Below are 56,031 nucleotides of genomic sequence, written 5' to 3' on the forward strand. Positions count from 1 at the left end.
TCCGCGGGCGTACGACGCCGGCGAACTTCTCGGCCCGTCAGGACCTCACTCTTCGCATTGTGACCAGTCATAATACCGACATTACTCCTACCTCTTAGCAAAGTGGGAGACCCTGTCCGGGCACTTAAGGGGCTAATTCACAGCTTCGCTGACGGTAGACATTTCGGAGAGCTTCTCTGCCGCGTGTTGGCGCTACCTCCGTCGACCGCACGAGTTCCGATTATTCACGGCAGCCTGATTGCGGATGCACTGGGCAGGAACGGCGTTCGGTTGATCATCGTTGAGAACGCCGATCGCCTGGTCGCAAATGGATGTGCATCGGCGAATGCAATCCATACGCTGACCAACGTTGTCTTGGAGATGCAGAAGAGGCATGGAAACCTCGGGATTGTTGTCGTCGGTCGAGCCTCGTCGACCATATTCGCGAACGCGCTAGCGCACGATCTTGGTGAGCCAGCGCAGCGCCACAGAATGGGCCCACACGAGCGTTCGCTGGCTTTCATCCTCAATCAGGTGGAGGTTTTCACATCCCTGCAAATCCTCAGTCTGAACGCACTCGATAGCGAAGCGCCCGTTTACGACGAGAACATCGCGAACCACAGTCGACAGATAACGCTCGCTACCGGTGGGCGTGTCGGCATGATCGCACGCCTGTTCATCATGGCGTGGCAAAACGCCGCCAGCGCAAAGCAGACTCCCGTATCGCTCGATCATTTCGCGCAGGCTTGGGAGAGCGTATCGCACGACCCCGAATGGTGCACTAGGGCCTACGGAAATCCTTTCAAGGCGAGCTCGATCAAGGATGATGCCTTGATCGAAGTTCTCCGTGCCAGCCTCGATATTGCAGTTGCGCCGGACTCTCCTTCGGTCACGCCTGCGCGAGGCGGGGAATCCGAAGTCCTCAAGGCTCGCACGCCGCCGAACCGCCGAATGAAGGCGGCACTCTGACATGCAGGAACTCAAGACACACGGTACGCGAAACTGGAACCTTGGGACAGAAGAGAGCTTACTGGGGTTTGTATGTCGTTTCGCGGTGGCGACCAACGTCTGGCCCAGCCAAGTCGGCCTCGCCATCGGCATCAAACAGGGGCCTTGGACTCAATTACTTTACCGCCGTGATCTGGCGCGTCCTCTAAGTCGCTTGACCGGTGTGGATATCGCCACCTTGCATTGGGCCCAATTCCAGCTCTCCGACGGTGACCGTGTGCTCTTCCGAGATACGGTGATCCCCCGTCGCAGCATAAACGCGGTTAGCAGGCTGACCGATGCCTCGGGCTCAAACGTTCACAAGGCGTCCTGGCTTATCCAAGACCTAATGGCCACTGGCAAAAGCGAGCCCGCGATGACTGACCGCTGCCTGCGCGGCGGACGCGTGTTTTGGACGCGCTTGGACCCCCGCTGCGCAGCAAACTGCAAGCTCTCGCGCTCGATTGGATTTAACCATTCCAATGAAAATCCTGCAAAGGACGACGTTCTTCGCGCACAGCGCGCTTGTTCTGTCTAGGAAATCGAAAACAATCTCAGCATGCAGCTGTTTGACGACGAGATTCGACACGATCTTATCCTGGACCTTCCGGGGCCGCTGGCCGTGGTTGTCTCACGTTGGCTTTGCGATCTCGAAATTCGTGGCTTCGCCCCCGCTACAGTTAGTCTGAAGCGCCGGGCGATCGTCGCGATTTATCGCGATTTGCACCCAAAACACTGGGAAAATACAAGCCGCGTATTGAAGTCCCCCCTCGAAGAGGACCTTGAGTCGCTTGAACGACGGTGGCGGAGCGAGGGACTTTCTGCGAGCACCTGTGACGGCCGGATCGCCGCCTGGCGCTCATTGATTAAGTTTGAAGCTGGAGTGGTCGGCGCAAGCGCCTTGCGTGGGATGCTTCGCTACGGCGCCCGCCGCCGTCATGCGCGCGCTGCTACACGGAAGCCTGTGTCGCGTGCCGAGCAGCAGCTTGCCTTTGAATTCTTCTATTCAAGTCATGCAGCGGAATCCCCGGGATTGGAACCGACCTTGCCGAACTGGGTCGTCGCGCGCGACTACGCGATGATGCTCGTGATGGCGGATACCAATGCAACTCCATCCGAGATCTGTCGTATGCCCCAGGTACTCAAGCAGCTGGACGGCAAAAGAGCCGTCTGGGTTTGCAAGGGTGATTTACAACACGGCCACCTGCAGCAGATCCGTCTGGAAACACAGGACGCGATCGAAAAGTATCAGGCAGCGTGTCCATTCCGTCCGCAGGGTGGGGATTCCCCTCTTTTTGTCGGGCGGCAGGGTGAAACCCTCAGGCCTCGTGCAGTCCAGGACGGGCTTCAGAACGTCGGGCGAGCGGCAGGATTGATGCAGCCACTGACGTCAACTGGCATGAAATACGGCTTCGGCCAGGCACTGGCTCAGGCCGGCGAATCCCATTTGACAATCATGAAGCGGCTGGGATTGACCACCGTCACCTGCGCCTTGCGCGCAACCGGATGGGATGCGGAGCAGCATGCGTTGCTCCCAAGCATTGCCCGGGACGATCTCGACAATGAGGATGAGATGGCTTCCAAGCTGGCGCGTCGCTTTATGGCCTACCTGCTGCAGCAGACAGACATGGGCATCTACACAATCGCGGCTTACGGGGGCGACGCGGAAAAATTCCTGACTTTCGTTGCGAAGCAGGGGCTGGAGCCATACGAAATCGACCGGACCAGCATCGACAGGTTCTCGGCCACGCTGTTGAACACACAAGCCAAAGCAACCGCGGCAAGGGCGGTGTTATCCGTGAACTGGCTCCTGAGGTTCATGAGCCATGAATCGCTTATTGCGTTCAACGCGGTGACAGGGCTCATCGAGCCGATCGCTCGGGATGAGGAGCCCGTCCTGACCAGTCCGAGCTTGGTCGACGCGGCTCTCAGCCGTCTGGATGCGACCCCAGACTGCTGTAGCACAAGCCTAGCTACGGCGATTGTGTCGCTCGCCGGGATCGAAGGACTTACTCTCGATGAGCTGCGTTCACTGACCCGTGCGGAGGCCTGCACCGCGTTTTCTTCGGGCCCCACAGCATGGCGGATCAAACGGTTCATCGGGCTCACGCCAGACATCCCGGCCGAGCTTCCCTTGGCCTATCTCCCGACCCAACGAGCTGACACTCCTGCTCGGATTACCGTTCGAAGGCTTCTTGCCAAAGAACTTTGCCGAATTGGATTCGCCGCGATGACACCTCGCCAACTGCGAGGTTCAGCGATTGTGCGAAAGCTGCAATCGGAGCCTGATCTGGGCGAGGTTGCGCGATGGGCCCGTCTTGCGAACCCCGATCGTCTGATCCCGTACATCAAGGCAACGGAAAGCCTTCGGGATAAGGCGGCCAACGACAACGCCGAAGCGCCCGCAGCCCGCACCGCCGCCTAGGATGGCCGGATTGGCCTGACAAATTGCTTGCGCGCTTTGGACTCCGATCCAGCCGAAAAAGACTCAGATCTAGCCGAAGCTTCTACGCTGCGCGCTGCGACCCCCTCGCAGTCCTTTGCCTCATCCGCTATGGTCCGGCGCGAACATTCGCCCGAGGGCTTCCGTCTTGACCGCATCGCTTTCCCGTCGCACCGCTCTCCTCGCCGTCGTCGTGGGCGCCGTGGCGCTCGGCGGCTGCGGCCGTCGCGGTGGCCTCGAATTGCCGGGCGAGACGCCCGCCACCATCGGCGGGCCGACGCCGCCGAACCTGCCGCCGCGCGCGGAAGCCGCGGCCGATCCCGCCAATCCTGCCCAGCGCGAGGCCGGCCCGCGCCGCGACTACGACCGCAACCGTCCGGTCGGCCGCGGCCAGCTCGTGCCTTCCGGCCAGTTCATCCTCGATCCGCTGCTCTGAGCGGCCCTTCCGCCGCCAACGCCGAACGCACCTCCCATGCATCATTTCGCCTATCGCGACGGCCGCCTCCACGCCGAGGACGTGCCGCTCGAGACCATCGCGGCCGAAGTCGGCACGCCGTTCTACTGCTATTCCACGGCGACGCTGGAGCGGCACTACCGCGTCTTCACGGAAGCCTTCGCCGGGCTCGACACCCTCGTCTGCTACGCCATGAAGGCGAACTCCAACCAGGCGGTCATCGGCACCCTCGGCCGCCTCGGCGCCGGCATGGACGTGGTCTCGGGCGGTGAACTGAAGCGGGCGCTGTCCGCCGGCATTCCGGGGAATCGCATCATGTTCTCCGGCGTCGGCAAGACCGAGGCCGAGCACGCGGCGGCGCTCGAGGCCGGCGTCTTCTGCATCAATGTCGAGAGCGAGCCGGAAGTCGCGCAGCTGTCGCGTGTCGCAACCTCACTCGGCAAGACGGCCCACATCTCCTTCCGCGTCAATCCGGATGTCGACGCCAGGACCCACGCCAAGATCTCGACGGGCAAGAAGGGCGACAAGTTCGGCATCCCGATCTCGACGGCGCGCGAGGCCTATGCCCGCGCCGCCAAGCTGCCGGGCATCCACATCGCCGGTATCGACATGCATATCGGCTCGCAGATCACCGACCTGCAGCCCTTTGACGATGCCTATGCCCTGCTGGCCGAGTTCGTCGGCACGCTGCGCGCCGACGGCCACGCCATCGACCATGTCGATGTCGGAGGCGGCCTCGGCATCCCCTATCGCGACGACAACGAGCCGCCACCCGAACCGGTGCGCTATGCCGAGGTGGTGAAGCGCCACACGGCCTCGCTCGGCTGCCGCGTCATCATGGAGCCGGGACGGATGATGGTCGGCAATGCCGGCATCCTCGTCACCCGCGTGATCTATGTGAAGGAGACGGAGGGCCATACCTTCGTCATCGTCGACGGCGCGATGAACGACCTCATCCGCCCGACGCTCTACGACGCCCACCACGAGATCCGCCCGATCAAGGAGCCCGTGCCGGGTGCGCCGAAGCCGAAGGTCGATGTGGTCGGCCCGATCTGCGAGAGCGGCGACTATCTGGCGCTCGGCCGCAAACTGCCGAAGGTCGGCCCCGGCGATCTCCTCGCGGTGATGACGGCCGGTGCCTATGGCGCGGTCCAGGCCGGCACCTACAACACCCGGCCTCTCTCGCCAGAGGTGCTGGTGAAGGGCGCCGACTACGCCATCGTCCGCCCGCGCCTCGATGTCGAGGCCATCATCGCCATGGACAGGCTGCCCGGCTGGCTCTGAAACCCAGCCCTGCCGAAAGCCCGATTGACCGACCGGGAACAAGGGTCTTCAAGCACGGTTTGAACCGTCACGGAGCCCCATGATGCTGCCAAAGCGCCTGGTCGACGGCTATGCCTCCTTTCTGGAAGGCCGCTTTCCGCAGGAATCCGAGCGCTACCGGCAGCTCGGCGAAGACGGCCAGAGCCCGAAGACCATGGTCGTCTCCTGCTGCGACAGCCGCGTCTCGCCGGAGGTCATCTTCGACGTCGGACCGGGCGAACTCTTCATCGCCCGCAACGTCGCCAACCTCGTACCGCCCTATGCCCCGGACGGTAGCCAGCACGGCACCTCGGCGGCGCTCGAATTCGCCGTTCAGGCCCTGCGCGTGTCCGACATCGTCGTGCTCGGCCATGCCCGCTGCGGCGGCATCCGCGCCTCGGTGGCGGAGGACGCAGAGCCGCTCTCGCCCGGCGATTTCATCGGCAAGTGGATGTCGATGATCGCGCCCGCCATCGACAGCCTCGGCCCACGCGGCAACCGGCCCATGGCCGACTATCTGAGCGCGCTGGAGCGCGCCTCGGTCGTCCATTCGCTGGCGAACCTGCGCACCTTTCCCTGCGTGAACATCCTCGAGCAGCGCGGACGGCTCCGCCTGCACGGCGCCTTCTTCGGCGTCGCCACGGGCGTGCTCAGCGTGCTGGACGAAGCGTCAGGCGTCTTCGAGCCGGTGCTCGACGCGCCGGGCAAGGTCTTCGCCTGCTCGGCGGCAAGCTGAAAGCCCCAAAGCAAGACGGCGGACCCGAAGGCCCGCCGTCGCAGCATAAGAATGTGGAAGCTGTCGCGGCGATCAGGCCGCCGCTTTCGCCCGCGGCTGGATGAGCTTGCGGTTGATCAGCACCTCGGCGATCTGCACCGCATTGAGGGCCGCGCCCTTGCGCAGATTGTCGGAGACGCACCAGAAGGCGAGGCCGTTCTCAACGGTCGCGTCCTCGCGGATGCGCGACACATAGGTCGCATCCTCGCCGGCGGCGTCGAGCGGGGTCGCGTAGCCGCCGTTCTCGTGCTTGTCGATGACCAGCACGCCGGGGGCCTGGCGCAGCACCTCGCGCGCCTCGTCGGCGGTGATCGGCTGCTCGCACTCGATGTTGACGGATTCCGAATGGGCGATGAAGACCGGCACGCGCACGCAGGTCGCGGTCAGCTTGATCTTCGGGTCGAGGATCTTCTTGGTCTCGACCGTCATCTTCCATTCCTCCTTGGTGAAGCCGTCCTCCATGAAGACGTCGATATGGGGAATGAGGTTGAAGGCGATGCGGGCCGGGAACTTCTTGGTCTCCGGGTCCTTCATCGAATAGAGCGCCTTGGTCTGGCGATCGAGCTCGTCCATGCCCTCCTTGCCGGCGCCGGAGACCGACTGGTAGGTCGAGACGACGACGCGCTTGATGCCGAAGCGGTCGTGCAGCGGCTTCAGTGCCACGACGAGCTGGGCGGTCGAGCAGTTGGGGTTGGCGATGATGTTGCGCTTGGAAAAGCCGGTGATCGCATCGGCGTTCACCTCAGGCACGATCAGCGGCACATCGGAATCGTAGCGGAAGGCCGAGGAATTATCGATCACCACGCAGCCCTGGGCGCCGATCTTCGGCGACCATTCCTTCGACACGGCACCGCCGGCCGACATCAGGCAGATGTCGGTATCGGAGAAGTCGTAATGCTCAAGAGCCCTCACCTTCAGCACCTTGTCGCCGAAGGAGACCTCCTGGCCGACCGAGCGGCGCGAGGCGAGCGGAACGACCTCGGAAACGGGGAACCCGCGCTCCTCGAGGATGGCGAGCATTTCGCGGCCCACATTGCCCGTGGCACCCGCGACGGCGACCTTGTAACCCATGATCTGGCCTCTTTCGGCTATGGTTCTCCCCCGGGACCGGACCGCGATCGGGTCCGTTGGCGCCCATCTCCCCGTCGGGGGAGCACCCGGAAGCGAGGACGAAGCGTCAGCCTGCCGTGCCGCGCGTGGCGACCGGCTTGGTTTTCGTCGTCGTTTTGGTGCGACCGAAAGCCATGGCTGGGATGGGGTGTCCTCGGCGGAAGTGCCGTGAGGCCAGCGAAAAACACCAGGTGCGGCGAAATGTCAATCGCGCTAAGGGCTCAGGGCTGGCAAGGGCACGACCCCGGGCACGAATGCGCCCAAGTTTCGCCCGGAAGGCCATGCCATCACGGAGGGGGCCTCGCCGCCCATTCGAGACAGAGATGACCCAGACGCTGACCCGCCGGAACCTCCTCGCCGTCACCGCCGCCGCCGGCCTCGCGCCCCTCCTTGGAGACGGTGCCGAAGCGGCGACCGCCCTGCGCTTCGGCCAGCCCGCGCCCTTCTCCTACAATGCGCTGAAGCAGATGGCCGCCGCCCGCGCCGGCCGGCCCTATGTCGCGCCGACCCGGCCGAACCCCGATGTCGTCCGCCGCATCGACTATGACGCCCATGGCAAGCTGCGCTTTGACAAGGACGTCGCCCTCTTCGGCGAGGGTCCCGGCGCCTATCCCGTCACCTTCCAGCATGTCGGTCAGTTTTTCCCCAAGACCGTCTCCATGCATGTCGTGCAGGGCGAGACGGCCCGCGAGATCCTCTACGATCCCCGCTACTTCACCATCGGCCCGGACCATCCGGCCTCGGCCTTGCCGGCCGAGCCCTCCGCCTTTGCCGGCCTGTGGCTGCAGGAGGCCAAGTCCGGCCCTTGGAAGACGCAGGAGCCCTGGGCGACCTGGCTCGGCGCCTCTTACTTTCGCGGCGTCGGCGAGCTCGGCCAGGTCGGCCTCTCCGCCCGCGGCCTTGCCCTTTCCCCCGGCCAGGCTCCGGGCCCCGAGGAATTCCCCGATTTCGTATCCTTCTGGATCGCCCCAGCGGCGAGCGAAGCCGATCCCGTCACGCTCTACGCGCTCCTCGACTCGCCCTCGCTGTCGGGCGCCTACCGCTTCCTCTGCAGGCGTACCAGTGGCGTCGTCATGGACATCGAGGCGACGCTGCATTTCCGCCAGCGCGTCACCCATCTCGGCGTCGCGCCCCTCACCTCCATGTACTGGTACTCGGAGACGATCTCCTCCCGCACCATCGACTGGCGGCCGGAGGTGCATGATTCCGACGGCCTCGCCATCTGGACCGGCGGCGGCGAGCGCATCTGGCGCCCGCTCAACAATCCGCCGCGCACCATGACCTCGAGCTTCGTCGACGAGCGCCCCCGCGGCTTCGGCCTCCTCCAGCGCGACCGCGAGTTCCTGCACTATCTCGACGGCGTGAAATACGAGAAGCGCCCCTCCGCCTGGGTCGAGCCGCAGGGCGACTGGGGCCGCGGCGCGGTGCAGCTCGTCGAGCTCAACACCGACGACGAGATTCACGACAACATCGTCGCCATGTGGGTGCCGGAAGTGCCGGGCGAGCCGGGCCAGCCCCGCGAGTTTCGCTACCGGCTGCACTGGCTCGCCGACGAGCCCTATCCGACGCCGCTGGCGCGCGTCGTCGCCACGCGCCTCGGCCGTGGTGGCCAGCCCGGCCAGCCGCGCCCGCAAGGCGTGCGCAAGTTCCTCGTGGAGTTCGCCGGCGGCCCGCTCACCAGCCTGCCCAAGGGCACCCTGCCCCGCCCGGTGCTTTGGGCCTCGCGCGGCACCTTCGGCGAGTACCAGTACACCGAGGCCGTGCCCAACGACGTGCCCGGCCACTGGCGCACCCAGTTCGACCTCAAGGTCGAGGGCAACGAGCCCGTCGAGATGCGCTGCTACCTCCGCGTCGGCGACCAGGTGGCGTCCGAGAGCTGGCTGTATCAGTACCATCCGGGGGCGTGAGCCCTCACAGGGGTCGCGATGCGTGCCTCCTGAACCTCGACCGTCATGCCCGCCCTCGTGGCGGGCATGACGCGGAGAGGGCATTGGGCACCTGCCCACGGCGCCGCCTCCAGCCTCCCGCTACTCCACCCGCACCGTCACCGAGGCGCTGCGGCCCTCGCCGTCCACGACCGACAGCGTGGTGAAGCCCGGCCCGTCCGGCTGCACATTGACCTGCCGCTGCGCGCCAAAGCGCCCGGCAGGGCGACCATCGAGCAGCACGGTGAAGGGCGGGCGGCCGCCCGTCGTGCGCACCACCAGCGGGTCCATCTCGCCGCGCACCGCGCCAAGATCGACGCGCACGCCGTCCGGCGGGAAAGCGATCTTCAGGTCGCGTGTGTCGCTTGCCTCCGCGCGCGCCGGACCGAAACGGCGGAGAGGAGCCGGCAGCTGCGCATGGGAAAGCGCCGTTGCGCTCACCGGGCGCGGCGGCAGGGCCGCCGGCGCGCCGAGCCGCGCAAAGGCGTCGAACAGGATCGGTGCCGCCGCCGTTCGCCCGGTGATCCCCGGCACCGAGGAGCCATCGGGGCGACCGACCCAGACGGCGATGGTGCGGCGGCCGTCGAAGCCCACCGCCCAGGCATCGCGGAAGCCGTAGGACGTACCGGTCTTGTAGGCGAGGCGGCCGGTCAGCGCCGCATCCGGCGCGGGCGCCTCGGTGAGGATGTCGCCGACATGCCAGGCCGCGGCCTCATCGGTGACGGGCCGGCCGGCAAGCTGCGGCGCGCCCAGCCGCTCGACGAGGGCCGGCATCTCGCCACCCCGGGCAAGGCCCGCATAAAGCGCCGCAAGGTCGGCGAGGCGCAGGCCGACGCCGCCGAGGCCAACCGCAAGGCCCGGCACCTCGCCGCGCGGCAGCTGCGGGCGGATGCCGGCCTGTTCGAGCCGCGAGAAGAAGCGCTGCGGCCCCACCGCCTCCAGCAACGCCACCGCCGGCACGTTCAGCGACATCTGCAGCGCGACGCGCGTCGACACCGTGCCCTGATAGCCGCGGTCGAAATTGGCCGGCGCATAGGTGCCGAAGCGCGACGGCCGGTCCTCGATCAGCGTCTCGGGATGGGCGAGGCCCGCCTCATAGGCCATGGCGTAGATGAAGGGCTTGAGCGTCGAGCCGGGCGAGCGCACCGCCCGGGTCATGTCCACCGCACCCTGCCGCTCCGTATCGAGCGGATCGGCGGCGCCGATGCGGGCGATGACCTCGCCGCTGCGGTGATCGATGGCGATGAGCGCGCCGGAGAGCCGCGCGCCTTGAGCCCTCACGCGATCGCGCAGCAGCGTCTCCAGCGCCTCTTGCGCCGTGCGGTCGAAGGCCATGCGGTGGACGCGGCGGGCGGGCTCGGCAGCGATCGCCTCGTTCGCCGCATGCCAGGCGAAGGTCGGCATGGGCCGGCGGGCCACCGGCACGCGCTCGGCCTTGCCGGAGGCGACCTGTTCGGGCTTGAGCACGCCTGCGAGCAGCATCCGGTCGAGCACGCGGTCGCGGGCGCGCCGCGCGGCTTCGGGGTGGCGGTCGGGCCGCCGCGCTTCCGGCGATTGCGGGATGGCAACGAGGAGCGCAGCCTCGCCCGGCGACAGGCGGCGCGGCTCCTTGCCGAAATAGGCGAGCGAGGCAGCGCGGATGCCCTCGACATTGCCGCCGTAAGGAGCGAGCGACAGGTAGAGGTCGAGCATACGCGGCTTGCCGAGCTCGCGCTCGAGCCGGACGGCGCGGGCGATCTCGCGCAGCTTCACGCTGAGCGACCGGCCGTCCTCGCGCTTGTCGATGAGCCGCGCCACCTGCATCGACAGGGTCGATCCGCCGGAGACGATGCGGCCATGGCGCAGCCACTGGCCAGTCGCGCGCGCGAGCGCGAGGGGGTCGACGCCGGGATGATGGGCGAAGCGGCGGTCCTCGAAGGCGGTGAGCATCTTCAGGAACAGCGGGTCGACCTCGGCGACGGCGCCGGGGAAGCGCCACATGTCGTCGTCGGTCTGGAAGGGGCGCAGCAGCCGGCCGTTGCGATCCACCACCTCGCGCGAATAGGGCGTCGCAGCCCCGTCCGGCCCCGCGCCGGCCCGATGCAGCGCCACGAGCCCGCCGGCGCCGGCAAGCACGAGGCCGCCGGCGGCGAGCGCGAGAAGGCGGCGCCAGCCCATCAGCGGCCCGCCGTGACCTCGGTCTGGGCGGTGGCGGTGCGCGCCGCCCGCTCGGGCCGGTACATGTCCTCGATGGTTGCTGGCGGCACGAGATAGCGGCCCGGCGTCACCGCGCGGATCATGTAGGCCACCTGCCAGGTGCCGGCGGCCTCCGAGGTCCGGCTATAGGCGGCCATGAACCGGTCGTCGCGGAAGGCCTTGTAGTCCGGCTGGACGGCTTCCGCCGGCAGCCATTTCAGCGCTGAGGTCTCGGCCGAGGCGATGAGGCTCGGATTGTCGATCTCGAAGCCGGCGGGCAGGCGGTCGACCAGCATGATCTGGCCAAGCTGGGGCTGCGCCTCCGTCACCTGCAGCACCACCACAAGCCGCGTGCCCTGGGCGACACGGGCGATGTCGGCGGGCTGGCCGGTGAGCGTCATGTAGCGCCGCTGCAGCGTGAAGCCGCTCGCCGCCGCAGGTTCCGGCGTCGCCGGGGTGCCGGTGACGGTGACAACGGCGCGCGCCGCCTCCGGCCCGGTATTGCGCAGCGTCAGGCCGGTGCCGAGCTCGTCCGAGCGGATGGTGCGGGCGAGCGCCCCCTCATGGGCGGCGCCGCCGACATCGAGGCGGATGCGCTTCGCATCCTCGATCAGCGCCTGCGCCGCCAGCACCAGCCAGACCTTCTCCTGGGTGGAGAGGAAGCGGGTCCGGCCGCGCAGGTCCTCGACGACGCGCTGGGCGTCGGCGACGATGCGGCGCGTGACCCGCGCCTCGACGCCGAGCGCCATGATGGCGGCGGCGTCGCGCAGCCGCGAGCCGTAGTCGAAGCGGCCCATGTCGGTCTGGCCGCGGGCGGTGAGCAGCGTCACCGCCGAGGCCATGACCCGCTCCGCCCTGCCCATGTCGCCCATGAGGGCTAGGGCCGCGCCGAGCTGGCCGCGCGCCACAGGCGTGCCGATCTCGTTCAGCTGGGTATCGGCGAGCCAGCGCAGCTCGGAGAGCGAGCCGCGGCCGTTGCGGGCGAGGACGTAATGCGCATAGGCGAGGTCCATGCCCTTGTTGTCACCGACGCCGTTGGTGGAGACGACGAGGGTGCGCAGCCGTTCGATGGCGAGGTTAAACGCCGTCGTCGGGATGCCGTAGCCCTTCTCCTTCGCCCGCGACAGGAAGTCGGTCACATAGGCGTCGAGCCAGGGATCCTCGTTGGCGCCCGCATTCCACAGGCCGAAGGAGCCCGAGCCGGAGGCGCGCGACAGGATGCGCTCGATCGAGTCGGCGATGCGCTCGCGCACCGGCGTCTCGAGCCCGAGCCCACCCTCGGCGGCGGAGAGCACGTCGAGATAGAGCAGCGGCAGGGCCCGCGAGGTGATCTGCTCGGTGCAGCCGAACGGATAGCGGTCGAGCGCCAGGATCAGGCCCGGCACGTCGATGGCCGTGGACGGGCCGACCGAGACAGCGACCTTCGCCGATCCGCGCAGGAAGTCGCCGAGCAGGTCGTTCGACACGGTCACCGACTGGCCGGGCTCCATGGTCAGCACCGTGCGGCGGGTGATGTCCGGCAGGGCCGGGCGCACGCCGAGCGCATAGCGCGAGGTGACATCGAGCCCGTTCGGTCCGGTGAGCTGCACCGACAGGTGGCCGACGCCGAGCCCGCTTGCCGCGAGCGGCAGCGAGACCGAGCCGCGGCCGCCGCTGGCGCCAAGCTGCACCGTCGCCTCCGTCTGCGACAGCCGCAGCGGGCCCTCGGGCCGCACGGTGACGCGATAGGCACCGGCCGGCCCCTCGGCATTGACGAGGTCGAGCCGCGCCGTGGCACTGTCGGCATGGCCAAGCACGCGCGGCAGGGTCGCCGTGACCACCACGGGATCGCGGGCGATCACGTCGCGTGACGCCGAACCGTGCTTGGTCGTGGTCCAGGCCATGGCCATGAGCCGAACCGTGCCGTTGAAGTCGGGGATGTCGAACACCGCCTCGGCCGTGCCGTCGGGGCCGACAGTGAGGATGCCGGAGAACAGCGACAGCGGCTGCTGCGCCGGCGGCGCACCGGAGAAGCGGTTGCCCGGACCGTCGCCGCCGGAGCGGATGGAGCCGCGCACGGCCGACATGCCATCGATCAGCAAGCCGTAGAGGTCGCGCACCTCCGCCGAGAGCCGGCGCTGGCCGAGATAGTGCTCCTCGGGCTTCGGCGGCTGGTAATTCGTGATGGTGAGGATGCCGAGGTCGACGGCGGCAACCGTGACCCGTGCCTCCTCGCCGGGGGAGAGGCCCTCGACCTTCACCGGCACGCGCAAGGCGGTGCGCGGCGCCATCTTCTCCGGCGCGTCGAGCGTCACCTTGAGGCGGCGGGCCTCGGCGTCGATGCCGAACCAGGCGAGGCCGATCGCGCGCCCGGGCATGCGCGAGGCGGCGGCGTCCAGCGGCCGTCGCACGAAGACCGTCGCATAGGCACCCGAGCCCCAGTCGCGGCCGACCGGCACCTCGATGGTCGAGCGGCCCTGCGGCACGTCCACGGTGCGCTCGACGAGCAGCCGGTCGCCCATGACGGCGAGCGTGGCCGAGCCGGCGAAGCGGGCGTTGATCGACACCGTCATGGTCTCGCCCGACGCATAGGACGGCTTGTCGAGGCTCATCTCCAGCACGTCAGGCGTATCGGCCGTGCCGCCGGCGCCATAGCCGGATTCGAAGATCACCGTGGTCATCGGCCCGGCGACATCGCCGCCCGACGTAACTTCGAGGCGGTACTTGCCCCAGGGCACCGGTGCGCCGATGCGCGGCGCCGCGCCCGTGGTGGTCGCCTGCACCTCGCCATCGGCGACCCGGCGCGTCGTGACCACCGACTGGCTCGACCAGCCCGACATGCCGCGGGTCCAGATCCAGCGCGTCTCGAGGCGCAGCAACTGCCAGGTAAGCGGCGCGGCGCGGCGGGTGCGGCCGTCGGCGGCCACCGCGATGAGCTCGAAGGACGCCGTCTCGTTCTCGCCGACGCGGTCACCCTCGAAGAGCGGCTTGACGCCGATCAGCGGCGTGCCCGGCAGCACCGGCAGCGTCGCGGTGCGCTCCACGGCGCGCCCACCCGGCTCGGCGACCCGAACCTGCAGGCGGGCCGAGAGCGGCCGCGTCGTGTCCTCCATGCGCGGCAGGCGCGCCGCGATGGTGGCCTTGCCGGCGTCGTCGGTGGTCAGCCCGTCGGGCAGCGGCTCGCGATCGCGCTTCGCCTCTTCGTCGCCAAGGCCGAAGCGGAAGCCGGGAAAGTCCGGCAGGCCCGGCGTCGTCTCCATGACGACCTCGCCCTCGATGCCGAGATTGGCGCCGGGCATGCCGAAGAGGTAGCGCGCATCGACGGTCGCGCCGAAGGGCGCGGTGCGGGCGAGGCGCTGCTCGGTCGGCGTCAGCTCGAAGGCGATGCGGTCGGGCACGAAGTCCTCGACCATGAAGCGCACCTCGCCGGCTGTCGGCGCGCGCGGATCGGTGATGGCGCGGATGCGCCAGGTGCCGGTCGGGGCCGAGGAGACGATCGGGATGGGCACGGCGCGGGCGCCAGCGCCCTGGTCCTGCGAGACGATGCGGCGATATTCGACGCCGTCCGGTCGCTCGACCACGAGGGTCAGCGGCAGGCTCGGCACCGCATCGCCCTTGGCGTCGCGCAGGAGGGCGGTGAGATAGACCGTCTCGCCCGGGCGGTAGATGCCGCGCTCAGGCACGAGGAAGGCGTCGAGCGGGCCCGTGACCTCGCGGCCCGCGACGCCGCGATCGGAGAGGTCGAAGGCGGGCTGGCGCAGGTTGAGGAAGGAATAGTCGCCCTGGCCCGTCTGGGCGACGAGCAGCGCCGGGGCCTGCGAGCCCTCGCCGCGGGTGAGGCCGGGGGCGAAACGGACGCGGCCAGACGTGTCGGTGCGGCCGGTGCCGAGCACCTCGTTGTTGCGGGCGAGCAGCCGCACCTCGACATCGGCCAGCGGCTTCGCCGAATTCAGCGAATGGACGAAGCCGTGGACGCCGTCGATGCCCGAGAGCGCAGTCAGGCCGAGGTCGGAGACGATGAACCACTGGGCGACACGGCCGTCGCCGCTGTAATCCTCGCCCTCAGGCGGCCGCTGGGCATTGGTCGGCTTGGCGGTGACGACATAGACGCCGGGTTCGAGCGTCCGCACCGCCTCGTCGATCGGCAGGGCCGTGGCCACATCGGCGTTGAGGCGGTTCTCGGTCTCCAGCGTGCCCTTCCAGACGCGGATGCCGCGCTCGGCAATGAGCTGCTGCATCTCGAAGCTTTCGAGCGGCTTCGGGAACTCTTCCTGGATCGTCTGGGCGATGGAGCGGTCGCCCATGCGGACGATCTCGACATCCACCGAGGCGAGGTTGACGGTGACCACCGGCAGGCCGCGCTGGCCGGTGCGCGGCAGCACATAGGAGCGACCGGAGAAGCGCACCGCCGGGGTGCGGTCGCGAACATAGACGGTGACGTCGATGTTGCGGGTCAGGCTCTCACCGGGGATCTCGGAGGGCAGGCCCTCGCGGACCTGGAACGTGTAGCGCTCGCCATGGCGCAGCCCGTCGACACAGATCTGCCGGTCCTCGACGGTGATCGGCGGATTGTTGACGCCGGTCTGCCTGATATAGGGGGCGAAGTCGGTGCGGCCGCGCTTCAGCGCCTCAGTGAAGACGAAGCAGGCGCGCGGGCGCGTGGCGTCGGAATCGACCTTGGTCTCGCGGAAGCGAAAGCCATGCTGCTCGCGCAGGCGATTATAGGCATCGCGCGCCTCGGGCGTGTCGCGGGTCTCGACGACGAGGCGGGCCACGTCGATGGCCGGCCGCCACTGCTGCCGCGCCACCAGCACCTGGCGGATATGGGCCAGGGCGAAGGCCTCCTCGTTGCGGTTGGCCGAGCGGCGATAGGCCATATAGGCCGAGCCCATGATGTCGTTTTGCAGCTGTTCGCGCTCGCGCCATTCATTGGTGCGGACGCCGGACAGCGCCTGCGAATAGCGCACCCAGGGAGCCGAATCCGTGCCGGAACGCAGCGCGATGGATTCCCAGGCGCGGGCGGCGGCGCGGAAGTCGCCGCGCGTGGCGGCCGCGGCGGCGTCGCGGCGGATGTCGGCGATGGGACGGCTGTCGGCGGCCTGCTTCGTTGCGATCGAGGCCTCGAAGCGGCGGGCCTGCTCGGCGAGGTCGTCGCGCTGGAAGGCGCGCAGCGGCGGCAGGGCCGGGGCGGGCGACGCCGGGCTGCGCTGGGGCTGCGGCTGGGTGGCATCGGGGCGGCGCTGGGGCGGAGGCGGGGCCTGGGCGAGATCGATGAGCTCAGGCTCGGACGTCTGCGCGCGCACCGGCGTGAGCGGCGAGAGACCCAGAATAGCGGCGACGACAAACGGCCCCGCGGCCGCAACAAGACCTCGGATGCGCATGGTTCCTGCCCTCACTCGCGTGCCGATCGCCCGACGGCCGCATCACGGACTGTCCCATCCGCCCATGACGCGAACAATAAGGGCTGATACGTAATTCCCCTAAGCGGAAGGGTGAGGCGGCCTCATCCCGCCATGACCGCCTTGGCAGCAGCGACGATCTTTGCCGGGGTGACCTTCACGGCATCTTCCAGCGGTGGCGAGAAGGGCACGGGGATGCGCGGCGCGCCGAGCCGGCGGGCGGCCTTCACCCTTGCCGGGCCGAGGCGCTCGATCACGGTGGAGACCACCTCGGCGCCAAAGCCGGCTGCCGTCACGGCCTCCTGGACCACCAGCAGCCGCCCGGTCTTCTCCACCGAGGCGCAGACCGCCGCCTCGTCCCAGGGCCAGAGGGTGCGCAGGTCGATGACATCGGCAGCGATACCCTCCGCGGCAAGCGTTGCCGCCGCCTGCTCGACCGCCGGCAGGATCGCCGACCATGAGACGAGGGTGAGATCACGCCCCTCGCGCACGGTCCGCGCCTTGCCGAAGGGGATCGGCTCGATGACCTGGGCCACCTCGCCGGTGAGCGGAAAGAGGTTCTTCGGATCGAAGAACAGCACGGGATCATCAGAGCGGATGGCGCTGACCAGCAGTCCCGCCGCATCGGCCGGGGTCGAGGGCGTCACCACGATGACGCCGGGCAGGTGGACGAACCAGGCCTCCAGCATCTGGCTGTGCTGAGCCGCCGAGTTACGCCAGATGCCGTGCGGCATCCGCACCACGACGGAGGGCTTCGCCTGGCCGCCGAACATGTAGCGGATCTTGGCGATCTGGTTCACCAGCTCGTCCATGGCGCACATGACGAAGTCGAAGATGCGCATCTCGATGATCGGCCGCGTGCCGACCAGCGCCGCGCCGAGCCCGGCGCCCATGATCACCGATTCCGAAATGGGCGTGGAGACAACCCGCTCCGGCCCGAATTCCGGGAGGAAGTCCTTGTACTGGCCGTAGAGGCCGCCGCGGGCGACATCCTCGCCGAGGACCCAGACGGTGGGGTCGCGCCGCATTTCCTGCAGGGCGGCGAGGCGGACAGCCTCGACCAGGGTGACCGACTGCCCGCTCATGCCGAAACTCCCGAATAGGCGACCGCGCCGACGTCCTGCACATCCTCGTAGGCGATGGCCTCCTGCGGCCAGGGCGCCGCCTTGGCGTCGGCCACCGCCGCATCCATCTCCTCGCGCGCGGCCTTGCGGACAGCGTCGAGATCCGCCGCCGCGATCCCGCGCTCGGCGAGGACCACCGCCAGCCGGTCGATCGGGTCGCGCGTCTTCGCCTCCTCGACGCTGGCCGGGTCGCGCCAGGCGGCGGCATCGGTCGAGGTGTGGCCGGTGATGCGGAAGGTGCGGGCGTGAAGGAGCCGCGGCCCCTTGCCGGCGCGCACCTCGGCGACCAGCCGCGCCGCCGCCTCATCCACCGCCATGACGTCGTTGCCGTCGACGCTCACCCCCGGCACGCCGAGAGCCTCGGCGCGCGCCATGACGCCCGGGCCGGCCGTCACCGTGTCGGTGGCGGTGAAGGCGGAAACGCCATTGTCCTCGCAGATGAAGAGAACGGGGAGCTGGTAGAGCGCCGCCCAGTTCAGCCCTTCGAGGAAGGGCCCGCGGTTGATGGCGCCGTCGCCGAAGAAGCACACCGCGATGGCGCTCGAGCGCATCATCTTGAGGCCCTGCGCCGCGCCGACCGCGATGGGGATGCCGCCGGAGACGACGCCGTTCGCCCCGAGCATGCCGACCGAGAAGTCGGCAATGTGCATGGAGCCGCCCTTGCCGCGGCAATGGCCGCCGTCGCGGCCGAAGAGCTCGCGCATCATGCCCTGGACCCCCGCGCCCTTGGCGATGGCGTGGCCATGACCGCGATGGTTCGAGGTGATGCGGTCCTCGGTGGCAAGGTTCAGGCAGACGCCGGTCGCGACCCCCTCCTGGCCGATGGAGACATGCAGCGGCCCGGGCACGACGCCCTCCTTGTGGGCGTTGAGCGCCGCGGTCTCGAAGGCGCGGATGCGGCACATGGTGCCGAAGAGATCCAGCAGGCGCTGGACATTGTGGGTGCTCTGCATCGGCTCTGGTCCAGGGTGAGGTGGCGCGTCAGTAGGATTTCGGGAGGTCGAGGACCTTCTCCGCAATGAAGGAGAGGATGAGCTGGGCAGAAACCGGCGCGAGGCGGGGGATCCAGGCCTCGCGCAGGTAGCGCTCGACATGGAACTCGCGGGCATAGCCCATGCCGCCGAGCGTCATCACGGCTGTTTCGCAGGCGCGGTAGCCGGCCTCCGCCGCCAGATATTTGGCGGCATTGGCATGGGGACCGCAGGGCTCGCCGCGGTCATAGAGCGTCGCCGCCTTGAGCATCATCAGCTCGGCCGCTTCCAGCTCCATCCAGCGCTCGGCTAGGGGATGCTGGATGCCCTGGTTCTGGCCGATGGGCCGGTCGAAGACGCGGCGGTCCTGGGCATAGGCGCTGGCCCGCTTCAGCGCGGCGCGCCCGAGGCCGATGGCCTCGGCGGCGATGAGGATGCGCTCGGGGTTCAGCCCGTGCAGGATGATGTCGAAGCCCTTGCCCTCCTCGCCGATGAGGTCGGCGGCGGGCACGGGCAGGCGGTCGAAGAAGACCTGGTTCGAATCGACGGCCTTGCGGCCCATCTTGGCGATCTCGCGCACCTCGACATGGGCGCGGTCCAGCGTCGTGTAGAACAGCGACAACCCGTCGGTGCGGCGTTTGACATCGGAGAGCGGCGTGGTGCGCGCCAGCAGCAGGATCTTGTCGGCGACCTGCGCCGTCGAGGTCCAGATCTTCTGCCCCGTGACCACATAGACATCGCCCTGCCGCTCGGCCCGCGTCTTGATCTTCAGCGTGTCGAGGCCGGCATCGGGCTCGGTCACGCCGAAACAGGCCTTCTCGCGCCCCTGGATCAGCGGCGGGAGCATGCGCGCCTGCTGCGCCTCGGTCCCTTTCACCACGACGGGGTTGAGCCCGAAAATATTGAGATGGATGGCGGAGGCCCCCGACATGCCGGCGCCGGAGGCGGCGATCGCCTCCATCAACAGCGCTGCCTCGGTGATGCCGAGGCCCGAGCCGCCATGGGCCTCCGGCATGGCGATGCCGAGGAAGCCGGCCTCGGCGAAGGCGGCATGGAAATCGTGCGGAAAACCGCCCTTGGTGTCGCGCTCGAGCCAATAGTCGTCGCCGAACCGACTGCAGAGGCGGATCACCGCCTCACGCAGGGCCTGCTGATCGGCTGAGAGCGAGAAATCCATGGTGCTCATTGCGGCTCGATGCCGGCGTCCTTGATCATCCGCGCCCAGGTGACCAGTTGCGCCCGCACGAAGGCGTCGAGCTCGGCCGGCGTCTGGGCGAAGGCGTCGAAGCCGATCTCGGCGAATTTCTTCACGAGCTCCGGATCGGTGGCGATGGCCGACAGTTCGCGGTTGAGGCGCTGCACCACCTCCGCCGGCAATTTCGCAGGACCGAAGACGCCGTTCCACGAGGTGATGTCGAATTCGGCCACGCCCGCCTCCTGCATCGACGGCAGGTCCGGCAGGAGTTTCGAGCGCTCCGCCGTGGTCACCGCCAGCGCCCGGAGCGCACCGGCATTCACCTGCGTCAGGGACGCGGTGATGTCGACGAACATCATGGAGATGCGCCCGCCGATGATATCGGTGATGGCCGGCGGGGTAGAGCGATAGGGCACGTGCAGCACGTCGATTCCCGCCCGTCGCGCGAAGGTCGCGCCCGCAACGATGCCGGTGGAATTGCCGCTGGCATAGGTCAGCTTGCCGGGATTGGCCCTGGCATGGGCCACGAGCTCTTTCACCGATGTCGCCGGTATCTTCGGGTCGATGACCAGCAGGAAGGGCAGGTTCCCCATTCGCGCCACCGGCGTGAAGTCGGCGACAGGATCATAGGGGATGGACTTCAACAGGCTCGGATTGGCCGAATGCGACGTGTTGGTCGTCATGAACAGCGTATGGCCGTCGGGTTCGGAGCGGGCCACGAAGGTCGCCGCCACCGATCCGTTGGCGCCGGCCCGGTTCTCCACCACCACGGACTGGCCGAGCCTTGTGCCCAGCTGCTGGGCGACGATGCGCGCCACGGTGTCGGTGCCGCTGCCCGCGGCGAAGGGAACGACCAGGGTCACCGGCCGCACCGGATAGGCACGAGCGGCTGAGGCCACGCCCATTGCGGCGGCCCCGGCGAGAAGCGCGCGTCGGTCGATCATGCTCGTCCTCCCTCGGCCAGCCGGTCAGCGGCGGCGAATGACCCGTTCGGGGTTCTCTTCGTAAGGCGGGGTGTAGATGACGAGGACGCGCACGGGCGTCTCGCTGGTCACCGTGAAGACATGCTCCATGCCGGCGGGAAAGAAGCAGGAATCGCCTGGCCGCATGGTGAAGCGCTGGCCATCGACCTCCGCCTCGGCCGTGCCGGCGAGCAGGTAGCAGATCTGGTCGATGCCGGGATGGGCATGGGGCAAGGCGCCATTGCCGCGCTCGATGGTGCCGATGAGCATCTCGACGCTCTCGGCCCCCACCGTCTCGCGGCTGATGAGCCGACGGTTCAGCGTGCCGGTGTGGTTGGCGGGGTGATAGCCCGGAACGTCCTCTTCGCGGACGTGGTAGCGGCGCGCGGCGCGCCCGGCCGAAGCCGTCATGTCATGCCTCCCGTCGCCGGTCTGTCGCCGGCTGATGCCCGTCGCAGCGGGTCGTTGGCCGCGAGTGTGAGGACGAGGGCCAAGGTGTCAAGCGAAGGGCGGGCATGACTGGCCCCCGCCGAAAGGCCCGGCTGGCGCGGTTGCGGGAGGGGTGCAGGATGGCGACAGTGCCGGCCCCTCGATCCGACGGCCCGATCATGACAGCGCCTCAACCTTCAGCGCCTATCGTCCTCGACAGCGTGACCCACCTGACGGCCGATGCGCGCGGCCGCATCGCCGTCTGCGCCTCGCATGGCGCCGTCTATGCCGCCTGGTACGGCGCGCGGAAAGGCGTCGGCGCCCTGATCCTCAACGATGCCGGCATTGGCCGCGAGCAGGCGGGGATCTCGGGCCTTGCCTTCCTCGACGGCCTCGGCGTGCCCGGCGCGACGGTCGCCCACACCTCCGCCCGCATTGGCTGGGGCGCCGACATGCCGGCGCGCGGCGTGCTCTCCTTCGTCAATGCCGCCGCGGCGAGCCTCGGCCTGCGGCCCGGCATGGCCTGTGCCACCGCCCTCGACATCCTCGCCGCTGCGGACCTGACACCGGCCCCCGAGCCCGCACCCCTGGCCGAGGCCCGCCACGCGATCGCCGAGGCGGGCGCAGGAGGCGTGAAGGTCTTCGTCCTCGATTCCAACGGTCTTATCGGTCCGGAGGATGCTGGCCACGTCGTCGTCACCGCCTCCCATGGCGGCCTTCTCGGTGGCCGCCCGGAGACGGCGGTGAAGGCGCAGGTCCTCGCCGGCCTCTATGTCGATGCCGACCGCGGCCTCGACGATGCCGGGATCTCGCGTCTGCCCGCCCTCCAGGACCGCGGCATTGCCGGCGCGACGGTCTCCGCCTTCTCCGCCCGCATCGGCGATGGGCTTTCGGTCTGGGAGGACGGCTTCATCTCCGCCCTCAATCCCGAAGCCGCGCGGCGCGGCGGCATGATCGGCCAGTCCACCCGCGATTTCGTCGCGGCGATGGTCGCCTCCGCGACCTGATCAGCCCTTCCGGGCGATGACCGCCACCGGCCCGCCGCCCGGCGGCCCCTGATGCTCGGCGCCGCCGGAGACATAGATGTCGGTGCGGCCGACCACCCCGGCCAGCGCCCCCGCGACGAAGGCGCGGGCATGACGGGTGGAGGAAATGTCGGAATCGTCGAGCATCGTGTGCCGCGCGCCGCGGACCTGACCGTCTGGCGAGGCTTCCGCCTTGGCAAGCAGCGCCACGAGACGGTCCCGCGCCGCCTGTCCGAGCTGGCCCGGCGCGCCAAGACCGAGCCGCGCCAGCGCCGCCCGCACCGGCTCCACGTCGATGGCGTCGCCCATGACGGCGTGGTCGATGGCGAGGGGACCCGACCAGCTCTTCGACATGCCGAGCACGACGATCTCGTGGTTGAGGAGTTCGACCCCGGCCGAGGCGCTGGCGCGGCCTGACCAGAGCCCGAGGTCGCGGCCGATCTGGGCGTCGGTGAGATCACTTTCCGCGATCTCAGCCAGCGCCACGGCGACGCCGAGCGACGAGGCGCCGCGCGACAGGCCCATGGATTTGAGCGTGTCGCGGACGGCGACGCTGGCGCCGCGCGCTTCCGCCTCGCCAATGCGCTGGGCGGTCAGCAGCGGGCACTTGATCTGGACGAAATGGACATCGGCCGGGTCGGTGAGCCCCGCCTGTGCCATGGCAGCGCGCACGCCCGCCGCCACCTGCCGCACCTGTCCGAGCCGGCCGAGATCCTCCGCCGGGAGTGCGGCGGTGTGGACGCGGCCGATGGCCAGCGCCGGACCCGGCTCGCCCTCGCCCTCGACGCGCTCGAAGACGGTCCAGTGGGGCGTCATGGCGCCTTCGGTGCCGCCGGACATGACATAGCAGACCGCTTTCGCGCGCTCCTCGCCGATATGGCGGGCCAGCGCCAGGGTCAGCGACTGGGTGGCGAAGCCGCGCGTGAAGTCGTTGACGCAGCCATTGCCCTCGGTTTTGCCGAAAATGGCGAGGATGCCGGCCGGGTCGATGGTTCCCGCCGCGATGGCGGATTCGAGCCCCGCAGCGTCGTCGGGACCCTGGGCGATGATGCGGTGGACGCGGGCGATCGGCATGGCTTATCGGGCTCCGGAGGTCAGATGTCAGGCGGCCCTTAGGGTTTTGCTTGACAGGCGGGGGTCCTGTCACTATCCCGTCGCGTCTCCGAACAGGACCAAGCTGTCCAGCGGCCGGCTCTCGCCGTCGCACTTTACCTTTGGGATCCGACCGATGTCGCGTCGTTGTGAACTCACCGGCAAGGGTGTTCTGGTTGGCCATCGCGTCAGCCACTCGAACATCAAGACGAAGCACCGCTTCCTGCCGAACCTGCAGAACATCTCCTTCTCGTCCGAGGTCCTCGGTCAGACTGTCTCGCTGCGCGTGTCGACCCACGCCCTGCGCTCGGTCGACCACAATGGCGGCCTCGATGCCTTCCTGCAGAAGGCCCGTGCCGAGGACCTGTCGCCCAAGGCGCGGCAGATCAAGTCGGCCATCGCCAAGAAGCGCGCCGAAGCCGCCTGATCGGCTGAGGTTTTAAGGTTTGGTGAACCGGCGTCGGGCGACCGACGCCGGTTTCGCCGTTTTCGCTGCGGCATTGTCGCACGGCGACACACCCCCCATATGCCGATAGTCTGGCAGCAGTGGCCATCACAAGGCCGCGCCACCCGTGGGGAAACCATGTCGAACTCCTTCTTCCGGTCCCGGAAGCTCATTCGTGCCCTCGCCATTGCCGGCGTGGCCGTCATGCTCGGCGCCGCCTTCGCCGAGGCTGCGCCGCGTTCCGGCGGCAGCCGTGGCAGCCGCACCGATTCCGCGCCCGCGGCCACCAATACCGCGCCGAACACCATGCAGCGGACGCAGCCGGGCCCCGGCATGCAGCAGCCCGGCATGGCGCAGCGTCCCGGCGCAACGCCGCCCGCGCAGCAGGGCTCGCGCTGGGGTGGCCTCGGCATGGGCCTCGCCGCCGGCTTCCTCGGCGCCGGCCTCTTCGGCCTGCTCTCCGGCCAGGGCTTCATGGGCGGCCTCGGCTCGATGATGGGCATGCTCGGCCTCCTGTTCCAGGTCGCCCTGATCGCCGGCGTGATCTACCTCGTCGTCCGCCTCATCCGCGGCCGCCGCGAGACCCCGCAGCAGGGTGAGCCCGCCATGGCCCGCGCCGGCATGGGTGGCCCGATGGGCGGCCCGGCCAACGGCCCGATGGGCGCCCCCGGCCCGATCCCCGGCATGGCCGGCGGTTCGGTCGCCGCTCCCGCCGGACCGAGCGACACGATCGGCGTGCAGCCGCAGGACTTCGACACGTTCGAGCGCCTGCTCGGCCACGTGAACGAGGCCTATTCGCGTGAGGACCTCAACGCGCTCCGCGCCATGGCGACGCCGGAGATGGCCGGCTACTTCGCCGAGGACCTCGCCGAGAACGGTCGCCGCGGCCTCGTCAACCGCATCTCCAACGTCAAGCTGCTGCAGGGCGACCTGTCGGAAGGCTGGCGCGAGCAGGACGCGGATTATGCCACCGTCGCCATGCGCTTCTCGCGCACCGATGTCATGGTCGAGCGCGCCTCCGGCCGTGTCGTCGAGGGCAACCAGCAGGGCGGCGAGGCCGTCGAACTGTGGACCTTCCGTCGCCCGCATGGCGGCGTCTGGCAGCTCTCGGCCATCCAGCAGGCCTGATCAGCGCCACTTCGAACTGCCAGAAAGCCCCGGTCCCGGCCGGGGCTTTTTGCATGGCAGGGAGGCCCGCCAGGGGGCCTGTTGATATTAACCCTTTGTCCATACCTGTTGACGAACCCTTAACGAAACCGTTGCGGCGCACACGGTCTCGTGGTTCCATTCTCACACGATGAAGACGGTTACGACAGAAGTGCGCCTCGCGCGCCAGTCCGATGCACCCATCGTGGCGGAAGTCCACGACGAGGCCTGGCGCGCGGCCTACCGTGGCCTGATCCCCGGCGCCGAGCTCGAAAAGCTCATCTCCCGCCGCGGTCCGGGCTGGTGGGATGCCGCCATTCGCAAGGGCAACCGCATCGCCCTTCTCGGCTTCGGCGACGAGATCGCCGGCTATGCCAATTACGGCCGCAACCGCGCCAAGGCCCTCACCTACGAGGGCGAGATCTACGAGCTCTACCTGCGCCCGAAGTTCATCGGCCTTGGCCTCGGCCAGCGCCTCTTCGCCTCGGCCCGCAAGGACCTCGAGGCCCATGGCCTCGACAGCATGGTGGTCTGGGCGCTGAGCGACAATGATGCCGCCATGCGCTTCTATCGCGGCCTCGGCGGCAAGCCGGTGGCGCGCTCCTCCGAGACCTTCGGCGACCGCGCGCTCGACAAGACCGCCTTCGGCTGGGCCGCCTGACGCGCCAGCCGTCCCGACACAGCAGGATCGCCTGAAGTCGAAGGCGGATTCCGCACTGCGGTACTTGCGGGCGGGGTGCTGTTGCGGCTAACGAGACGCACCCTATTCCGGAGACGTCCCCATGCGTATCGATGCCATTTCGATCGGCAAGAACCCGCCCGACGAGGTCAATGTGATCGTCGAGGTGCCGGTCGGCGGCGAGCCCATCAAGTATGAGATGGACAAGGAGGCCGGCACCCTGGTGGTCGACCGCTTCCTCTACACGTCGATGCGCTATCCCGGGAACTACGGCTTCATCCCCCACACCCTCTCTGAGGACGGCGATCCCTGCGACGTGCTCATCGCCAACCAGCGCGGCATCATTCCCGGCGCGGTGGTGGCCTGCCGCCCGGTCGGCGTACTGAAGATGGAGGACGAGGCCGGCGGTGACGAGAAGATCGTCGCGGTCCCCGTGCCGAAGCTCACCCGTCGCTATGAGAACGTCCACGACATCAAGGATCTGCCGGAGATCACGCTGAAGCAGATCGAGCACTTCTTCTCCCACTACAAGGATCTCGAATCCAACAAGTGGGTGAAGGTGGTCGGCTGGGGCGACGCGGCCGAGGCGCGGCGCCTCATCACCGAGGCGATCGAGCGCCACAAGGCCTCGAAGAAGGGCTGAGCCCTCCATCAGCGATGGTGCATCCAGGGGCGGCTCCGGCCGCCCTTTTTGCATTGCGGCTCAGGCCGGCCGCTTCGGCCCGGCGGCGAGCGCCTCCATCACCTTGGCGCGGATATCGGCGAGGGTGAAGGGCTTGGTCACGACGTCATGGACCAGCGCTTCGAGGCCATGAGCGCGCTCGCGCTGGTCGGCATAACCTGTCATCAGCAGGATCACGAGGTCGGGGAATTGCGGCGCGGCGGCCAGCGCCAGCGCGATCCCGTCCATCAGCGGCATGCGGATATCGGTGAGCAGGAGGTCGAAGGCGCCCTTGCGCTCCTCGAGGATCTCCAGGGCCTCGGCGCCGTCCCGCGCCTCGGTCACGACATGGCCGTCGATCTCCAGCGCGCGGCGGACGAAGGCCCGCACCGGCTCGTCGTCCTCGGCGATCAGAACTGTCGCCACGATCAGTCCCCGATCACGCCGACGAAGGGCAGCTGCCGCCAGGCATGGGCGACATCCATGCCGTAGCCGACGACGAAGACGTCCGGGCAGGTGAAGCCAACATGGTCGGGCTCGAGGTGGATGGCGCGCTTGCCGGGTTTTTCGAGGAGCACGCAGGTCTTCACCGAGCGGGCGCCGCGGGCCATCAGCAGGTCCTTGGCATAGGTGAGCGTGCGGCCGCTCTCCAGGATGTCGTCGACCAGCAGCACGTCGCGGCCCTCAACCGGGCTCTCGATGTCGTGGACGACACGGACCTGGCCCGTCGACACCGTTCCTTCGAGATAGGAGGACAGCGACATGAACTCCACCTCGGGCGCCATGCCGGCCGCGTCCATGGCGCGAATGAGGTCCGCGGCGAAGACGAAGCTGCCCTTCAGCACGGCGACGACGAGCAGCCGCTCGGGCTTCGCGTCGGCGATCTCCTTCACCAGCGCCGTGTTGCGCTCGGCGATGGCCTCCGCCGAGAAGAGGACGCGGATGTTGTCACGGTTCATCGGATGAGGGCTCCGGCAGGCTCCCGCGCGGCGGGATCGTTGGGGGTTAGATGTATCGCGGCGTGCAACCGCCGTCACCTGCCGGCGGCGGACCGCCGGATGCGGCTCATCGACCGCCCGCGTCCATCCGGGTGAAGAAGCGGACCTCGACGCTTGACCCGTCGGGCGGCGGCGAGGCGAGCCGCGAGCGGAAAGGCACCGCCTGTCCGGCCTCGAGCCGGGCTGCGGGCGGCGTCGCGGTCCAGGTGTAGATCTCCTTGCCGCCGGCGTCGCGCACGGCGAGCCGCAGGCGCGGCAGGTCGGCGCCGCGGCTGGTGATGTTGACGAGCTGGCCCTCGACGACGAGCACGACGACGCCGTCGACGATCTCGTTGGCGCCTTTCACGTCGCGGAACTCGACGCCGCGCAAGTTCACCGGCAGGCCGATCCGCTCATAGACGCTGGCCGAATCCGGCACGGTGCGCACCACCTGCTCGCGCCCCAGGAGGAACGTCGCGAGCAGGGCCGATCCCAGGAGAAGGATGACGACCGAGGGCGACATCCGGAAGGACCGGCCGCTCGGACGCGGCAGGGAGGGCTTTCGGAAGCGTCGCTTCGGGGGCTCGTCGGCCTTGGGCCGGGCGGGACGCGGCGACGGCCCGTCGTCTGCGGGAGGAAGCCGCGACGGCAGCGGCGGCACGTCGGCGGAGGGCTGGATGGAGGGCGCCTCGGCGGCCGGAACCGGCGCGTCGAAATCCATGTCGTCTGACTTGGCCTTGGCCTTGGCCTCATCGGCGGCGGCGGTGGGCTTTGCCTGCGCCTCCTCGGCGAAGGCCGCGCCCCAGTCGGCATCGTCATCGGCGGGCGGAGGCGGCGGAGCGGGTGGCGGCGCGGCACGGCCGGCCGAGGCGCTCGCGGCCCCGGTCGCCGCCATGGCGTCATCCTCAAGCGCGCTCTCGGGCGTCGCCAGCCAGACCGTCCGGCACTGGGCACAGCGGACCTGCCGCCCGGCATCGCCCAGGACGGTCCTCGTGACCCGGAAGGCCGTCGCGCAGGACGGGCAGACGATCAGCATGGTGACGCAAAGCCTCGGGACCTATGTCCCTCGCCTCCACCATCGGCGAGCGTGGTTAATTGGCCGTTAAGCGCGCCTTCGTGGCATGATCCCGGCGGCGAATCGCCACCCCCCGGGAGAGCCACGGCTTGGTCCGCTTCGAGAATGTCGGTCTGCGTTACGGGCTCGGGCCCGAGGTGCTGAGGGATCTGACCTTCGGCATCGAGCCGCATTCCTTCCAGTTCCTCACCGGACCCTCGGGTGCCGGCAAGACCAGCCTCCTCAAGCTGCTCTTCCTGTCGCTGCGGCCGACGCGCGGCACGCTCACCGTCTTCGACCACGACACCTCCCACCTCACCAAGGACGAGCTCTCGGTGCTGCGCCGGCGCATCGGCATCGTCTTCCAGGACTTCCGCCTGCTCGACCACCTGACGACCTACGAGAATGTCGCGCTCCCCTTGCGCGTCCTCGGCAAGGAGGAGGCGAGCTACCGCTCCGAGGTGGTCGACCTGCTCGAATGGGTGGGCCTCGGCGAGCGCATCGACGCCTATCCGCCGATCCTGTCGGGCGGCGAGAAGCAGCGCGCCGCCATTGCCCGCGCCGTCATCGTGCGGCCAGAAATGCTGCTGGCGGACGAGCCGACCGGCAATGTCGATCCGCCGCTGGCCAAGCGCCTGCTGCGCCTCTTCGTCGAGCTGAACCGCACCGGCACCGCCGTGCTCATCGCCACCCACGACCTCTCCCTGCTCGACCAGGTGGAGGCGCGCCACATCTTCATCCGCGACGGCGGCCTCACCGTCACCGATCCGCATGTCAGCGAGGACGGCGGATGGTAACGGGAACGCGGCGCAGCGCCTCGCTGCAGCACTGGGTGGCGGCGCAGGGACGTGATGGCGCGGGCGAGCGGGCCGCACGCCCGGGGCGCGGCGCCTCGCTGGTGCCGCCCTCCTCCATCGCCGGACGGGCGCTGATGGTCATCATCGCGATCATGACGTTCCTCGGCTCGCTTACCGTCGGCGGGGTCGATCTTGTCCGCACGGCCGCCGCCGACTGGACCTCCTCCATCGTCCGCGAGGCGACGATCCAGGTGCGCCCGGTGGCCGGCCGCGACGTGAATGCCGATGTCACCCGCGCCACCGAGATCGCCGTCCGCTTCCCCGGCGTTGCCGATGTCGCGCCCTACACGGCGGAGGAGACGCGGCGGATGCTCGAGCCCTGGCTCGGCACCGGCCTCGGCGCCGAGGACCTGCCCATCCCCCGCCTCATCGTGGTGAAGCTCGCCGACGATCGCCGCACCAACATGGAGGCCTTCCGCCGGGCGCTGGCGGAAGTGCCCACCGCGAGCCTCGACGACCACCGCCAATGGTTCGACCGGCTGCGCGCCATGGCTCGCGCGGTGATCGTCGTCGGCCTCGTCATTGTCGCGCTGATGATCGCCGCCACCGGACTGTCGGTGGTCTTCGCCACCCGCGCCGCCGTCGAGACGAACCGGCCGGTGGTCGAGGTGCTGCATTTCGTCGGCGCCCGCGACGCCTTCATCGCCGGCGAGTTCCAGCGCCATTTCCTCTGGCTGGCGCTGAAGGGCTCGGTGGCCGGCGGCCTCGCGGCGCTCGGCGCCATCATGGCCTCGGGACTCATTGCGGCGCGCTGGCGCGCGACGGCCGGCGGCGACCAGATCGAGGCGCTGTTCGGGTCTTTCGCCCTGGGCGCGACGGGCTATGCGGGAATCGCCGTGCTGGTGGTGCTGGTGACGGCGGTCGCGGCGGTCACCTGCCGCTTCACCGTGATGCGGACGCTGGCGGCGATCGACTAAGCGCCGTCACTCCAGCAGGCGCTGGTAGTTGATGCGGAAGAGGCGCTGATCCGGCCGGACGCGCGGATCGAGATTGTGCAGCGCCACCGAGGTCTCGTAGCCCTGCGCGTCATAGACCGTCCACTGGCGCAGCGTCAGGTCGGCGGCGTTGAACAGCACCATGAGCCGGTTGGTGCCGCCGAGGGCCTGCCGCTCCTCCAGCATGACGATGACATAGTCGGGATCGCGGGTGACCGAGGTGACATTGGCGTCGCGCAGGATGTCGATGCGGTCGGAGAGCAGGAAGCGCAGCGGCGTCTGCGACAGCGGGTAGATGTCCTGGGTGTTGAGCCGGCGATCGCGCACCGCCACCGACTGTCCGTCGGCGACGACCTCGACCGGGTTCGGCGCGTCATACTGGAAGCGGATCTTGCCGGGCTTGTCGAGATAGAGCTTGCCGGTGGTGCGGCGGCCGTCCGGGCCGACCTGCACAAAGTCGCCCTGAAGGTAGCGGATGCCGTTGAAATAGGCGTTGACCTGCTGGGCGATGTCGCGGGAATCCGCGTCGACACCGCGGGCGGCACGCGGCGCGGCGCGGCGGATCGGCGGCGAGAGCGCCGAAGGGGCCGCAGCCGGCGCGGCCTGGGCCGGGGCGACGGGCGCGCCCCGCGGCGGCGCAGCGCCGGGGGCCGGGCTCAGCTGCATCGGCGCCCCCTGCCCGAAGGCCGGCGCGGCGGCGACGACACCGACAAGGCCGAGCACCAGGCTCCGGCGGCTGACGGATCCGGTCTCGGCGGTCGGGGCGGCGGCTCGCGGCGTCAGGGTCATCGGGGTCATGGCGTGAGGGGAGATAGGGAGGCGTTGGGGCGATTTCGAGGCGGCAAGCCCGTCAATCCGCCGCCTCCGGGACCAGGATCTCGCGCTTGCCCGCATGGTTGGCAGGTCCCACGAGGCCCTCCCGTTCCATCCGCTCGATGAGCGAGGCAGCGCGGTTATAACCGATCTGCAGGCGCCGCTGGATATAGGAGGTCGAGGCCTTTTTGTCGCGCAGCACGACCTGCACCGCCTTGTCGTAGAGGTCGGCCGGCTCCTCGCCGAAGGCGCCCTTGTCGAACACGGCGCCGTCGTCGCCATCGCCCTCCATACCCTCCTCGTCATCCGTCGTGACGGCGTCGAGATAGTCGGGCGCGCCCTGCATCTTCAGGTGATTGACGATGCGCTCCACCTCCTCGTCCGAGACGAAGGGACCGTGGACGCGGCTGATGCGGCCGCCGCCGGCCATGTAGAGCATGTCGCCGCGGCCGAGCAGCTGCTCCGCGCCCTGCTCGCCGAGGATGGTGCGGCTGTCGATCTTCGAGGTCACCTGGAAGGAAATGCGGGTGGGGAAGTTCGCCTTGATCGTGCCGGTGATGACGTCGACCGAGGGGCGCTGCGTCGCCATGATGAGGTGGATGCCGGCGGCGCGGGCCATCTGCGCCAGGCGCTGGATGGCGCCCTCGATCTCCTTGCCGGCGACCATCATCAGGTCGGCCATCTCGTCGACGATGACGACGATGTAGGGGATCGGCTCGAGGCCCATTTCCTCCTGCTCGTAGATCGCCTCGCCGGTCTCGCGGTCAAAGCCGGTCTGCACCGTGCGGGTGAGCACCTCGCCCTTGGCCTTGGCCTGCAACATGCGGGCATTGAACCCGTCGATGTTGCGCACGCCGAGCTTCGACATCTTCTTGTAGCGCTCCTCCATCTCGCGCACCGCCCATTTGAGGGCGACGACCGCCTTCTTGGGGTCGGTGACGACGGGAGTGAGGAGGTGCGGAATGCCGTCGTAGATCGACAGTTCCAGCATTTTCGGATCGACCATGATGAGGCGGCACTGGTCCGGGCGAAGCCGGTAGAGCAGCGACAGGATCATGGTGTTGATGGCGACCGATTTGCCCGAGCCGGTGGTGCCGGCGACGAGCAGGTGGGGCATCTTGGCGAGGTCGGCGATGACCGGATCGCCGCCGATCGTCTTGCCGAGCGCGATCGGCAGCTTTTCCTTGGCGGTGATGAAGTCCTGGCTCGCCAGCATCTCGCGCAGCAGCACGTTCTCGCGCTTGGCGTTGGGCAGCTCGATACCGATGGCGTTGCGGCCGGCGACGAGGGCGACGCGTGCCGAGATGGCCGACATCGAGCGGGCGATATCGTCGGCGAGGCCGATGACGCGGTTGGAGCGCGTGCCGGGCGCAGGCTCCAGCTCGTAGAGAGTCACCACCGGGCCTGGGCGGACATTGATGATCTCGCCGCGCACGCCGAAATCGTCGAGCGTGGAGGCCAGCGTCGCGGCATTGTCCTGCAGCACCTCCATCGACATGGACGGGTCGCGCTCCGAGGGCTTCGGTTCGGCGAGAAGGTCGAGCGGCGGCATCTCGTAGGTATCACCGACACCATCGGGCGGCGGCAGCGGCAGGGCCTGCTGGATCGGCACGGTGCGGGGAGCCGGCGGCGGGGCGTGGATGCGCGGGCCGGCAGTGGCCGTTCGCGGGGAGACCTGCGAGGGCAGCGGCGCCTCATCCTCGGGCTCATGGGCGGGTGCGATGCGCGGCGCCGGAACCTCGCGCGGCGGCCCGTCGCTAGCGTTGTCAGGGGCCCGCGGCCGCGAAGGCGGCGCGTGGAAGGTGCGCGGCTGGCGCTCGGCGGGCTCATCGAGAACCGGCTCGCGGCGCACACCGGAGGTGGGCCGGGCGGCCGGCAGCCCGTCATCGTCGGGCTCCTGGAAGAAGGCCTTGGCACGGGAGGTGAGGCCGGGGCCGGAGGGACGGGCCTGCGCCTCGGCCGGGCGACCGGCGGCCGCGCGCGCGGTGGCCGGGGCCTCGGCCACCATGCGGGCGACCCGCGCCCGCGCCGACAGCATGCCGTGGGTGACGGCGCCGGCAACGTTGGAGACCATGCCGCCGACGAGGCCGGGCTCGCGGTCGTCGTCCGCCGGACGCCGGGCCTTGGGCGCGACGCGATCGAGTTCTTCCTCGAGCGTCTCCGGCTCGGGGCGGAAGAGCCAGCCGATGGCGGCGGCAAACAGGAAGAGGCCGATGGCGGCCACGGCGAGCAGCGCGACGATGCGCGACAGGCCGGTGAGGCGGCCGGCGAGGGCCGAGAGGACGGTGACGCCGCCGTCGCCGATGACGCCGCCGATCCCTGTCGGCAGCGGCCATCCGGCCGGCGCCGGGGAGAGCGAGGCGGCAACCGCCACCATCATCGCCGCGCCGATGCCAAGCGGCACGCGCAGGCCCTCGCGGTCGAAAGGACGGGCGCGCAGCATCAGCCAGCCCCAGACCGCCGCCACGGCGAGGAGGGCAACGGCGGCAAGGCCGAACAGCTGCATGAGCAGGTCGGCGAGGATGGCGCCAGGCTTGCCGATCCAGTTCTTCACCGGGGCATTGGTGGCGTGGCTGAGCGAGGGATCGCCCGCCGTCCAGGTGAGCATGGCCACCGCGGCGATGACGACGCCGGCGAGGATGCCGAGACCGGCGAGACGGCGCAGTTGCCGCCGCATGGCGCCACCCAGTCCATCGGGGACCAGCGAAGGTCCGGTGTGCCGGCGCGCCACTGCCATCGTCGTCCAATCCCATGCGAGGGAGGACCGCAGCGGCGCGAAAAGGCAGCGCCGCCGGCGGACCGTCCGGTTCGGTCGCTCACCCTAGCGAGGCAACGGTTGACGGCCGATTAACCATCGACGGCCGGCACAATGACAGGCGGGGTGGCCCGGGATCACCCCGATCCAAAGAAAAGACCCCCGGCACGGTGTGCCGGGGGCCAGGATGGCCTTGGGAGGAAGGCCGGATCAGAGGTTGTAGGCGCGCTCGCCGTGCTCGGCGAGGTCGAGACCCTCGCGCTCGCGATCAGCCGTCACCCGGAGACCGACGACGACGTCGACGATCTTGAAGAGGATGAAGGAGCCGATGCCGGAGAAGGCCAGGGTGAAGAGCACCGCCTTGGCCTGCGCCCAGAGCGCCGGGATGAACTCGTAGGCACCCGCCACCAGTTCGCCGGGCTTGGTCTCGTAGTCGGGGATGCCGGCGCCGCCGAGGGCGACATTGACCACGATGCCGGTGCCGAGGGCACCGATGATGCCGCCGACGCAGTGGATGCCGAAGACGTCCAGCGTGTCGTCGTAGCCAAAGGCGTTCTTCACCGTCGAGCAGAAGATGAAGCAGACGCCACCCGACACGAGGCCGAGGATGATGGCGCCCATCGGACCGGCAAAGCCGGCCGCGGGCGTCACGGCGACGAGGCCGGCCACCGCACCCGAGGCGGCACCGAGGAGCGACGGCTTGCCCTTGGCGGCCCATTCGACGAAGAGCCAGGCGAGCGTCGCGGCGCCGGTGGCCACGAAGGTGTTGATGGCAGCCAGGGCGGCGGTGCCGTTGGCCTCGAGGTTGGAGCCGGCATTGAAGCCGAACCAGCCCACCCAGAGGAGCGCGGCGCCGATCAGCGTCATGACCAGCGAGTGGGGAGGCATCAGCTCCTTGCCGTAGCCGATGCGCTTGCCGATGACGAGGCAGCCCACCAGACCGGCGATACCGGCACTGATGTGGACGACCGTGCCGCCGGCGAAGTCGAGAGCACCCCACTGGAAGAGCAGGCCCGCATCAGCCTTGACCTCGGCGAGCTTCGCCTCGGCAGCGGCCTTGGCGGCAGCGTCGGAACCAGCGGCGGCGACGGCCTTGGCGGCGTCGGCGATGGCGTCGGGGCCGGCCCAGTACCAGACCATGTGGGCCATCGGGAAGTAGATGAAGGTGACCCAGAGGACGACGAAGAGCAGCAGCGCCGAGAACTTCACGCGCTCGGCGAAGGCGCCGACGATGAGGGCGGGCGTGATGCAGGCGAAGGTCATCTGGAAGATGATGTAGGCATATTCCGGAATGACGACGCCGTTGGAGAAGGTCGCGGCCGTCTTGGTCGGATCGACATTCATCAGGAAGGCCTTGGAGAAGCCGCCGGTGAAAGCGTTGAGGCCACCGCCCGAGGTGAAGGACAGCGAGTAGCCGTAGATCACGTAGATGATCGACACGACGGCGACGATCACGAAGACCTGGGTCAGCACCGACAGCATGTTCTTGGTGCGCACCAGGCCGCCATAGAACAGGGCGAGACCCGGAATGGTCATCAGCAGCACGAGATAGGCCGAGATGAGCACGAAGGCCGTGTCACCGGCATTCGGCTTCGGGGCGGCGGGGGCGGCCGCAGCGGGCGCCTGGGCGAGAGCGGGGTCGATGACCGCCGCAGCGAGGCCCGCGAGCGCGAGTGCGCCCAAACCCCACCTGTAAAGGCTCGATCTCATCATGTGGAAAGTCTCCAGAGGAATGTCTGTGGTCGGTGAGGGGCGCGTCACAGCGCGTCGACGTCGGTTTCGCCGGTGCGGATGCGCACGGCGTGCTCGATCGAGGTGACGAAGATCTTGCCGTCACCGATCTGGCCGGTCTTCGCAGCGCCGGCGATGGCGGCCACGACCTTGTCGACGTCCGGGCCCGCAACCGCGACCTCGATCTTCAGCTTGGGCAGGAAGCTGACGGCATATTCGGCGCCGCGATAGATCTCGGTATGGCCCTTCTGGCGCCCGTATCCCTTCACCTCGGTGACGGTGAGGCCATGGACCCCGATCCCCGTGAGGGCATCGCGGACCTCCTCCAGTTTGAATGGCTTGATGATCGCCATTACGATCTTCATGTCGTCATCCCCGCATTGGCTTCCCCCTTGGCCTGAGCCGGGTGAAGCGGTTGTCTGCAAGCCGGGCCGACCAGATGGACGGCGCCCGAACCACAGTGGGGGAGTCAATTCTCGTGCCAGTGGCGAGCAGCGCGAGATTACCGTTATAAATCAGTCTGTTGAGACATATCAGGGCGCGAGCAACACAGGCTCGGAAGGCCACCTGATGAAAAACAGGGCAACGAATCTGCGCCGCCTTGGATCGGCCGCGTTTCGCCCGCAGATTTGCACAAAATCAAGGCAGATCAGTCAGCGCCGCTTCTCGCGCAGCAGGCCTTCCTGGGCCACCGAGGCCACAAGCACGCCCTGGCGCGTGTAGATCGAGCCGCGGGTGAACCCCCGCGAGTTCTGCCCCGAGGGCGAATCGTGGGCATAGAGCAGCCAATCGTCGGCGCGGAACGGCCGGTGGAACCACATGGCGTGGTCGAGGCTCGCCGCCTGCACCGACTGGTCGAAGAACGAGCGACCGTGGGGCACGTTGGCTGCGTCCAGCAGGGTCATGTCCGAGGCATAGGCAAGCACGCACTGGTGCACGACCGGATCGTCCGGCAGCGGCGCGGTGGTGCGGATCCAGACGTGGAACTTGCCCTCGGCCTGGGCCTCGCCCGTATAGCGGCCGAACTCGACCGGGCGGATCTCGATGGGCCGCTCGCGGGCGAAATAGGCCTTCATCGCGTCGGACATGTGGGCGTGGAAGAGCTGGCGCACGTCGGCTTCCGACTTCAGCTCCTCCGGCGGCGGCACGTCCGGCATGGCGAACTGGTGCTCCTCGCCCTCCTCCTCGACATGGAAGGACGCCGACAGGGAGAAGATCGCCGCTCCGTGCTGGATGGCGCGCACGCGCCGGGTCGAGAAGGAGCGCCCGTCGCGCACCCGCTCCACCTCGTAGATGATCGGATGTTTCGGATCGCCCGGCAGCACGAAATAGCCGTGGAGCGAATGCGGACGGCGACCCTCCACCGTGCGGCAGGCGGCCACCAACGCCTGGCCGATGACTTGGCCGCCGAAGACGCGCTGCCAGCCGTCCTGCGGGCTCTTGCCGCGGAACAGGTTCACCTCGAGCCGCTCCAGGTCGAGGATCGACAGGAGATTGGCGACGGCGGAGGCGGGTGGGGCGGACATGGTCGGGCTCGTGTGCGGCAGAGGGGATCGTCCGCCACAAACCACCCGTTGCGGCGGCGGGTCAAGGCGCGCCGGGGGATGCAGCCCTTGCGCCGCCCGCTTCAGCCCCGCGCCGCGCCGCGCTTGGTGGCGAGCGAGGCCGCGATGACCAGCACCGTCACGGCGGCGATCATCAGCGTCGAGATGGCGTTGATCTCGGGCGTCACGCCGAGCCGCACCTGGCTGTAGACGCGCATGGGCAGCGTGGTTGCGCCCGGCCCAGTGGTGAAGCTCGCGATGACGAGGTCGTCGAGCGACAGGGTGAAGGCGAGAAGGAAGCCGGCGATCACCGCGGGCGCGATGATCGGCAGGGTCACGTGGGTGAAAACCTGCCAGGGCTTCGCGCCAAGATCCGCCGCCGCCTCCTCCAGCGAGCGGTCGAAGGTGACGAGCCGCGACTGCACCACCACCGCGACGAAGCCGCAGGTGAAGGTCGCGTGAGCCACCGTCACGGTCCAGAAACCGCGCTCGAGGCCAAGCGACACGAAGAGCAGCAGCAGCGAAAGGCCGGTGATGACCTCCGGCATGACGATCGGCGCATAGACGAGACCGGAGAACAGCGTGCGGCCGCGGAAGCGGGCGTAGCGGGTCAGGGCGAGAGCCGCGAGCGTGCCGATCACCGTGGCGAGGAGGGCCGAGAGGGTCGCCACCTTCAGCGTCATCCAGGCAGCATCCATGAGCTGGCGGTTCTGCCAGAGGCCCGCATACCAGCGCGTCGAGAAGCCGCCCCAGACCGTGACGAGCTGGCTCGCATTGAAGGAGAAGATCACCAGGATGACGATGGGCAGGTAGAGGAAGGCGAAGCCGAGGGTCAGCGCCGTGGCGTCGAGGTAGCGGGAGCGCGGGCTCATCATCGCCCCGCCTCCAGCTGGCGACCCTGATGGCGCTGGTAGACCATGATCGGCCCGACCAGGATCACCAAGAGCACCACGGCTACCGCCGAGGCCACCGGCCAGTCGCGGTTCGAGAAGAACTCGGTCCACAGCGTCTTGCCGATCATCAACGTGTCGGAGCCGCCGAGCAGGTCCGGGATCACCACCTCGCCGGTGATCGGGATGAAGCAGAGGAAGCAGCCGGCGACGATGCCTGGCAAGGACAGCGGCACGGTGATGCGCCAGAAGGCGAGCCAGGGCGGACATCCCAGGTCTGCCGCGGCCTCCAGCAGCGTGCGGTCCATGCGTTCCAGCGCCGCATAGAGCGGCAGCACCATGAAGGGCAGGTAGGAATAGACGACGCCGATGATCACGGCGGTCTCGGTATTGGCGATGGCGAGCGGCGCGCCGATCAGCAGCTCATTGAGCAGGCCCTCGGGCTTGAGGATGCCGATCCAGGCATAGACGCGGATGAGGAAGCTCGTCCAGAACGGCAGGATCACCGCCATGACCAGGACCGCCCGCCAGCGCTCAGGCGCGCGTGCCATGGCATGGGCCATGGGATAGCCGATGAGGAGGAGGATCGCCGTGCCGATCAGCGCGATGCGGAGCGAGGAGAGGAAGGCGTCGATATAGAGCCGGTCGCCGGCGAGCACGGCGTAATTGTCGAGCGAGAGCTCGCGCGCCTTGGCGAGCCAGACGGCCGGACCGTCCTCCAGCCCGAAGACCGGCGTGTAGGGCGGAATGGCCGTCGCCACCTGCGACAGCGACATCTTCGCCACGATGGCGAAGGGCACGAGGAAGAACAATGCGAGCCACAGATAGGGCACGAGGATGATGGTGCGACGGGTGGCGCGCTCGCTCATGGCCTACCGCACCAAGAGAATGAGCGCCTCGGGCGCCACCGCAAGCCTCACCGGATCGCCCCAGTCGACCGCATCCTCCGCACGGCGGACGGCATTGGCCAACGCCGCCTTCAGCCGGAGGCCGCCGATATCGACATGGTAGGTCGACCAGTCGCCGAGATAGCCGATATCGGCGATCGTGCCGGTGAGCATCACGGAACCGGCCGGCCCGGTTTCGCCGGCGCGCACAAGCCGCGTCTTCTCCGGCCGCCAGGCCACCGCCACCGCCTGGCCGACCGACACCGGCTCACTGGCCTCTGCGACAACCATATCGCCCAGCGCCGTCATCACGCTCACGCGGCTCCCCTCGGCACCCGTGACCTTCCCCTCGACGAGGTTGATGTCGCCGATGAAGTCCGCGACATAACGCGTCGTCGGCGCCTCGTAGATGGCGCGCGGCGTGCCGATCTGCGCCAGCCGGCCCTTGTCCATGACGGCGATGCGCGTCGCCATGGTCATGGCCTCGTCCTGATCATGGGTGACGATGATGAAGGTGAGGCCGAGCCGTTCTTGCAGTGCCATCAGCTCGAACTGGGTCTCCTCACGCAGCTTGCGGTCAAGCGCGCCGAGCGGCTCGTCGAGCAGCAGCACCTTCGGCCGCTTCACCAGGGCGCGGGCGAGCGCCACCCGCTGCCGCTGTCCGCCGGAGAGCTGGTGCGGCTTGCGGCCTGCGAGACCGTCGAGCTTCACCATGCGCAGCGCCTCGCCGACGCGGGCGCCGATCTCGTCCCGCGGCCGTCCCTCCATGGCGAGGCCGAAGGCGATGTTTGTCTCGACGCTCATATGCGGGAAGAGCGCGTAGGACTGGAACATCATGTTGACGGGGCGCAGATGCGGCGGCACTCCCGCAAGATCCTCGCCGGCGAGCAGCACACGCCCCTCGCTCGGGCTCTCGAAGCCGGCGAGCATCCGCATCAGCGTGGACTTGCCGCAGCCCGACGGCCCGAGCAGCGCGAAGAACTCGCGCTCATAGACGGCGAGCGACAGGTCTACGACCGCGGTCTCCGCGCCGAAGCGCTTGGTCACGCCATCATAGACGACGAGGGGCCTCGCGGCCGGATCGTCCCAGGGGGCGAAGGCCGCGCGGTGCGCAGCCGGTCGTTCGGGAGGCTCCATGACGGGCCTCAGCGGCCGGTCTTGGCGCGCGTCCAGGCGCGGGTGATGACGCGCTGCAGCCGAGCATCGGGGCTCGTCACCGTGAAGAGCCGCGCCATCACCGCCTCCGGCGGATAGATCGACGGATTGTCCCTGACAGCCGGCGCCACCAGCGGCCGGGCGGCGAGGTTGCCGCTAGCATAGCTCACGAAGGTGGCGATCTTGGCCATGACCTCCGGCCGGTTCACGTAGTTGATGAAGGAGTGGGCGAGGTCGGCATTCGGCGCATCGGCCGGGATCGCCATCTGGTCGAACCACATCTGCGCGCCTTCCCGGGGGATGACGTACTGGATGTCGACGCCGTTACCCGCTTCCTTCGCCCGCTTCTGCGCCTGGAAGATGTCGCCGGAATAGCCGACCGCGAGGCAGATGTCGCCATTGGCCAGGGCCGAGATATACTCCGAGGAGTGGAACTTGGTGATCAGCGTGCGCAATTGCTGCACATGCGAGGCGGCGGCCTCCCAGTCCTCGGCCCGCTTGGAATTGGGGTCGCGGCCAAGATAGCGCATCACCGAGGGCAGGAGATCCTCGGCCGTGTCGAGGAAATGGATGCCGCAATCCTTGAACCTGGCGAGCGTGTCGAAATCGAGCGCCAGGCGCCAGGAATCGAGCGGCGCATCGGGCATCCGTTCGCGGATCTTGGCGACATTGTAGCCGATGCCGGTCGTGCCCCAGAGATAGTTCACCGAGAAGGCGTTGCCGGGATCGTAGGCGGCGGTACGGCGCAGGATGTCCGGCCAGAAGTTGGTGCGGTTCGGGATCTTGGCGGGGTCCAGCCGCTGGTGGACATTGGCGGCGATCTGCCGCGACAGGAACGGCGCCGACGGCACGACGATGTCGTAGCCAGTGCGCCCGGCGAGCAGCCGCGTCTCCAGCACCTCGTTGGAATCATAGGTGTCGTAGACGACCTTGGCGTTGAACTCGCGTTCGAAGTCGCGGAGCACCTGCTCGTCGATATAATTCGACCAGTTGAAGATCCTCAGCTCCCGGGGCGCCTGGGCGGTCGCGGCGGCGACAAGGCCGAACGTCGCCAGGGCCAGTGTGGCGAAACCCGCGACGGCGCGTCGCGTCAGGGAGCCTGGGACCATGATGCCATCCTTCGTTTCAGAACCTGCCGAAAGGCCGGCGGCAATCTAGGCGAAGCGCGGCGTTTAGCAACAGCCGAGGCTGTCGGAGAAGTGGCGACAGATCACCGCTTCCAGCTCCGGCAGGGCGGCGCGGAAGGCGCCGCGCGCCTCCACTTGTCCGCGCATGGCGGCGCGCAATTCGCGGTGGATGGCGGGAAGGTCCACGCCGGTGACAGTGCCGTCACGCACCACGACGCGCCCGGCGATGAGCGTTTCCTTCAGATGCCTCCCGGAGGCGCGGGCGAAGAGCAACTCGACCGGCGGCACATCCATCAGCGCGTCATCGTCGAGCGCCGCGCGGTCGAGCACGACGAGATCGGCCGGCGCGCCGGCCTCGATCCGGCCCGTCACCGGCGAGTTCAGCGTGCGATGGCCGGCCGTGAACACCGCCTGCATGACGTCGGCGGTGGAGACTTGCCTGTCGAAGCCCCAGCCGGCATGGAGCGACCAGACGAGGCGCATCTCGCGCAAGAGATCATCGTCTTCGTCAAAGGCCTGGCCGTCGATGCCGAGGCCGACCTTGCAGCCCGCCTTGATCATCGCCGCCACCGGCGCAAGACCCGAGCGCAGCGCGAGATTGGAGGAGGTATTGACCGAGATGGTCGCGCCACTCTCGGCGATCAGCTCCAGATCCTGAGGGGAAGCCCAGGTGCAATGGGCCAGCGTCAGGCGAGGTGACAGCAGCCCGATCTCTTTCAGGTGTCGGGCGATGCCGCCAGGAAAATGTCGGTCGGCCCAGTCGCGCTGGTAGCGGGTTTCCAGCAGGTGCATGTGCACCCGCCGGCCGGTGCGCTCCGAGGCCTCGGCGATGCCCTCGAGCAGCGCCGGCGTCGACCATTGCACGCCGTTCGGGCCGTATTGCACATCGACCATCGGCGAGGCGATGGCGGCGGCGACGGCCTCGACGCGGGCGAGCTGCTCGGCAACAGGCAAGGGCTTGGCGAGGAACCGCGCCTCGACCTCGGCGCGTGCGGCGGGCGACAGCGCGTCGAGGATCGGGCCTGACTCGCCATAGACGAGCGGATTGGCATCGCGCATGGCGATGCCGAAGGCGATGCGCAGTCCGACATCGCTCGCCGCGCGCGCCACCTCCTTCGCCTCGGTGACGAAGTCGGTGAGGCCCTGGACGCGGGTGTAGTGGACCATCGAGGCCCCCTGCCCGCCGAGCAGCGCCCGGCCGAAGGGCGCCACCGAGGCCAGCCAGGGATCGACCGAGCCGAAGAGCTGCAGCCGGTGCAGCCAGGTTTCCAGCGGCCGGCCAAAGCCGCCGATGGAGGAGGTGCGCAGCGAACGCGCATGGTCATGCGCGTTCGCCAGGGCAGGAAGGACCAGCACATCGTCATGGGCCTCGCCGGGGGCGAGGTCCCGCACCGCGGTGATGCGGTCGCCCTCCACAATGATGGCGGAGGGGCCGCGGGCGCCGCCGGCGTCGATGAGGCCGGCGACGGTGAGAATGCGGGTCATGATGGTCCTGCAGCTACGACGTTGACGCGCCCTCAGGCGCCGGCGGCGCGCTCGGCGGCCGGCGGCAGGAAGGAGCGGTTGAACACCTCGGAAGGCGCCGGGGCCCGCGGCAGCTGGAAGACGTCGACGATCTGCGCGATGGCGCGGGTCATGCGCGCATCGTCCACGTCGCCGAAGCCGAGGGTCCGGACCTCCGGCGTGACGATCGCCGTCTTCGCGGCATAGTCGACCCGGCGGGCCTCCAGTGCCTGGTTGAACAGCGGCTCGACCTTGGTCATCGGCGCCATGGCGGCTGCCGGGTTGGCGAGCGTCTCCTTCATGGCGCGGTTGACCGCCGAGACGAGGCCGCGCACCGCCGCCGGATTGTCGCGGGCGAGCTTCTGCGAGACCATCACGCCGTTGGAATAGGCGGCGATGCCGTGGTCGCCGAAGACGAACCAGCGGAAGTCCTTGTCCGGGTCCTGCCGCATGCCGATCAGGTTCATGTAGCTGGTCAGGGTGAAGATCAGCGAGGCCTGAACCTGGTCCTGGATGAGCATCTGCTCCTGCAGGTTCGGCGCCATGTTGATGATCTCGTTCTTCGCCGGATCGATGCCGTTGATCTTGGCGAAGGCCGGCCACATGCGCGTCGTCGCCGAGCCGGCCGGACCGCCGAGCTTCTTGCCCTCGAGATCCTTGACCGTGTTGATGCCGCTATTGGCCTTCACGACCACGCCGAAGGGGGCCTTGTTGTAGATCATGTAGACCATGACCGGCTGCTCGCCGGGCCGCTGCGCGGCGTTCTGGATGATGGCGTTGACGTCGCCGAAGCCGGCGTCATAGGCGCCGCCCATGACGCGGGAGACGGTCGCCGCCGAGCCCTCGCCCTGGTCGATGGTGACATCGAGGCCGGCGTCGCGGAAATAGCCCTTCTCCTGGGCGAGATAGTACCAGGCGTGAACGCCCTGGAACCGCCAGTCGAGGGTGAACTTCAGCGCGGTACGGGACTGCGCGAGGGCCGGGGCAGCGAGAAGCGTGGCGGCGGAGCCGATGAGCATGCGTCGGGAGAAGAGCACGGAAATCCTCCGGTTGGGGGAAAAAGGCATGCGTGGTCAGGTCACCGCAAGGTCCTTGCGGTGGGCCCAGCCGGTGACCCGGCTCTCGGCCAGCGAGAAGATCGCGTAGAGGCCGACGCCGAGGCCGGCGAGGATGAAGAGCCCGGCGAAGACCAGCGGCACGTTGAAGGTGGACGAGGCCACCATCATCATGTTGCCGATACCGCGGTTGGAGGCGACGGTTTCCGCCACCACCGAACCGACGAAGGCGAGCGTCACCGCGACCTTCAGCGAGGCGAAGAAATAGGGCATGGCCCGGGGCAGCGAGACGTTCCAGAGGATGTCCCACTTCGACGCCTTCAGCGTCTTCATCACATCCTCGAGCTCCGGCTCCACCGTGGCGATGCCGGTGGCGACGTTCACGACGATGGGGAAGATGCAGATGATCGCCGCGGTGAGGATGGCGGGCACGGTGCCGGCGCCGAACCACAGGACGAAGATCGGCACCACCGCCACCTTCGGGATCGAGGAAATGCCGACCAGCAGCGGATAGGCCGTGTCATAAGCGAGGCGCGAGGAGCCGATGGCGACCCCGAAGGCGACGCCGATGAGGACGCCGATGCCGAAGCCGGCCAGCGTCGTGAACAGCGTCTGCCCGGCATGCGGGCGGATCGCCGGCCAGTACTGGATCAGCGAGGCGATGATCTGGGTCGGGCGCGGCAGCACGATGTCGGAAATGCCGCCGATGAGGCAGGCGACCTCCCAGAAGACGAAGACGCCGATGATGAGGGCGATCGAGGCCGACTTGCGGCGGATGAGGTCGGACAGTCCGTCCATGGTCAGTGTCCTCCCGCCTGGACGATGCCAGTGCCCCCGCGGGCCGCGACGATCAGGCTGCGCAGGCGCTGGTTGAGCGCGACGAATTCGGCCTCGTAGGTCATGTCGATGCCCCGCGGCCGGGCGAAGGCGACGGGGGAGTCGTCGAGGATGCGGCCGGGACGGGCGCTCATCACGCAGATGCGGTTGGCGAGGAAACCGGCCTCGCGCAGGTCGTGGGTGACGAGGAGGACCGTGGTCTTCTTCGACATCCACAGGTCCTGCATGATCTGCCAGAGCTCCTCGCGGGTGAACTGGTCGAGGGCACCGAAGGGCTCGTCGAGCAGCAGGAGGTCCGGCTCGTGGATGAGGGCGCGGCAGAGATTGGCGCGCTGCATCATGCCGCCGGAGAGCTGCCATGGAAATTTATCGCCGAAGCCGGCGAGGCCAACCTGCGCCAGCAGCGCCTCGACCCGGTCGCGGAACTCGGTCTTGCGCTTGGCCGAGAACTCCGACCGGAAGGGCGGCACGATCTTCAGCGGCAGCATGACGTTGTCGCGGATGTTCATCCACGGCAGCAGCGTCGGGTTCTGGTAGGCCATGCCGATGCGGATCGGGGTGGCGCCGAGCTCGCGGCCACCGACGAAGACATGGCCGGTCGAGGGCTTCAACAGGTCGCCGACCAGCTTCAGCAGCGTGGACTTGCCGCAGCCCGACGGACCAACCAGCGCGACGAAATCGCCCTCGGCGATGGCGAGGCTCGTCTCGGACAGCGCCTGGACCTGCTTGTCCCCCTTGCCGAAGCGCACGGTGACCTTCTCGAACTCGATGAAGGGACGCGCGCTGGAGACGCGCGCCGCGCCGTCCGTTTCGGGACTGCCTGTTTCTTGGGCAGCCATCCCGTCATCGGGCGGTGGGGCGACCTTGGCGAGGGCGAGGGTCATGGCAAATCCTGCTAATGCGGAAGCGCGGTGCCGTTGGGCCCCTCGGGGTTCGCAAGACAGGTGCCAATCCCGCCTTCCATGCCTGCGTCATCCCGGCGCGGGCCCCTCTCCCGGCGGTGTTGCCGGGGCTTTCGCGCTCGGGCAGGCTCCAGATCCATACTGGAGCCGCCCATGACAGCCTCACCGCACGACCTCGACGCCCTCGCCGCCCGCATCGCCGGGCGGCTGGTCGCCCGCAGCGAGACCGTCGCCGTCTCCGAATCCTCCGCCGGCGGGCTGATTTCCGCCGCGCTGCTCGCCGTGCCGGGGGCCTCCGCCTATTATCTAGGCGGCGCTGTGGTTTACACGCCCAAGGCCCGGGACGCGCTGTTGCGCATCTCGACGCGGCAGATGGTCGAGAGCGGCATCCGTTCGGCCTCGGAACCCTGGGCGGCGCTGATGGCAAAGACCATCCGAGACAGCCATGGCGCGGTCTGGGGCCTGTCGGAGACCGGCGCCACAGGGCCGACGGGCAACCGCTACGGCGATGCCGCCGGCCATGCCTGCCTCGGCCTCGACGGGCCGGTCGTGCGGACCCTCACCATCGCCACCGGCTCGGCCGACCGCGCCGCCAACATGCGCGCCTTCGCGGCGGCGGCACTGGAGCTCTTCGCCGAGGCGCTGGAGGCAGGCTGAGGGGGCGCTTCAATGCCCCCCAAAACACGAAGGGCGGGCCCATTGCCCGCCCCGCTCAATCCATCCGCCCTGTTTAGTCCCGCACGAGAATGTTTCGGAACTGCCAGGGGTCCGAGCTGTCGATATCCTCGGGGAAGAAGCCCGGGCGGCCCTGAAGCGGCGTCCAGTCGGTATAGGTGCCGATGACCGGCCCGAGATAGGGCCGCTGCACCTCGAGGCAACGGCGGAAATCCATGTCGTCGGCCTCAACGATGCCGGCCTCCGGGTTCTCCAGCGCCCAGACCATGCCGGCGAGCACGGCGGAGGTCACCTGCAGGCCGGTGGCGTTCTGATAGGGCGCGATCCGCCGCGTCTCCTCGATGGAGAGCTGCGAACCGTACCAATAGGCATTGCCGGCATGGCCGTAGAGCAGCACGCCGAGCTCGTCGATGCCGTCCTCGATCTCGTTCTCGTCGAGGATGTGCCAGGAATCCTGCCGCTTGCCGGCGGCGCCGAACATCTCGTGCAGCGACAGCACCGCGTCGTTGGCCGGATGGTAGGCATAGTGGCAGGTCGGCCGGTAGGTGACCTTGCCCGCTTCATCGCGCACCGTCAGGTAGTCAGCGATGGAGATGGCCTCGTTGTGGGTGACGAGGAAGCCATACTGGGCGCCCGGCGTCGGGCACCAGGAGCGCACGCGGGTGTTGGCGCCGGGCTGCAGCAGGTAGATCGCGGCCCCGCAGCCGGTCTCGTGGGTGCCCGCATTCGCCGGCATCCAGGTCTCGTGCGTCCCCCAGCCGAGCTCGGCCGGCTGCATGCCCTCGGACACGAAGCCCTCAACCGACCAGGTGTTGACGAAGACATTGGCCGGCTTCGGCTTCTTCGAGCGCTGGGTGTCGCGCTCGGCAATGTGGATACCCTTGACGCCGACCTTGGCGGCGAGCGCAGCCCACTCCGCCTTGGTCTTCGGCTCGGTGAAATCGACCTTGTGGTCGGTGGCGATGTTGAGCAGCGCCTGCTTCACGAACCAGGAGACCATGCCGGGATTGGCGCCGCAGCAGGAGACGGCGGTGGTGCCGCCGGGCTTCCGGTCGCGGGCTTCCAGCACGCGCTCGCGCAGCATGTAGTTGGAGCGCGCCGCCGGGCCCTTGGACGTGTCGAAATAGAAGCCGGCCCAGGGCTCGGCCACCGTGTCGATGTAGAAGCAGCCGATCTCGCGGCACAGCTCCATGATGTCGACGGAGGAGGTATCGACCGAGAGGTTGACGCAGAAGCCCTTGCCGCCACCGGCGGTGAGCAGCGGCGTCAGCAGGTCGCGATAGTTCTCCGCCGTGACATGCTCCTGCACGAACCGGATGCCGCGCTCATCGAGGAGCTTTCGATCCGTATCGACCGGATCGATGACCACCATGCGCGTCTGATCATATTTGAAATGCCTCTCGATCAGCGGCAGCGTGCCGCGGCCGATGGAACCGAAGCCGATCATCACGATCGGACCGGTGATTTCATGATAGACGGGCCACTGGCTCATGCGAGGTCTCCGGACTGGCATGGGTGACGGAAAAAGGGTCCCGGCTTGTCAGCCCCGGGACCCGCGGAAGAATGGCGCATTGGCCATGAAGGGACCCGCCCGTCAACGCTTATTCGCATGACGCGGCGATGACGCGCAGGCTCAGCGGCTGCGTCCCCGTGCCTGGACACCGGCACGCCGGGCCTCCAGCTGGGCTGGCGATAAGGCGGTGTTGTGGCGGCGCGACAGGTCTGCCTCCAGCGCCAGCGCCTCGCCGAAGGCCAACCGGTAGCCCTCATCCATCAGCCCCTTGTAGGCCGCGACGAAGGACGGCTCGACCTCCGCCATGTCGCGGGCGAGCGACAGCGCCTCATCCATGAGCGTCGCCGCCGGCACGGCGCGGCTGACGAGGCCCCAGTCGCTGGCTTGGCTTGCGGTGATGAACCGGCCGGACAGCGCCATCTCCTTCGCCCGCGACGGGCCGATGATGCGCGACAGCTTCTGGCTGAGGCCCCAGCCGGGGATGACGCCGACGCGCTGGTGGGTATCGGCGAAGCGCGCTGTGTCGGCGGCGATCAGCACGTCGCAGGCAAGCGCCAGCTCGAAGCCGCCGGTAATAGCGACACCGTTCACAGCGGCGATGACGGGCTTCCGGCAATCTTCGATGGCGCGGATCGGGTTCGGTCTCTCGCCGTCGGCCTCGCCCTTGCCGAGGAGGCCGGATGTGGCGCCGAGCTCCTTCAGGTCGAGCCCGGCCGAGAAGGCCCGCTCGCCGGCTCCGGTGAGGACGATCACGCGGACGGTGTCATCGGCAGAGAGCGCAAGGATCTCGGCCGTGAGGGTGCGGATGAGCGCCTGCGACAGGGCGTTCATCGCCTGCGGGCGGTTGAGGGTCAGGATGGCAACCGGTCCCTGGCGGTCGGTCAGCAGCTGGGGTTCCATGACTTCGGCTCCGTCTATCCTGCGGCTCCCTCTGCGACAGCTTCAGAGGCTGCACTTTGGGGCCTTCCAGGCCAGCCCGCATCTCGTCGGTTCGAGGGAGACTATTGAACGGCCTTGCAGCCGGGACCTTCCCGCTGGGCCTCGACGCGCGCCGTCACCTGGCTGCCGAGAGCGCCGCGAAACACGATACGATCAAAGGACAGGGTGCGGGTCGACCACGTCCGGCCGCTGCGTGCCTGACGGAACGTGCAAACCGCACCCTCGCAACGAACAAGCGCGACACCGCCGAAGGTCGTCTGGTCACCACCCCAGTCGACGACGATACGGTCACGCTCGATCACAAGCCCTTGGCCTGCTTCCGGACAACGCCCGTCCTCGAGGAAGACCCAACGTCCATAGGGCGGCGTTGGGCCGGGCTGCGGCCCTGCCTCCGGGCCACGTGGCGGCGGCATCCGGCCAGCGGCGACGAACTGGCGCCCATCCCAGCGATAGGCCGATTCGCCGCCGCGGCCGGCGATCACCAGAACCGAAGATGCTCCGTCGCCGCGGATGCTGGCGCCGAAACCCAGCGCTTGGAGCCTGGCGTCACGGTGACCTGCCGGAGACGAGATGAATACCTCGATCGCACAACCACCGGTGCCGCAGAATGTACTCTCGGCGCCCCGGCAAACGAGCTGGTTCTGATCGAGGACGTAGTCGGGCACCCCGTCTCCGTTGAAGTCAGCCGTCCGCACGTAGCCGGGACGGATCGCCATTTGCCCACCGGCGTCACGACAGTCGCGAGCGGCCTGATCCCGCTCGGCCTGCACCGCGGGTGGCAGATCCTGCCCGGGGGCCTCGTGAACCAGCAGCAATCCGAACGCAGCTGCGGCAAGCAGACGCTTCATGACCCCCTCCCTCAGACAAGCTGGGAGCCGAGCTTGGCAAACGGCGCACCCGCAGGGCAAGGGGGAATCAGCGGGCCAGCGCCTTCTCGATCTCGGGCCGCAGGCGATCGCGCAGGCTGTCGGCGGTGATCGGCCCGACATGCTTGAACAGGATCACACCATCGCGCCCGACGACGAAGGTCTCCGGCACGCCATAGACGCCCCATTCGATGGAGGCGCGGCCGGACGTGTCGGCCCCGACCAGAGTGTAGGGATTGCCGTTGCGACCGAGGAACCGCCGCGCGTTCTCCGGCTGGTCCTTCTGGTTGATGCCGGCAAGGCGGAAACGCGTGTCCTTCGCCAGTTCCATGAGGAAGGGATGCTCCTCGTGGCAGGGAATGCACCAGGAGGCGAAGACATTGACCAGCGTGACCTGCCCCTGCAGCGCAGCGGTGGTGAGGCCCGGCCGCCCGACGCCCTCGACGGGGGGGAGCGACACCTGCGGCGCCGGCTTGCCGATGAGCGCCGAGGGCAACTTCTGCGGATCGCCGCGCAGGCCGATGAGGAAGACCACGACCAGCCCGGCGAAGATGACGAGCGGCAGGAAGGCCATGAAGGAGCGGCGGCGCGGCGGGGCGGCTTCGCCCGTGATCTGGCTCATGACGCCTCTCCGCCGCGGGCCGAGCGGCGGGTGACGCCACGCGCCTCCAGCGCCGCCAGCGCCGCCTTCTGGCGGCGGTGGTCGATGGCGATCCAGGCGATGAGGGCGCCGATCGTCACCACCGTCACGGCATAGGAGGCGATGATGAAGCCGGCATGCTGCACCCCGAACATCGTGCCCATGGCGCTTACTCCCCCGGCACCGGCTGCGCGCCGGCCGGCAGGGTCTCGCGCTGCGCCGCGATCAGCTGCATGGCGCGCACGCGGCGGCGCAGGATCTCGTTGCGCATGGCGGCGAGGTGCATGACCAGGAAGAGCAGGGTGAAGGCGAGGGCCGAGACCATCAGCGGCGTCAGCAGCGAGGGATGGATGGTAGGTCCGCCGAGGCGGAACACCGAGGCGGGCTGGTGCAGCGTGTTCCACCAGTCCACCGAGAACTTGATGATCGGCAGGTTGACCGTGCCGACGAGGGTGAGAACCGCCGCGGCGCGTCCGGCCCTGCCGGGATCGTCCACCGAGCGCCAGAGCGCGATCAGTCCGAGATACATGAGGAGCAGAACGAGCTGCGAGGTCAGCCGCGCATCCCAGATCCACCAGGTGCCCCACATGGGCTTGCCCCAGAGCGAGCCCGTGGCGAGGCAGATGAAGGTGAAGGCGGCGCCGATCGGGGCCGCGGCCTTGGCGGAGACATCGGCCAGCGGATGCCGCCAGACGAGGGTGCCGAGGGACGCCGCCGCCATCACCGCATAGCAGAACAGCGACAGCCAGGCGGCCGGCACGTGGATGTACATGATCCGGACCGTATCGCCCTGCTGGTAGTCATCGGGCGAGACGAAGAAGACCTGCCAGGCCGCCACAGCAAACACGGCAACGGTCGCGGCGACGAGCCACGGCTGCACACGGGCGACGAGTGCGAGAAAGCGCGAGGGATTGGCGAGGTCAAGAAGCGCCATGCCCTTCTGATAGTGCGGGGCATGGGCCAAGGCAATGCGGCCGATCAACAGGTGGCCCGACGCAAAACGGCCCGGGGCGAGCCCGGGCCGTCTGGCATCACGCGGTTGTGCGCGGTCAGAAGCGGTAATTGACGCCGGTGCGGATCGTGTGGCTCGACAGGCCGATGCGCGGGGTGCCGGTCAGGTTGACATAGGTGGCACGGCCGAGATCGGTGTAGCGGTACTCGAGGAGCGCAGACCAGTTCGGGGCGAACTTGTACTCGCCGCCGGCGCCGAGGGTCCAGCCGGTGAGGGTGCGCGACTGGCTCACGACGGCCGGGGCCAGCTCACGGGCATTGACGGTGCCGAGGGCGAGACCACCGGTGGCGTAGATGAGCAGGTTGTCCTGGACGGCATAGCCGAGGCGGCCGCGGATCGAGCCCTGCCAGTTCTCGGTGGCGCGCACGTCAACACCCGGGCCGACGGCGACGAAGCGGCGGGAGATGCTGCCGTAGGAGATGTCGCCGGCAAGGCCGAGGACGATGCGGTTGATCTGGTAGTCGTAGCCGCCCTGCAGGCCGCCGAAGAAGCCCGAGGCGCTGCCGAGCGCGTAGCCGGCATTGTTGCGGAAGTTCGAGGAGAACCCGGCGCCGAGATGGGCACCGAGGTAGAAACCGGTCCAGACGCCGGCCGGGGCGGCCGGGACGAAGACGGTGTCGGCGACCGGCTGGCGGCGCACGAGGTCGGCCGAATAGGCCGGGGTGGCGAGCATGGCGGCAGCGGCCGCGGCCCAGACGATCTTCTTCATAATCAACTCCTGTCCCACGGACGACGGCCGGAAAGTCGAGCGGCCGCGGTCCCCGTTGCGATGCGGTGAATGATCCATAACCGCATTCGTTCGAATTTTCGCCTGTTCCTTGACCGCGTCCTTAATGGAGCGTTACCGCAGACAGACCTCACAAGCGTCGATCGACGCCTACCCCCTGTTCATTTCCATCGGTTGTTGGCTGAAATGAGGCACGACATCAAAGTCATATTTGGAAATAAGGTGTTACTTCAGCCTAAAATGAAACTTTATACTGACAAGCGTTAAAGTATTTTCTTTCGTTCGACTGTTCGACTGTGGCGCAATCGTGGCCATGCGCGGTCAACGGTCGGGCATCCCAGGTGAACCGGCCCGGAGGGGCCGGCGTAGTGCGTCACAATCACCTGAGGGGCCGGCGCTGAGTGCCGCGGAGCCTTGGGGTTACCTGCCGGGTAAGGCTCTCGCCTGCCGCGGCCGGGTGTGGCAGGACGGCATCGGTGGCGCGACAACGCGTCCGATGCGCATGACGGGAGCCTTGTTCATGAGCCATCCGGGAGCGGCGCTCGTCACCGGCGGGGCGCGACGCGTCGGCCGCGCCATCGTCGAGGCGCTGGCGGGCGCCGGCTATGCGGTGGCCATCCATGCCAATCGGTCGCGCGCCGAGGCCGAGGCCCTGGCGGCGGAGCTGACGGCCCGCGGCGCCCGTGCTGCGGTGGTCGTCGCCGACCTCGCCGAGCCCGCCGATGTGGACGGGCTCATCGCGGCGGCCGCCGCTGCCATCGGGCCCCTCACCCTGCTGGTAAACAATGCCAGCGAGTTCGAGGTCGACGAACTCGGCACCCTCACTCGCGAGGTCTGGAACCGCCAGTTCCGGGTGAACATCCAGACGCCGTCCTTCCTCGCCCAGGACTTCGCGGCCCAGGCGCCGGACGGCTCGGCCATCATCAATCTCACCGACCAGCGCGTCTTCAAGCCGACGCCGCAGTTCTATTCCTATGCCCTCACCAAGGTGGCGCTGCACGCAGCGACTGTGGCGATGGCACAGGCCTTCGCCCCCCGCATCCGCGTCAATGCCGTGGCCCCGGGCCCGAGCCTGCAGGGCCACCGCCAGGGGCCCGAGGACTTCGCCCGCCAGACGGCGGCGACCCTCACCCAGACGGGAAGCCCGCCGGTCGAGATCGCCCGCGCCGTGCTCTATCTCGCCTCGGCAACAGCCGTCACCGGCGTCACCATCCCCGTCGACGGCGGCCAGCATCTCGTCTGGCAGACGCCGGACGTCACCGGCCTGCGCGAATAGGCGGGGGCAGCGCCGCTCCTGCCAGATGTCGGCTGGCGCGATCGCCTATATATCGCTGAGGATGAGTCGCGCCGGCCGCACCAATATCGATCCAGACCTGAGGGACCCGGAAACCGTCGAGGCCGACGAGCCGGAAACCCTCGTCCTCGACCTCGCGCCGGAGGACGAGCAGGCCCCCGCCGAGGGCACGATTGCCGCCGGCATGGAGGTCATCAAGGCGGCGGTGAAACACGCGCCCAAGGGCCCCGGCGTCTATCGCATGATCGATGCGAAGGGCGAGGTCCTCTATGTCGGCAAGGCGAAGTCCATCGCCAAGCGGGTGATCTCCTATACGCGCCCGACCGGTCTCGTCAGCCGCATCGCCCGCATGGTCGCCGTCACCACGGCGATGGAATTCGTCTCGACCAAGACCGAGACCGAGGCGCTGCTGCTCGAGGCCAACCTCATCAAGCAGCTGCGGCCCCGCTTCAACGTGCTGATGCGGGACGACAAGTCCTTTCCCTACATCCTCATCACCGGCGACCACGATGCGCCGCGCATCGCCAAGCACCGGGGCGCCCGAGTCGCGAAGGGCGACTATTTTGGCCCCTTCGCCTCGGCCTGGGCGGTGGGGCGCACCATCAACGCGCTGGAGCGCGCCTTCCTCGTGCGCTCCTGCACCGATGCCGTTTTCGAGAGCCGCACCAGGCCGTGCCTCCTCTTCCAGATCAAACGCTGCGCCGGCCCCTGCACCGGCGAGGTTTCGGGCGAGGACTATGCCGCGCTGGTCAAGGAGGCGAAGCTCTTCCTCTCCGGCCGCAGCCAGGCGGTGAAGCAGCTCCTCGCCCGGCAGATGGAGGAGGCCGCCGAGGCCATGGAGTTCGAGCGCGCCGCGGTCTATCGCGACCGCCTTGCCGCGCTCTCCGCCGTCCAGGCAACGCAGGGCATCAATCCGCGCGGCGTCGAGGAGGCCGATGTCTTCGCGGCCGTGCAAGAAGGAGGTCAGACCTGCATTCAGGTCTTCTTCTTCCGCACTGGCCAGAACTGGGGCAACCGCGCCTATTACCCCAAGGCCGACCGCTCGCTGGAGGCCGCCGAGGTCCTGTCGTCCTTCGTCGCCCAGTTCTACGACGACAAGCCGCCGCCGGCGCAGGTGCTGCTGTCGCATGACATCGAGGACCAGTCAGTCCTCGCCGAGGCGCTCACCGCCCGCGCCGGCCGCAAGGTCGAGGTGGCGACGCCGAAGCGCGGCGAAAAGAAGGATCTCGTCGACCACGCGGCCCAGAACGCCCGCGAGGCGCTCGGTCGCCAGCTCGCTGAGAGCGCCTCGCAGCTGAAGCTGCTGCAGGGCCTCGCCGGCGCCTTCGGCCTTGCTGCCCCGCCGCGCCGCATCGAGGTCTATGACAACTCCCACATCATGGGCACGAATGCGGTCGGCGGCATGATCGTCGCGGGGCCGGAAGGCTTCCGCCGCCGCGACTACCGCACCTTCAACATCAAGTCGGACATCGCGCCGGGTGACGATTTCGGCATGATGCGCGAGGTTCTGGAGCGCCGCTTCAAGCGCCTCGTGAAGGATGCGCCGAAACAGGTCGAGACCGACACCGAAGCCGCGGGCGACGATCCGGAGGCGGAGTCCTCCTGGCCCGATCTTGTGGTGATCGATGGCGGCCCCGGCCAGCTGTCGGCGGCGCAGGCGATCCTCACCGATCTCGGCATCACCGACGTGCCGCTCGTCGCCATCGCCAAGGGGCGAGACCGCGAGGCCGGCCGCGAGACCTTCCACATGCCGGGCCGCGACCCGTTCCGCCTGGAGCCGCGCGATCCCGTCCTCTACTTCGTCCAGCGCCTGCGCGACGAGGCTCACCGCTTCGCCATCGGCACCCATCGCGGCCGTCGCAAGAAGGACATCCGCTCGGCCGGGCTCGCCGAGATCGGCGGCATTGGACCTGCCCGCAAGCGCGCGCTGCTCAACCATTTCGGAACGCTCAAGGCCATCGAGCGGGCAAGCCTCGACGACCTCCAGCGCGCGCCGGGCATCAATGCCGCGACGGCGCAGGCGGTCTACAACTTCTTCCACCCGCAGGGGTGATGGCTCACTCGCCCTCGCCGCGCGCACGCGATTCGGCGATCAGCCGGTTCGTCGCCGCCTCGATGTCGGCCTCGAGCTTCGCGGAGAACTCCGCCGGCGGCAGGCCGGGCGGGATCGGGTCGAGAAACTCCACCAGCACCGTACCGGGTCGGCGGGTGAAGGCCTTGCGGCTCCAGAACATGCCGGAATTGAGCGCCACCGGCTGGCAGGGCAGGCCGAGCGCCCGGTAGAGATGGGTCACGCCGAACTTGTAGTCGGGCGGCGCGTCGACAGCCCGGCGCGTGCCCTCGGGAAAGATCATCACCTGTCGGCCGATCGCCGCGGCGCGCTTGGCGCCCACCGTGATGGAGGCGAGCGCCTCGCCCTTGCGGCCGCGGTCCACCGGAATCTGCTTCGCCTTCCAGATGAGCCAGCCGAACAGCGGCACATAGGCGAGCTGGCGCTTGTAGACATAGGCCGGGCGCCGGAACGGAAGGAAGAAGGCGAAGGTCTCCCAGGCCGACTGGTGCTTCGCCGCAACCAGGATCGGTCCGTCCGGAATCTTCTCCATGCCACGCCATTCGACCTTGAGGCCGCAGATCACCCGGAGCGCCCAGAGATTGCCGCGGCCCCAGACCAGGCCGATAAAGAGAATGGGCCTGTCGCTCGGCCAGGCGAGCGCCGGGAGGATGATGATCATCAGGAACAACGTCCAGAGATAGAAGAAGACGTTGAACAGGAGGGAACGCAGGTGGAGCATCGGGCGGGTCCTCGCCGCCCGGTGGATCAGCTCCGGGCGGTGCGCAGTCTCTGCTGCGCGGGGTCGGCTGTGGCGCGGTCGAGGCGGAGCCCGACCGCGGCCATCAGGTATTTGGCATATTCGAAGCCGAGAATCTTCACGCTCGCCGCGTCTTTCCACCAGCCGTCCGGGTGGAGCACCCCGGTCTGCACGGGGAAGGCCACCAGCCGGACCCCCGGCATGAGCTGCTGCAGCTCCAGCATGGTGCGCGGCATGTGATAGCCGGAGGTCACCACGAGCAGCGAGCGGAAGGCG

51 protein-coding genes (1 of these 51 only partly in view) are annotated in these 56,031 nt (G+C 68.7%); 17 read left to right on the plus strand and 34 right to left on the minus strand.

Translation table 11 applies throughout. From position 1 onward, the window contains the following. Positions 1-270: 270 nt before the first annotated feature. From O9344_RS18815 to O9344_RS18840, 6 genes are all read left to right on the plus strand, one after another. Positions 271-948 carry a hypothetical protein gene (locus O9344_RS18815; RefSeq protein WP_298480964.1) on the plus strand — a complete coding sequence of 226 codons (678 nt, stop codon included), beginning with the start codon at positions 271-273 and terminating at the stop codon, positions 946-948. 1 nt (position 949) lies between these two features. Then, the gene (locus O9344_RS18820) at positions 950-1,504 is read left to right on the plus strand and encodes a hypothetical protein (protein ID WP_298480966.1); all 555 of its coding nucleotides are present in this window, start codon (positions 950-952) and stop codon (positions 1,502-1,504) included. A 21-nt stretch (positions 1,505-1,525) separates the two neighbouring features. Then, on the plus strand, positions 1,526-3,391 hold the full coding sequence (locus O9344_RS18825; RefSeq protein WP_298480967.1) for a site-specific integrase: 1,866 nt from the start codon (positions 1,526-1,528) through the stop codon (positions 3,389-3,391). A gap of 166 nt (positions 3,392-3,557) precedes the next feature. After that, entirely contained in the window at positions 3,558-3,845 is a 288-nt protein-coding gene (locus tag O9344_RS18830) for a lipoprotein (RefSeq protein ID WP_298480969.1), read from the plus strand. Between the two features lie 36 nt (positions 3,846-3,881). After that, positions 3,882-5,147 carry a diaminopimelate decarboxylase gene (lysA, locus tag O9344_RS18835; RefSeq protein WP_298480971.1) on the plus strand — a complete coding sequence of 422 codons (1,266 nt, stop codon included), beginning with the start codon at positions 3,882-3,884 and terminating at the stop codon, positions 5,145-5,147. An 82-nt stretch (positions 5,148-5,229) separates the two neighbouring features. Then, positions 5,230-5,901, plus strand: coding sequence for a carbonic anhydrase (locus O9344_RS18840; RefSeq protein ID WP_298481095.1), 672 nt, complete (start codon positions 5,230-5,232; stop codon positions 5,899-5,901). Positions 5,902-5,973: 72 nt separating this feature from the next. On the opposite strand, the gene O9344_RS18845 is transcribed toward O9344_RS18840, so the two are convergent. Then, positions 5,974-7,011: an aspartate-semialdehyde dehydrogenase gene (locus O9344_RS18845; RefSeq protein ID WP_298480973.1), complete on the minus strand. Its 1,038-nt coding sequence runs from the start codon at positions 7,009-7,011 to the stop codon at positions 5,974-5,976. A 362-nt stretch (positions 7,012-7,373) separates the two neighbouring features. Between O9344_RS18845 and O9344_RS18850 the strand changes: the two genes are divergently transcribed. Then, positions 7,374-8,957 (plus strand): glucan biosynthesis protein D, encoded by a 1,584-nt coding sequence (locus O9344_RS18850; RefSeq protein WP_298480975.1) that lies wholly within the window; start codon positions 7,374-7,376, stop codon positions 8,955-8,957. Positions 8,958-9,077: 120 nt separating this feature from the next. On the opposite strand, the gene pbpC is transcribed toward O9344_RS18850, so the two are convergent. The 7 genes from pbpC to O9344_RS18885 all read right to left on the minus strand — a co-directional run bounded on the left by pbpC (position 9,078) and on the right by O9344_RS18885 (position 21,191). Beyond that, complete coding sequence (gene pbpC / locus O9344_RS18855) at positions 9,078-11,132, minus strand: penicillin-binding protein 1C (protein ID WP_298480977.1); 2,055 nt, start codon at positions 11,130-11,132, stop codon at positions 9,078-9,080. Next, entirely contained in the window at positions 11,132-16,510 is a 5,379-nt protein-coding gene (locus tag O9344_RS18860; protein WP_298480979.1) for an alpha-2-macroglobulin, read from the minus strand. Before O9344_RS18860 ends, pbpC begins: the two co-directional genes overlap by 1 nt. 122 nt (positions 16,511-16,632) lie before the next feature. Continuing rightward, positions 16,633-17,613 carry a transketolase C-terminal domain-containing protein gene (locus tag O9344_RS18865; RefSeq protein ID WP_298480981.1) on the minus strand — a complete coding sequence of 327 codons (981 nt, stop codon included), beginning with the start codon at positions 17,611-17,613 and terminating at the stop codon, positions 16,633-16,635. Then, positions 17,610-18,605 (minus strand): thiamine pyrophosphate-dependent dehydrogenase E1 component subunit alpha, encoded by a 996-nt coding sequence (locus O9344_RS18870; protein WP_298480983.1) that lies wholly within the window; start codon positions 18,603-18,605, stop codon positions 17,610-17,612. The genes O9344_RS18865 and O9344_RS18870 overlap by 4 nt, the downstream gene beginning before the upstream one ends. 28 nt (positions 18,606-18,633) lie before the next feature. After that, positions 18,634-19,800 (minus strand): acyl-CoA dehydrogenase family protein, encoded by a 1,167-nt coding sequence (locus O9344_RS18875; protein WP_298480985.1) that lies wholly within the window; start codon positions 19,798-19,800, stop codon positions 18,634-18,636. Between the two features lie 5 nt (positions 19,801-19,805). Next, positions 19,806-20,762, minus strand: coding sequence for a tripartite tricarboxylate transporter substrate binding protein (locus tag O9344_RS18880; protein ID WP_298480987.1), 957 nt, complete (start codon positions 20,760-20,762; stop codon positions 19,806-19,808). A gap of 24 nt (positions 20,763-20,786) precedes the next feature. Then, positions 20,787-21,191 carry a cupin domain-containing protein gene (locus tag O9344_RS18885; protein ID WP_298480989.1) on the minus strand — a complete coding sequence of 135 codons (405 nt, stop codon included), beginning with the start codon at positions 21,189-21,191 and terminating at the stop codon, positions 20,787-20,789. A gap of 239 nt (positions 21,192-21,430) precedes the next feature. On the opposite strand from O9344_RS18885, the gene O9344_RS18890 reads away from it, so the two are divergent. Further along, the gene (locus O9344_RS18890) at positions 21,431-22,216 is read left to right on the plus strand and encodes a hypothetical protein (protein ID WP_298480991.1); all 786 of its coding nucleotides are present in this window, start codon (positions 21,431-21,433) and stop codon (positions 22,214-22,216) included. Here the strand turns inward: O9344_RS18890 and O9344_RS18895 are convergent, their stop codons facing one another. Further along, positions 22,217-23,308: a ring-opening amidohydrolase gene (locus O9344_RS18895; protein ID WP_298480993.1), complete on the minus strand. Its 1,092-nt coding sequence runs from the start codon at positions 23,306-23,308 to the stop codon at positions 22,217-22,219. Positions 23,309-23,462: 154 nt separating this feature from the next. Here O9344_RS18895 and rpmB point away from each other — a divergent pair, with 154 nt between their 5' ends. The 4 genes from rpmB to ppa all read left to right on the plus strand — a co-directional run bounded on the left by rpmB (position 23,463) and on the right by ppa (position 26,239). Further along, positions 23,463-23,753, plus strand: a complete 291-nt coding sequence (gene rpmB / locus O9344_RS18900; RefSeq protein WP_298480995.1) for a 50S ribosomal protein L28 — start codon at positions 23,463-23,465, stop codon at positions 23,751-23,753. A gap of 156 nt (positions 23,754-23,909) precedes the next feature. Next, positions 23,910-24,899, plus strand: coding sequence for a TIM44-like domain-containing protein (locus O9344_RS18905; RefSeq protein ID WP_298480997.1), 990 nt, complete (start codon positions 23,910-23,912; stop codon positions 24,897-24,899). 169 nt (positions 24,900-25,068) lie between these two features. Continuing rightward, positions 25,069-25,578 (plus strand): GNAT family N-acetyltransferase, encoded by a 510-nt coding sequence (locus O9344_RS18910; RefSeq protein ID WP_298480999.1) that lies wholly within the window; start codon positions 25,069-25,071, stop codon positions 25,576-25,578. Positions 25,579-25,699: 121 nt separating this feature from the next. Next, on the plus strand, positions 25,700-26,239 hold the full coding sequence (ppa, locus tag O9344_RS18915; RefSeq protein ID WP_298481001.1) for an inorganic diphosphatase: 540 nt from the start codon (positions 25,700-25,702) through the stop codon (positions 26,237-26,239). A gap of 60 nt (positions 26,240-26,299) precedes the next feature. Here the strand turns inward: ppa and O9344_RS18920 are convergent, their stop codons facing one another. From O9344_RS18920 to O9344_RS18930, 3 genes are all read right to left on the minus strand, one after another. Further along, positions 26,300-26,683 (minus strand): response regulator, encoded by a 384-nt coding sequence (locus tag O9344_RS18920; RefSeq protein WP_298481003.1) that lies wholly within the window; start codon positions 26,681-26,683, stop codon positions 26,300-26,302. Between the two features lie 2 nt (positions 26,684-26,685). Then, on the minus strand, positions 26,686-27,216 hold the full coding sequence (hpt, locus tag O9344_RS18925) for a hypoxanthine phosphoribosyltransferase (protein ID WP_298481005.1): 531 nt from the start codon (positions 27,214-27,216) through the stop codon (positions 26,686-26,688). Positions 27,217-27,322: 106 nt separating this feature from the next. Further along, complete coding sequence (locus O9344_RS18930) at positions 27,323-28,270, minus strand: MJ0042-type zinc finger domain-containing protein (RefSeq protein ID WP_298481007.1); 948 nt, start codon at positions 28,268-28,270, stop codon at positions 27,323-27,325. A gap of 128 nt (positions 28,271-28,398) precedes the next feature. Here O9344_RS18930 and ftsE point away from each other — a divergent pair, with 128 nt between their 5' ends. After that, positions 28,399-29,085: a cell division ATP-binding protein FtsE gene (gene ftsE / locus O9344_RS18935; protein WP_298481009.1), complete on the plus strand. Its 687-nt coding sequence runs from the start codon at positions 28,399-28,401 to the stop codon at positions 29,083-29,085. Further along, positions 29,079-30,062 (plus strand): ABC transporter permease, encoded by a 984-nt coding sequence (locus tag O9344_RS18940; RefSeq protein WP_298481011.1) that lies wholly within the window; start codon positions 29,079-29,081, stop codon positions 30,060-30,062. The genes ftsE and O9344_RS18940 overlap by 7 nt, the downstream gene beginning before the upstream one ends. A 6-nt stretch (positions 30,063-30,068) precedes the next feature. Here O9344_RS18940 and O9344_RS18945 read toward each other — a convergent pair whose 3' ends face one another. The 13 genes from O9344_RS18945 to O9344_RS19005 all read right to left on the minus strand — a co-directional run bounded on the left by O9344_RS18945 (position 30,069) and on the right by O9344_RS19005 (position 45,261). After that, entirely contained in the window at positions 30,069-30,869 is an 801-nt protein-coding gene (locus O9344_RS18945; RefSeq protein WP_298481013.1) for an outer-membrane lipoprotein carrier protein LolA, read from the minus strand. A 61-nt stretch (positions 30,870-30,930) separates the two neighbouring features. Then, entirely contained in the window at positions 30,931-33,570 is a 2,640-nt protein-coding gene (locus tag O9344_RS18950) for a DNA translocase FtsK (protein ID WP_298481015.1), read from the minus strand. 288 nt (positions 33,571-33,858) lie between these two features. Beyond that, positions 33,859-35,358 (minus strand): ammonium transporter, encoded by a 1,500-nt coding sequence (locus tag O9344_RS18955; protein WP_298481097.1) that lies wholly within the window; start codon positions 35,356-35,358, stop codon positions 33,859-33,861. Between the two features lie 47 nt (positions 35,359-35,405). After that, positions 35,406-35,744, minus strand: coding sequence for a P-II family nitrogen regulator (locus tag O9344_RS18960; RefSeq protein WP_108175947.1), 339 nt, complete (start codon positions 35,742-35,744; stop codon positions 35,406-35,408). Between the two features lie 288 nt (positions 35,745-36,032). Continuing rightward, on the minus strand, positions 36,033-36,905 hold the full coding sequence (tesB, locus tag O9344_RS18965) for an acyl-CoA thioesterase II (RefSeq protein WP_298481017.1): 873 nt from the start codon (positions 36,903-36,905) through the stop codon (positions 36,033-36,035). Positions 36,906-37,006: 101 nt separating this feature from the next. Further along, positions 37,007-37,795: an ABC transporter permease gene (locus O9344_RS18970; protein WP_298481099.1), complete on the minus strand. Its 789-nt coding sequence runs from the start codon at positions 37,793-37,795 to the stop codon at positions 37,007-37,009. Next, positions 37,795-38,682 carry an ABC transporter permease subunit gene (locus tag O9344_RS18975; RefSeq protein ID WP_298481019.1) on the minus strand — a complete coding sequence of 296 codons (888 nt, stop codon included), beginning with the start codon at positions 38,680-38,682 and terminating at the stop codon, positions 37,795-37,797. Before O9344_RS18975 ends, O9344_RS18970 begins: the two co-directional genes overlap by 1 nt. Positions 38,683-38,685: 3 nt before the next feature. After that, positions 38,686-39,837, minus strand: coding sequence for an ABC transporter ATP-binding protein (locus O9344_RS18980; protein WP_298481021.1), 1,152 nt, complete (start codon positions 39,835-39,837; stop codon positions 38,686-38,688). Between the two features lie 8 nt (positions 39,838-39,845). Next, complete coding sequence (locus O9344_RS18985) at positions 39,846-40,964, minus strand: polyamine ABC transporter substrate-binding protein (protein WP_298481024.1); 1,119 nt, start codon at positions 40,962-40,964, stop codon at positions 39,846-39,848. A 63-nt stretch (positions 40,965-41,027) separates the two neighbouring features. Next, positions 41,028-42,467, minus strand: coding sequence for an amidohydrolase family protein (locus O9344_RS18990; protein ID WP_298481026.1), 1,440 nt, complete (start codon positions 42,465-42,467; stop codon positions 41,028-41,030). A 32-nt stretch (positions 42,468-42,499) separates the two neighbouring features. Next, positions 42,500-43,522: an ABC transporter substrate-binding protein gene (locus O9344_RS18995; RefSeq protein ID WP_363321951.1), complete on the minus strand. Its 1,023-nt coding sequence runs from the start codon at positions 43,520-43,522 to the stop codon at positions 42,500-42,502. Positions 43,523-43,558: 36 nt separating this feature from the next. Beyond that, a complete protein-coding gene (locus tag O9344_RS19000) occupies positions 43,559-44,338 on the minus strand; it encodes an ABC transporter permease (protein WP_298481028.1) in 780 nt (259 codons plus the stop codon). A 2-nt stretch (positions 44,339-44,340) separates the two neighbouring features. Then, entirely contained in the window at positions 44,341-45,261 is a 921-nt protein-coding gene (locus O9344_RS19005) for an ABC transporter ATP-binding protein (RefSeq protein WP_298481030.1), read from the minus strand. 171 nt (positions 45,262-45,432) lie between these two features. Here O9344_RS19005 and O9344_RS19010 point away from each other — a divergent pair, with 171 nt between their 5' ends. Then, positions 45,433-45,936, plus strand: coding sequence for a CinA family protein (locus O9344_RS19010; protein WP_298481032.1), 504 nt, complete (start codon positions 45,433-45,435; stop codon positions 45,934-45,936). A gap of 73 nt (positions 45,937-46,009) precedes the next feature. Here O9344_RS19010 and O9344_RS19015 read toward each other — a convergent pair whose 3' ends face one another. From O9344_RS19015 to O9344_RS19045, 7 genes are all read right to left on the minus strand, one after another. Further along, positions 46,010-47,446, minus strand: a complete 1,437-nt coding sequence (locus O9344_RS19015; RefSeq protein ID WP_298481034.1) for a homospermidine synthase — start codon at positions 47,444-47,446, stop codon at positions 46,010-46,012. 141 nt (positions 47,447-47,587) lie between these two features. Next, positions 47,588-48,367, minus strand: a complete 780-nt coding sequence (locus O9344_RS19020) for an enoyl-CoA hydratase (RefSeq protein WP_298481037.1) — start codon at positions 48,365-48,367, stop codon at positions 47,588-47,590. Positions 48,368-48,468: 101 nt separating this feature from the next. After that, complete coding sequence (locus tag O9344_RS19025) at positions 48,469-49,254, minus strand: hypothetical protein (protein ID WP_298481039.1); 786 nt, start codon at positions 49,252-49,254, stop codon at positions 48,469-48,471. Positions 49,255-49,321: 67 nt separating this feature from the next. Then, entirely contained in the window at positions 49,322-49,894 is a 573-nt protein-coding gene (locus O9344_RS19030; RefSeq protein ID WP_298481041.1) for a DsbE family thiol:disulfide interchange protein, read from the minus strand. Next, entirely contained in the window at positions 49,891-50,067 is a 177-nt protein-coding gene (gene ccmD / locus O9344_RS19035; protein WP_298481102.1) for a heme exporter protein CcmD, read from the minus strand. The genes O9344_RS19030 and ccmD overlap by 4 nt, the downstream gene beginning before the upstream one ends. 14 nt (positions 50,068-50,081) lie before the next feature. Further along, positions 50,082-50,846, minus strand: coding sequence for a heme ABC transporter permease (locus O9344_RS19040; RefSeq protein ID WP_298481043.1), 765 nt, complete (start codon positions 50,844-50,846; stop codon positions 50,082-50,084). A 115-nt stretch (positions 50,847-50,961) separates the two neighbouring features. Then, positions 50,962-51,633, minus strand: a complete 672-nt coding sequence (locus tag O9344_RS19045) for an outer membrane protein (RefSeq protein ID WP_298481045.1) — start codon at positions 51,631-51,633, stop codon at positions 50,962-50,964. Between the two features lie 538 nt (positions 51,634-52,171). Here O9344_RS19045 and O9344_RS19050 point away from each other — a divergent pair. After that, complete coding sequence (locus O9344_RS19050) at positions 52,172-52,927, plus strand: SDR family oxidoreductase (RefSeq protein ID WP_298481047.1); 756 nt, start codon at positions 52,172-52,174, stop codon at positions 52,925-52,927. A 61-nt stretch (positions 52,928-52,988) separates the two neighbouring features. Beyond that, positions 52,989-54,998 carry an excinuclease ABC subunit UvrC gene (gene uvrC / locus O9344_RS19055; RefSeq protein ID WP_298481049.1) on the plus strand — a complete coding sequence of 670 codons (2,010 nt, stop codon included), beginning with the start codon at positions 52,989-52,991 and terminating at the stop codon, positions 54,996-54,998. A gap of 4 nt (positions 54,999-55,002) precedes the next feature. Here the strand turns inward: uvrC and O9344_RS19060 are convergent, their stop codons facing one another. Together O9344_RS19060 and O9344_RS19065 are read right to left on the minus strand one after the other, a co-directional pair. Then, positions 55,003-55,737 carry a 1-acyl-sn-glycerol-3-phosphate acyltransferase gene (locus O9344_RS19060; protein ID WP_298481051.1) on the minus strand — a complete coding sequence of 245 codons (735 nt, stop codon included), beginning with the start codon at positions 55,735-55,737 and terminating at the stop codon, positions 55,003-55,005. Between the two features lie 26 nt (positions 55,738-55,763). After that, positions 55,764-56,031, minus strand: the end of a protein-coding gene (locus O9344_RS19065) for a YdcF family protein (RefSeq protein ID WP_298481053.1). 470 nt of this gene lie beyond the right edge of the window; the window shows 268 of its 738 coding nt (coding positions 471-738); the start codon falls outside the window, past its right edge; the stop codon is at positions 55,764-55,766.

The sequence above is a fragment of the Phreatobacter sp. genome, from assembly GCF_027532945.1.
Classification (GTDB): Bacteria; Pseudomonadota; Alphaproteobacteria; order Rhizobiales; family Phreatobacteraceae; genus Phreatobacter.

Excerpts from the sequence above, each read along its gene's own strand:
- O9344_RS18820 (WP_298480966.1), top strand. The coding sequence starts at position 950 with ATGCAGGAACTCAAGACACACGGTACGCGAAACTGGAACCTTGGGACA.
- O9344_RS18825 (WP_298480967.1), top strand. The coding sequence starts at position 1,526 with ATGCAGCTGTTTGACGACGAGATTCGACACGATCTTATCCTGGACCTT.
- lysA (WP_298480971.1), top strand. The coding sequence starts at position 3,882 with ATGCATCATTTCGCCTATCGCGACGGCCGCCTCCACGCCGAGGACGTG.
- O9344_RS18840 (WP_298481095.1), top strand. The coding sequence starts at position 5,230 with ATGCTGCCAAAGCGCCTGGTCGACGGCTATGCCTCCTTTCTGGAAGGC.
- O9344_RS18845 (WP_298480973.1), bottom strand. The coding sequence starts at position 7,011 with ATGGGTTACAAGGTCGCCGTCGCGGGTGCCACGGGCAATGTGGGCCGC.
- O9344_RS18850 (WP_298480975.1), top strand. The coding sequence starts at position 7,374 with ATGACCCAGACGCTGACCCGCCGGAACCTCCTCGCCGTCACCGCCGCC.
- pbpC (WP_298480977.1), bottom strand. The coding sequence starts at position 11,132 with ATGGGCTGGCGCCGCCTTCTCGCGCTCGCCGCCGGCGGCCTCGTGCTT.
- O9344_RS18860 (WP_298480979.1), bottom strand. The coding sequence starts at position 16,510 with ATGCGCATCCGAGGTCTTGTTGCGGCCGCGGGGCCGTTTGTCGTCGCC.
- O9344_RS18865 (WP_298480981.1), bottom strand. The coding sequence starts at position 17,613 with ATGAGCGGGCAGTCGGTCACCCTGGTCGAGGCTGTCCGCCTCGCCGCC.
- O9344_RS18870 (WP_298480983.1), bottom strand. The coding sequence starts at position 18,605 with ATGCAGAGCACCCACAATGTCCAGCGCCTGCTGGATCTCTTCGGCACC.
- O9344_RS18875 (WP_298480985.1), bottom strand. The coding sequence starts at position 19,800 with ATGGATTTCTCGCTCTCAGCCGATCAGCAGGCCCTGCGTGAGGCGGTG.
- O9344_RS18880 (WP_298480987.1), bottom strand. The coding sequence starts at position 20,762 with ATGATCGACCGACGCGCGCTTCTCGCCGGGGCCGCCGCAATGGGCGTG.
- O9344_RS18885 (WP_298480989.1), bottom strand. The coding sequence starts at position 21,191 with ATGACGGCTTCGGCCGGGCGCGCCGCGCGCCGCTACCACGTCCGCGAA.
- O9344_RS18895 (WP_298480993.1), bottom strand. The coding sequence starts at position 23,308 with ATGCCGATCGCCCGCGTCCACCGCATCATCGCCCAGGGTCCCGACGAC.
- rpmB (WP_298480995.1), top strand. The coding sequence starts at position 23,463 with ATGTCGCGTCGTTGTGAACTCACCGGCAAGGGTGTTCTGGTTGGCCAT.
- O9344_RS18905 (WP_298480997.1), top strand. The coding sequence starts at position 23,910 with ATGTCGAACTCCTTCTTCCGGTCCCGGAAGCTCATTCGTGCCCTCGCC.
- O9344_RS18910 (WP_298480999.1), top strand. The coding sequence starts at position 25,069 with ATGAAGACGGTTACGACAGAAGTGCGCCTCGCGCGCCAGTCCGATGCA.
- ppa (WP_298481001.1), top strand. The coding sequence starts at position 25,700 with ATGCGTATCGATGCCATTTCGATCGGCAAGAACCCGCCCGACGAGGTC.
- hpt (WP_298481005.1), bottom strand. The coding sequence starts at position 27,216 with ATGAACCGTGACAACATCCGCGTCCTCTTCTCGGCGGAGGCCATCGCC.
- O9344_RS18930 (WP_298481007.1), bottom strand. The coding sequence starts at position 28,270 with ATGCTGATCGTCTGCCCGTCCTGCGCGACGGCCTTCCGGGTCACGAGG.
- O9344_RS18940 (WP_298481011.1), top strand. The coding sequence starts at position 29,079 with ATGGTAACGGGAACGCGGCGCAGCGCCTCGCTGCAGCACTGGGTGGCG.
- O9344_RS18945 (WP_298481013.1), bottom strand. The coding sequence starts at position 30,869 with ATGACCCTGACGCCGCGAGCCGCCGCCCCGACCGCCGAGACCGGATCC.
- O9344_RS18950 (WP_298481015.1), bottom strand. The coding sequence starts at position 33,570 with ATGCGGCGGCAACTGCGCCGTCTCGCCGGTCTCGGCATCCTCGCCGGC.
- O9344_RS18955 (WP_298481097.1), bottom strand. The coding sequence starts at position 35,358 with ATGAGATCGAGCCTTTACAGGTGGGGTTTGGGCGCACTCGCGCTCGCG.
- O9344_RS18960 (WP_108175947.1), bottom strand. The coding sequence starts at position 35,744 with ATGAAGATCGTAATGGCGATCATCAAGCCATTCAAACTGGAGGAGGTC.
- tesB (WP_298481017.1), bottom strand. The coding sequence starts at position 36,905 with ATGTCCGCCCCACCCGCCTCCGCCGTCGCCAATCTCCTGTCGATCCTC.
- O9344_RS18970 (WP_298481099.1), bottom strand. The coding sequence starts at position 37,795 with ATGAGCCCGCGCTCCCGCTACCTCGACGCCACGGCGCTGACCCTCGGC.
- O9344_RS18975 (WP_298481019.1), bottom strand. The coding sequence starts at position 38,682 with ATGAGCGAGCGCGCCACCCGTCGCACCATCATCCTCGTGCCCTATCTG.
- O9344_RS18980 (WP_298481021.1), bottom strand. The coding sequence starts at position 39,837 with ATGGAGCCTCCCGAACGACCGGCTGCGCACCGCGCGGCCTTCGCCCCC.
- O9344_RS18985 (WP_298481024.1), bottom strand. The coding sequence starts at position 40,964 with ATGGTCCCAGGCTCCCTGACGCGACGCGCCGTCGCGGGTTTCGCCACA.
- O9344_RS18990 (WP_298481026.1), bottom strand. The coding sequence starts at position 42,467 with ATGACCCGCATTCTCACCGTCGCCGGCCTCATCGACGCCGGCGGCGCC.
- O9344_RS19000 (WP_298481028.1), bottom strand. The coding sequence starts at position 44,338 with ATGGACGGACTGTCCGACCTCATCCGCCGCAAGTCGGCCTCGATCGCC.
- O9344_RS19005 (WP_298481030.1), bottom strand. The coding sequence starts at position 45,261 with ATGACCCTCGCCCTCGCCAAGGTCGCCCCACCGCCCGATGACGGGATG.
- O9344_RS19010 (WP_298481032.1), top strand. The coding sequence starts at position 45,433 with ATGACAGCCTCACCGCACGACCTCGACGCCCTCGCCGCCCGCATCGCC.
- O9344_RS19015 (WP_298481034.1), bottom strand. The coding sequence starts at position 47,446 with ATGAGCCAGTGGCCCGTCTATCATGAAATCACCGGTCCGATCGTGATG.
- O9344_RS19020 (WP_298481037.1), bottom strand. The coding sequence starts at position 48,367 with ATGGAACCCCAGCTGCTGACCGACCGCCAGGGACCGGTTGCCATCCTG.
- O9344_RS19025 (WP_298481039.1), bottom strand. The coding sequence starts at position 49,254 with ATGAAGCGTCTGCTTGCCGCAGCTGCGTTCGGATTGCTGCTGGTTCAC.
- O9344_RS19030 (WP_298481041.1), bottom strand. The coding sequence starts at position 49,894 with ATGAGCCAGATCACGGGCGAAGCCGCCCCGCCGCGCCGCCGCTCCTTC.
- ccmD (WP_298481102.1), bottom strand. The coding sequence starts at position 50,067 with ATGTTCGGGGTGCAGCATGCCGGCTTCATCATCGCCTCCTATGCCGTG.
- O9344_RS19040 (WP_298481043.1), bottom strand. The coding sequence starts at position 50,846 with ATGGCGCTTCTTGACCTCGCCAATCCCTCGCGCTTTCTCGCACTCGTC.
- O9344_RS19045 (WP_298481045.1), bottom strand. The coding sequence starts at position 51,633 with ATGAAGAAGATCGTCTGGGCCGCGGCCGCTGCCGCCATGCTCGCCACC.
- O9344_RS19050 (WP_298481047.1), top strand. The coding sequence starts at position 52,172 with ATGAGCCATCCGGGAGCGGCGCTCGTCACCGGCGGGGCGCGACGCGTC.
- uvrC (WP_298481049.1), top strand. The coding sequence starts at position 52,989 with ATGAGTCGCGCCGGCCGCACCAATATCGATCCAGACCTGAGGGACCCG.
- O9344_RS19060 (WP_298481051.1), bottom strand. The coding sequence starts at position 55,737 with ATGCTCCACCTGCGTTCCCTCCTGTTCAACGTCTTCTTCTATCTCTGG.